Here is a 54,621-nt window from a genome sequence, read left to right as displayed (position 1 = left end):
TGCTCTTCACCGGTACCATCGGCCTGGTGGCCCCCAATGCCATCACCTCGCTGCTCGATCACTTCCATGCCATCAGCGCCACCGCCACGGCCCTGCAGGGCAGCATCCAGTTCTGCTGCGGGGCCATCGCCGGGGTGCTGGTGGGGGCCTTCGCCGTGGATAGCCTCTGGCCCATGGTGCTGACCATGCTCGGCGCCAGCCTGATCGCTAACCTGGGGGGGCGCCTGCTGGTCCCAGGGAGGGCGTATGCCTGAGCCGTTGTCCTGGGGGCTGTCCCCCGTCACCTGGTCGGGGTGTGCCCTGGTGCTGATGCTGGGGGCCCTGGTGCAGCGCATCACCGGTTTCGGCCTGGCGGTGGTGGGGGCGCCCCTGCTGCTGCTGCTGGAGCCGCGGCTGGTGCCGGTGATCCTGGTGATCTTCGGCCTGCTGGTGTCGCTGATGATGGTGCGCCGCTATTACCGGGAGATTCGCCTCGACGCCTTCGGTCCGGCCCTGTTGGGACGCCTGCCGGGCAGTGCCCTGGGGCTGTGGCTGCTGGTGGCCGCGCCCCTGGTGGTACTCGAGAAGGTGATCGCGCTGATCGTGCTCAGCGCGGTGGCGATCACCCTGGGGCGCTTCCGCTTGCCGGTCAATCGTGCCAGCCTGTTCGGCGCCGGGGTGGTGTCGGGGATCTTCGGTACCGTGGCGGCCATCGGCGGCCCGCCTTTGGCGCTGCTGCTGCACGGCCTGCCGCCGGATCGCCTGCGCGGCAACCTGGCCGCCTACTTTATCGCCACCGCCAGCCTGACCCTGGCGCTGCTGGCCCTGGCGGGGCGGGTCGGCGCCTGGCACCTGCAACTGGCGCTGAGTTTCCTGCCGGCCATCCTCATCGGTCATCTGCTGGGCGCCTGGCTGGCGCCGCGCCTGGATGCCCGGGCCATCCAGTATGGCTCCCTGACGGTCTGCTCCCTGGCGGCATTGCTGCTGCTGTTCTAGGTTGAGCGGGGCATCCGCGCCTGGTTTCTCTCGGTCTTTCCCTGTCACGAAGCTGTCATTTTTGTCGGGCAGAGTGTCCACACGTCAAGGCAGAACCTCTTCGACCGACAGGAGTGACTCGCATGAACCCTATCCTCAAGAGCCGCGCTTTCAAGACCACGGTGATCGCCGCCGCCGTGATGGGCGTCGCCGGCGTCGCCCAGGCCCGCGACCAGATCCGCATCGTGGGGTCGAGCACCGTCTATCCCTTCGCCAGCTACGTCACCGAGGAGTTCGGTGCGGTGACCAGCTACCCGACCCCGGTCATCGAGTCCACCGGTTCCGGCGGCGGTATCCGCCTGTTCTGCAACGGCGTGGGTGAGGGCACCCCGGACATCACCAACGCCTCGCGCCGCATCAAGTCCAGCGAGCTGGAGCGTTGCGCCGAGAACGGCGTGACCGACGTCACCGAGGTGAAGATCGGCTCCGACGGCATCGTCTTCGCCCAGTCCAGCACCAACGCGGGCATGGACCTGACCCTGGAGCAGCTGTTCCTGGCGGTGGCCGCCCAGGTGCCGGTGGATGGCGAGCTGGTCGACAACCCCTACGCCAAGTGGAGCGATATCGACGCTTCCCTGCCGGATCGCGAGATCTCCGTCTATGGGCCGCCCAGCACCTCCGGCACCCGCGACGCCTTCGAGGAGCTGGTGATGGAAGCCGTCTCCGAAGAGATGGAGGCCTACGGTGGCGAGGGCTACACCGAGATTCGTGCCGATGGCGCCTATATCGATGCCGGCGAGAACGACAACCTGATCGTTCAGCGCCTCACCGAGGACACCGATTCCTTCGGCATCTTCGGCTACTCCTTCCTGGTCGAGAACGCCAACAGCCTGTCCGCCAGCAACATCGATGGCGTCGAGGCCACCCCCGAGGCGATCAGCGCCGGCGACTACCCCATCGCCCGTTCGCTGTTCTTCTACGTGAAGAACCAGCACGCCGACGCGGTGCCGCCGCTGTATGAGTACGTCGACATGTTCGTCTCCGAGACCATGATCGGCGAGGGGGGGTACCTGACCGATATCGGCCTGATCCCGCTGCCGGAAGCCGAGCGCGAGATGGCCCGTGAGCGGGTCGCCCAGCGTGGCACCCTGCAGGTCGCCGATCTCTGAGGCGGCGTCGGGCAAGGACGCCTGACCCGGCCGGCAGCCCAGGCTGCCGGCCGTCGCACGTTACGGCGCCGCCCGCCGTCCTATTCGATACCGAGAGAACCCTATGCAGACCGATCAACTCCTTGCACTGTTCAGCGGCGTGCTGCTACTGCTGGGGCTGATAGCCTTCTTCCTGGGGCGTGCCAAGGCCGCGCGGGTGCGCGCCGGCGGCACGTCCATGTTCGCCCAGCCCGATCAGTATGCCTGGTTCGCGGTGCTCACCACCGCCGGGCCGGCCATCCTGGTGGGGGGGCTGAGCGCCTTCCTGATGCTGTTGCTGGGGGCCGAGATTCCGCCCCTCTACCTGCTCGCCGGCAGCCTGGCCGTGGCCGCCCTGGGGCTGGCCGTGGGGGTGCGCCAGGTGCGGCCGGACTTCCATGCCCGCCAGGCCATCGAGCGGGTGATCCGCTGGATCCTGGTAGGGGCGGCGCTGATCTCCATCTTCACCACCTTCGGCATCCTCTTCTCGATCATCTTCGAGGCGCTGCGCTTCTTCCAGATGCACAGCTTCTGGGACTTTATCACCGGCACGGTGTGGAACCCGGGGGCCAGCTTCCTGGCCGCCGCCGGACGCGCCGACGAGGGCGCCAGCGCCGCCCAGTTCGGCTCGGTGCCGCTGTTCGCCGGCACCTTCATGATCACCGCCATCGCCATGCTGGTGGCGATTCCCGTGGGGCTGCTGGCGGCCATCTACATGGCGGAGTTCGCCCCCAAGCGGGTGCGCACCCTGGCCAAGCCGACCCTGGAGGTCCTGGCCGGTATTCCCACCGTGGTCTACGGCTTCTTCGCCGCCATCACCGTGGCGCCGCTGATCGTCGACCTGGCGGGTTTCTTCGGCCTGGATGCCTCCTTCAACAACGCCGTGGCGCCGGGGGTGGTGATGGGCATCATGATCATCCCCTTCATCTCCTCGCTCTCCGATGACGTCATCAACTCGGTGCCCGACAGCATGCGTCAGGGCTCCCTGGCGCTGGGCATGACCAAGGGCGAGACGATCCGCGACGTGGTGATTCCCGCGGCCCTGCCGGGGATCATCTCCGCCTCCCTGCTGGCGGTCTCCCGGGCGCTGGGCGAGACCATGATCGTGGTGATGGCCGCCGGCATGCGCCCCAACCTCACCGCCAACCCCCTGGAAGACATGACCACGGTCACGGTACGCATCGTCGCGGCGCTGACCGGGGACCTGGAGTTCGAGAGTGCCGAGACCCTCTCCGCCTTCGCCCTGGGCCTGGTGCTGTTCGCCGTCACCCTGACGCTTAACCTGGTGTCGGTGCTGATGATCCGTCGCTTCCGCGAGAAGTACCGCGTCAACAACCTCTAACCCCGAGGACCTAGCGAGATGAGTCAATCCTTCGACGAGATCAGCGCCCAGCTCCAGCGTCGCCACCGCAAGTCGGCGCGGCTGAAGTGGCTCTCCATGGGGGCCCTGGGGCTGGCCGGCCTGTTCCTGGTGCTGTTCTTCGCCGATATGCTCAGCAAGGGGCTGCCGGCCTTCCAGCAGGCGCAGATCCAGGTGGAGCTCGATTACAACGAGGACGCCACCCGCATGGGGCGGGCGGCCCTGGATCCCGAGGTGTCGCGGCTGGTGAGCCGCACCTTCGAGCGGCTGATTCCCGGCATGCTGGCCGATGACCCCGAGCTGCTGGGCACCACCGAGACCCGCTGGGTGCTGGCCAATGCCCAGGTGGATCAATACCTCAAGGGACACACGCATCGCCTCAACGCGGCGCAGCAGGCCACCGTCGATCGGCTGGCGGAAGAGGGCAAGGTGGCGCTGAAGTTCAATACCACCTTCTTCACCAGCGGTGACTCCAAGATGGCCGAGGCCTCGGGGATCCTCGCCGCCGCCCTGGGCACGGTGATGACCATGCTGGTGACCCTGGCCATCGCCTTCCCCATCGGCGTGATGACCGCGGTCTATCTCGAGGAGTTCGCCCCGGATAACCGCCTGACCCAGATCATCGAGATCAATATCAACAACCTGGCGGCGATTCCCTCGATCCTCTTCGGTCTGCTGGGGCTGGCGATCTTCATCAGTTTCTTCGGCGTACCGCGCTCCTCGCCCCTGGTGGGTGGCATGACGCTGGCGCTGATGACCCTGCCGGTGATCATCATCGCCACCCGCACGGCGCTGCGCAGCGTGCCGGACTCCATCCGCCATGCCGCCTTCGGCGTCGGCTGCTCGCGCTGGCAGGTGGTGCGCGACCATGTGCTGCCGCTGGCCATGCCCGGTATCATGACCGGGTCGATCATCGGCCTGGCCCAGGCCATGGGCGAGACCGCGCCGCTGATCATCGTCGGCATGGTGGCCTTTATCCCCGATGTCAGTGCTACCTTCACCAATGCGGCCACCGTGCTGCCGGCGCAGATCTTCACCTGGGCGGGGGAACCCGACAAGGCCTTCGTCGAGAAGACCGCCGGGGGCATCCTGGTGCTGTTGGCGATCCTGATTTTCCTCAATGCCACCGCCGTGGTACTGCGCAAGAAATTCGAGCGTCGCTGGTAAGCCCGGCGCGTTACAGAGGACACTCTCCATGAATATGCAAGCCGCTACCCGTCATACCGCCGGTACCGCGCCCCAGGTGGGGCAGCCGCATACCCGTAACGATCAGGCCTGCCATGACCTGAGCATCCGGGTCCGCGACCTCAATCTCTGGTATGGCCAGACCCAGGCCCTCAAGAACCTCAATATCGACCTCTTCGAGAAGAACGTCACCGCCCTGATCGGCCCCTCCGGCTGCGGCAAGTCGACCTTCCTGCGCTGTCTCAACCGCATGAACGACCTGATCCCCAGCGTGCGCATCGAGGGCCTGGTGGAGATGGATGGCCGCGACGTCAATGCCACCAAGATGGACGAGGTGGCCCTGCGTCGCCGGGTGGGCATGGTCTTCCAGAAGCCTAACCCCTTCCCCAAGTCGATCTACGAGAACATCGCCTATGCGCCGCGCATGCATGACCTGGTGAGCCGCAAGGCGGAGCAGGACGAACTGGTGGAGAAGGCGCTGCGCGACGCCGGCCTGTGGAACGAGGTCAAGGACAAGCTCCACGAGCCGGGCACCTCCCTCTCCGGGGGCCAGCAGCAGCGCCTGTGCATCGCCCGGGCCATCGCCGTGCAGCCCGACGTCATCCTGATGGACGAGCCCACCTCGGCGCTGGACCCCATCTCCACCGCCACCATCGAAGACCTGATGGACAAGCTCAAGCAGCAGTTCACCATCGTCACCGTGACCCACAACATGCAGCAGGCGGCGCGGGTGGCGGACTACACCGCCTTCTTCCACCTGGGCGAGATCGTCGAGTACAACGACACCAAGACGATGTTCTCCAACCCGGCCACCAAGAAGGCCGAGGACTATATCACCGGTCGTTACGGCTAAACGGGGCCCCGCCAGGGGCACCGAAACCGATGACGGGGAGGCCAGCCGGCCTCCCCGTCGTCGTCTGGGCGAGCCATGACACCCGGCCGTAATAATTCGCTGTTACTAATGGAGTGTCGATATCCCGCACCGGAGAGTCCATGCTTCGCTTCGAAAACCTGACGGTCAGGGTCAGCTGGTCGCTGGTCCTGGCCGCCTTCGCCATCCTGATCCTCGGCGCCAGCCTGCTCGGCCTGTTCTCCAACCAGACCAGCCGCGAGGCCTTCGGCACCCTCAATCGCCTCAACGTGGAACAGGCCCAGGCCCTCAATCGCGCCTATATCGACGTGCTGCGGGCGCGCATCGAGATGGATCGCGCCGCCGAGCTGCTGCGCACCCCGGCCTTCGAGCGGCCGGGACCGGCCATCGAGCGGGCCGAGGCCCTGCTGGGTTCCGCCGAGGCGGCCTTCGCGCGCTTCCGGGCGGTGCCCCCCGCGGCCAGCCAGGAGGCCGCCATCGAGGCCCTGAGTCAGCGCTACCAGTCCCTGGTGGACAACAACCTGAGCCTGCAGCTGATGCTGCTCCAGGACGGCGACCATGGCGGCTACCGCTCCGGCCAGTCCCGGGTCACCGAGAGCAGCCAGGCCTTCATGGCCGAGGCCGACGACTTCTTCGCCGCCTCCGCCGGCGAGGGTCAGGCCCTGGCCGCCCAGTTCCGGCGCCTGGCCGACTGGCTCGGGGCCAGCCTGCTGGCCACCCTGGCGGCGGCGGCGCTGCTGATCGGCCTGGTGCTGTGGGGCGTGACCCGCAACGTGATTCGCCCTCTGCGCGAGGTGGTGGGGCACTTCCGGCGTATCGCCGAGGGGGACCTCTCGGCGCCCATCGAGGCCCGCGGCCGCAACGAGATCGGCCAGCTGTTCGCCGAGCTGGCCACCATGCAGGCCTCCCTGACCGAGACGGTGAGCCACCTGCGCCGGGGCAGCGAGGGCGTCCACGAGGCCAGCCGTCGCATGGCCGAGGACAATGCCGCCTTGGCCGCCCAGACCCAGCAGCAGGGCGCGGCCCAGGCCCAGACCGCCGACCACCTGGCCCAGCTGACCCGCGCCGTGGCCGGCAACGTGACCACCGCCGACGAGGTGGGGCGCTCCGCCGAGGGTGCCACCCGGCGGGCCCGGGAGGGCGAGGCGGTGATCACCCGCTTCGCCGATACCATGGAGACCATCCAGTCCCATGCCGAGGAGATCGCCGGCATGGTCGCGCTGATCGAGAGCATCGCCTTCCAGACCAATATCCTGGCCCTGAATGCCTCGGTGGAGGCGGCCCGGGCCGGCGACCAGGGGCGCGGCTTCGCGGTGGTGGCCAAGGAGGTGCGCGAGCTGGCCTCGCGCAGCGACCACGCCGCCAAGGAGATCCGCGGCCGCATCGAGGCTTCCCGGCAGAGCGTGGCGGCGGGCGGCGAGCTCTCCCGGGAGGCGGTGGAGCACACCCGTGAGATCATCCTCGCCATCGAGCGGGTGAATGCGCTGATGGCGCGGATCCACGACGCCTCCCGGGCGCAGCAGGCGGGCATCGACGAGGTCAATGCTGCCATGGTGCAGATGCAGGCGGCGACCCGGGACAGCGCCCGCCTGGTGGAGCGGGCCGCCGACGGCGCCCAGCGCCTGGAGGGCGAGGCCGAGGGCATGCAGGCCTACGCCCGGGGCTTCCGTCTCGACGCCGACCCGGTCACGGACGAGGCGGCCCCGGACTGGGAGGCCCTGGCGGCGACGCAGGATGAGGCGACGCGGCTACCGGCCCTCGCGGAGTAAATAACGCCAGCCATATATGCTATTATCCATATGTCTTTGGGGGTGGGCCTCGGGGTCCGCCCCTCGGTGTTTTTTCGAGAGGAGCTCGAGATGGCAATCACTATCGGTATCAATGGCCTGGGGCGTATCGGTCGCCTGACCCTGCGGGCCCTGTGGGCGCGGGTCGCGGCCGGCGAGGTGACGATCGGCCGCATCAACGACCCGGGCGGCGACGCCGCCACCTTCGCCCACCTGCTGGAGTTCGACTCCGTGCATGGCCGCTGGAGCCCGGGGCAGGGCATCCGCGCCGAGGATGACGCCATCGTGATCGACGGCCGGGCGATTCCCTTCAGTGGCCATACCGCCATCGGCGACAGCGACTGGTCGAACTGCCGGGTGACCATCGAGTGTTCCGGCAAGATGAAGACGACGCAGAAGCTCCAGGCCTACCTGGACCAGGGCGTCGAGCGGGTGGTGGTCAGCGCCCCGGTCAAGGAGGAGGGGGTGCTCAATGTGGTGATGGGGGTCAACGACGACCGCTATGATCCGGCGTTGCATCGTATCGTCACCGCCGCCAGCTGCACCACCAACTGCCTGGCGCCGGTGGTCAAGGTGATCCATGAGACCTACGGCATCCGCCACGGCTCCATGACCACGGTGCATGACATCACCAATACCCAGGTCATCCTCGATGCCCCCAGCTCTCCAAGCAAGCCCGACCTGCGCCGTTCCCGGGCCTGTGGCATGAGCCTGATTCCCACCACCACCGGCTCCGCCAAGGCGATCACCGCCATCTTCCCGGAGCTTACGGGCAAGCTCAACGGCCACGCCGTGCGGGTCCCGCTGGCCAATGCTTCCCTCACCGACATGGTCTTCGAGCTGGCGCGGGAGGTCACCGCCGAGGAGGTCAACGCCGCGCTCGAGGCCGCCGCCGAGGGCCCGCTTTCCGGCATCCTGGGCTACGAGGAGCGCCCCCTGGTCTCCATCGACTACCGCACCGACCCGCGCAGCTCGATCGTCGACGCGCTCTCCACCCTGGTGATCAACGGCACCCAGCTCAAGCTCTACGCCTGGTACGACAACGAGTGGGGCTACGCCAACCGCACCGCCGAGCTGGCGCTCAAGGTGGCCCATGGTTAGTGGGGACGCGTCCTTGGGCGCCCGGCTGCGGGCGCTGCCCTTCGAGGTGCGCCAGTACCTGCTGATCACCGGCAACTACTGGGCCTTTACCCTCACCGACGGTGCCCTGCGCATGCTGGTGGTGCTCCATTTCCACCGGCTCGGCTACTCGCCGCTGGAAGTGGCCCTGCTGTTCCTCTTCTACGAGGCCTTCGGGGTGGTGACCAACCTGGTGGGGGGCTGGCTGGGCGCGCGCCTCGGGCTCAATCGCACCATGAACGTCGGACTCGGCCTGCAGATCGTGGCGCTGGCGATGCTGATGGTGCCCGCCGCGGCGCTGACCGTGCCCTGGGTGATGGCCGCCCAGGCGCTCTCGGGGATCGCCAAGGACCTCAACAAGATGAGCGCCAAGAGCGCGGTCAAGGTGCTGGTGCCCCGGGACAGCGCCAATGCCGGCAGCGCCCTCTACCGCTGGGTGGCGATCCTCACCGGCTCCAAGAACGCCCTCAAGGGGGCCGGCTTCTTCCTCGGCGGGGCCCTGCTGACGCTGATCGGCTTCCGGGGCGCGGTGCTGGCCATGGCGCTGATGCTCGCCGCCGTGCTGGGGCTGTCGCTGTGGCGGCTCAAGGCCGACCTGGGGCGGGTCAAGCACAAGCCCAGGTTCCGCGAGGTGTTCTCCAAATCGCGGGCGGTCAACGTGCTCTCGGCGGCGCGGCTCTGCCTGTTCGCCTCCCGGGATGTCTGGTTCGTGGTGGCCCTGCCGGTGTTCCTCTATGACCAGCACGGCTGGAGCCACTGGACGGTGGGGGGGCTGCTGGCGATCTGGGTGATCGGCTATGGCGGGGTGCAGACCCAGGCGCCGCGGCTGACCCGGCTGGTTCACGGCGAGGCGCGCCTGCTGACCGCCGGCTGGGCGGCGGCGCTGGCCCTGCTCGGCGTGGGGCTGGCGCTGCTGCCGCTGGAAGCGGTCTCCTGGCTGGTGCTGGGCTTGCTGGCCTTCGGCGTGCTCTTCGCCGTCAATTCCAGTTGGCACAGCTACCTGATCGTTCACTATGCCCGGGCCGACGGGGTCTCCATGGACGTGGGCTTCTACTACATGGCCAATGCCATGGGGCGGCTGATCGGTACCCTGCTGTCGGGCTGGCTCTATATGCAATATGGGCTTGGTGCCTGCCTGTGGGTGGCCGCGGCCCTGGTGGCGGCCAGCGCCCTGCTGGCCCTGGGGCTGCCGCGACGCTCCGCCTGATATCATGGGAGAAGGATCCGCCCGATGCCCTCGAAGGAGGCAATGATTGGAAGCCATTCGTTTGTTTAAGTGCCTGGGGGATGAGACGCGCCTGATGCTGGTGCTGCTGATTCACCGCGAGGGAGAGCTCTGCGTCTGCGAGCTGACCCATGCCCTGGAGGCCTCCCAGCCCAAGGTCTCCCGCCACCTGGCCCAGCTGCGCGCCTGCGAGCTGCTCAGCGATCGTCGCGACGGTCAGTGGGTCTACTACCGCCTGGCCGAGACCCTGCCCGACTGGGCCGGTCGGGTCCTCGAGGCCGCCGAGGCGGGGGAAAGCGCCCGCCTCGACGCCCTCCAGGCTCGGCTCGGTTGCATGGGCAATCGCCCGGAGCGACGTTCGGCGCTGTGTTGACGGCCGGGAGGCCTCGTCTCGACCGAGGGCCGAATCAGGCGGCGCCGGGGAAATGCGCTCGGGAATCATTGGCGATGCGCACCAGGGCCAGCATCAGCGGCACCTCCACCAGCACCCCTACCACCGTGGCCAGCGCCGCCCCGGATTGCAGGCCGAACAGGGCGATGGCGGCGGCCACCGCCAGCTCGAAGAAGTTGCTGGCGCCGATCATCGCCCCGGGGGCGGCGACGCAATGCGGCACCTTCCAGGCCTTGGCCCAGCCGTAGGCGATAAAGAAGATCAGGACGGTCTGGAGGATCAGCGGGATGGCGATCAGCACGATATGCAGCGGCGCCTCGAGGATGACCTCACCCTGGAAGGCGAACAACAGCACCAGGGTGATAATCAGCCCGATCGGTGTCACCGGGCCGAGGCGCTTCATAAAGACGTTGTCGTACCATTCGAGGCCATGGCGCGTGATCAGGGTGCGTCGGGTCAGGACGCCGGCCGCCAGCGGAATCACGATATACAGCAGCACCGACAGGGCCACGGTGTCCCAGGGCACCTGGATATCGGAGATGCCGAGCAGCAGGACCACGATGGGGGCGAAGGCGAACAGCATGATCAGGTCGTTGAGCGCCACCTGCACCAGGGTGTAGGCGGCGTCGCCGCGGGTCAGGGTGCTCCAGACGAAGACCATGGCGGTGCAGGGCGCCGCCCCCAGCAGGATGGCCCCGGCCAGGTACTGGCTGGCCAGTTCCTGGGGAATGAGCGGGCGAAAAATCACCATCAGGAAGAGCCAGGCGATGGCGAACATGCTGAAGGGCTTGATCAGCCAGTTCACCGTGGTGGTGATGATCAGCCCCTTGGGCTGGCGGCGCACCCCCAGCACGGCGGCGAAGTCGATCTGCGCCATCATCGGGAAGATCATCGCCCAGATCAGTACCGCCACCGGGATCGATACCCGGGCGACCTCGAAGCGCGACAGAGTCTCGGGGATGGCCGGGGCGACCTGGCCGAGCAGTACGCCGGCGCCGATGGCCAGCGCCACCCAGAGCGAGAGGTAGCGCCCGAACCGGCCCATGCCCTCGGCGGTGCTGGGGGCGCGAGAACTCGTGGATGGGGTCATGGGAGGCTCCGGAGCAAGGCATGGATCGAGGGCGTTTCGCTTAATGATATACGTATAGGCGTATATGTAAACCGTTGGGGGCTAACCGTGGCCGCGCCGGCTTGCGCGCCGGTGTAGGCGGAGAGGCCATCATGGATCAGAGGGAGGTGCTATGAGCGAGGCCCTGAGACTCGAGGCCCTGGGCATCGGTGCCCTGGAGGGCGTGGCGCTGACCCTGGCTCCCGGCGAGGTGCTCTGCCTCTCCGGGGCCAGCGGCAGCGGCAAGAGCCGGCTGCTGCGTGCCATCGCCGACCTGGAGCCCCATGAGGGCGAGGCCTGGCTGGGAGGCACCGCGCGGTCCTCGTTGCCGGCGCATCGCTGGCGGGCCCGGGTGATGCTGGTGCCCGCCGAGAGCCACTGGTGGGCGGAGCGGGTCGGCGAGCATCTGGCGGTGCCGCCCGACGCAGCGGATCTCGCCGCCCTGGGCTTCGCGGACGAGGTACTGGGCTGGGAGGTGGCCAGGCTCTCCTCCGGCGAGAAGCAGCGCCTGGCGCTGCTGCGGGCCGTGGCGGTATTGGATACGCGTCCGGGCGAGGCCGCGGCCCTGCTGCTGGACGAGCCCACCGCCAACCTGGACGAGGCCATGACCCGGGCGGTGGAGGCCTGGTTGCGCGAACGCCTCGGCGAGCGGGGCTGGCCGACCCTCTGGGTAGCCCATGATCCGGGGCAGATCGCCCGGGTGGCGAATCGCCACTGGCATATCGAAGGCCATCGGCTGATCGAGAAGGAGGCCCGCCCATGAGCGTGACCCCCCTGGCCTGGTGGCAGCTCGCCCTGGCCGCCGTCATGGTGGTGGGCCTGGCCGGCTGCACGGCGGCGATGCGCCTGGGGATGAGCCGCGGCCTGCTGATCGCCGCCCTGCGCACCGTGATCCAGCTGGCGCTGATCGGCCTGGTGCTGGAGGCGCTGTTCGCCGCCGAGCGCCTGCTCTGGGTGGCCCTGATGGCCCTGGCCATGCTGCTGATCGCCGGCCGCGAGGTGATGGCGCGACAGAAGCGGCGCTTCCTCGAGGGCTGGGGCTTCGGCATCGGCACCCTGGCGATGTTCCTCTCCTCCTTCACCGTGACCGTGTTGACCCTGACCGTGATCATCGGCCCCGAGCCCTGGTATCGGCCCCAATACGCCATTCCCCTGCTGGGGATGCTGCTGGGCAATACCATGACCGGGGTCGCCCTGGCTCTGGACCGTCTCACCGATGGTGCCTGGCAGCAGCGCGGGGTGATCGAGAATCGCCTGATGCTGGGCCAGCCCTGGTCCCGGGCCATCGAGGATATCCGCCGCGACGCCATCCGCAGCGGCCTGATGCCGATGATCAATGCCATGGCCGCCGCCGGCGTGGTGAGCCTGCCGGGCATGATGACCGGCCAGATCCTGGCCGGTAGCCCGCCGGCCCTGGCGGTGAAGTATCAGATCCTGGTGATGTTTGCCATCACCCTGGGCACCGGCTTCGGCGCCCTGGCGGCGGTGTCGATGGGCAGCCGGCGGCTGTTCGACAAGCGCGAGCGGCTGCGCCTGGAGCGCCTGGCGGCGCCGCGGAAATAAGGGCGCCCGCCGGATCGGCGGGCGCGGGGGCTCGTTTAATCGACCAGCTCCACGGCTATCGCCGTGGCCTCGCCGCCGCCGATGCACAGGCTCGCGATGCCGCGCTTGCCGCCGGTGGTACGCAGGGCATGCACCAGGGTGGCGATGATCCGCGAGCCGGTGGAGCCGATGGGGTGGCCCTGGGCGCAGGCGCCGCCATAGATATTCACCTTGTCGTGGGGAATCTCGAGCCCGTCCATGGCCAGCAGGGTCACCACCGCGAAGGCCTCGTTGATCTCGAAGAGGTCGACGTCATTCACCCCCCAGCCGAGCTTCTTGAGCAGCTTGTCGATGGCGCCCACCGGGGCGATGGTGAACTCGCTGGGGTGCTGGGAGTGGGTGCTGTGGCCGAGGATCCGCGCCAGGGGCGTGGCGCCATGGCGCTCGGCGGCGGCCTGGCTGGCCAGGATCAGCGCCGAGGCGCCGTCGGAGATGGAACTCGAGTTGGCGGCGGTGATGGTGCCGTCCTTGGCGAAGGCCGGGCGCAGGCCGCGGATCTTGTCGAGCTTGGCCTGGAAGGGCTGCTCGTCGTGGGCGACCAGGGTCTCGCCCTGGCGGCCGGTGACCGTCACCGGGGCCATCTCGGCCTCCAGGTGGCCCGCCTCCTGGGCGGCCATGGCGCGCTCCAGGGAGGCGATGGCGAAGTCGTCCATGCGCTCGCGGCTATAGCCCCGCGCCGTGGCGACCTCCTGGGCGAAGCCGCCCATCAGCTTGCCGGTCTCGGCATCCTCCAGGCCATCCAGGAACATATGGTCCTTGAGCTCGCCATGGCCCAGGCGGTAGCCGCTGCGCGCCTTGGTCAGCAGATGGGGGGCGTTGGACATGGACTCCATGCCGCCGGCCAGCAGCACCTCGCCGGAGCCGGCGCGGATCAGGTCATGGGCCAGCATGGTGGCCTTCATGCCGGAGCCGCACAGCTTGTTGATGGTGGTGGCGCCGACCCCATCGGGAATACCCGCCTGGCGCATCGCCTGGCGGGCCGGTCCCTGCTTGACCCCGGCGGGCAGCACACAGCCGAAGATGCCCTCGTCGATCGCGCCCGCCTCGATGCCGGCCCGCTCGATGGCGGCCCGGGTCGCCACCGCGGCCAGTTGCGGCGCGGTCAGGCTCGACAGGCTGCCCTGCAGGCCACCCATGGGGGTACGGGCGGCGGATAGGATGACGACGTCGTTCATGGTGACTCTCCTCGATGATGGGGCGCTATCCCGTTGACCCTCGAACGGGGCCATGGTTTGCTGTCAGCATAACCAAGCAAGCGCTAGTGTAAACAGGATGAATGTCGTGAATGATTCTCCACGCCGCCGGGAACTGACGCGCCTGGCGGCCCAGCTGTTCGTCCAGGAGGGCTTCGATCGCACCACGGTGCGCATGCTGGCCCAGGAGATGGGTATCAAGTCCGGTAGCCTCTTCCATCACTTTCGCGACAAGCAGGAGATTCTCTGCGCGGTGATCGAGGAGGGCACCCAGAACGCCCTGGCCATCGCCCGGGAGGCGCTGGAGGCCTGCGCGCCCACCCCGGAGGCGCGCCTTCACGCCATGGCCCGGGCGCACCTCGAGACCCTGCTCACCGACCGCAATGCCCATGTGGTGGCCCTCTACGAGTGGCGGCGTCTGGACGCCGAGTCCCGGGCCCACCTCAGCCACCTGCGCGACGCCTATGAGGCCTTGTGGCAGGAGGTGGTGGGGGACGCCCTGGAGGCCGGCCTGATTCATGGCGACAAGTTCCTGGTCTCGCGTTTCGTGCTGGGGGCGCTCAACTGGACGGTGCGCTGGTACGACCCGGAGGGGTCGAGAACCCCCGAAGAGCTGGCCCGCGAACTGATCGCCATGATCACTCCCCCCTCGCCCTGAATGCGTGCTTGCCGCCCCCGGGCGGCTTTCTCGACCATCGTCTAGGTTCGGCCGCCTTGTCGAGCCTCCCCCTTTCGCCTTAGCGTTGTACCAAGCGCTTGCTTGGTCTTGCAAGTTTACGTTTACGTTAAGGGTAGACAAGAGGCCTTGCGCCGCGCAGGCTTCGATAACAAGCACAACAAGAGGGCACGTCATGAGCACCACTGCGACCCAGACCGACTACGCCAGCTACCTGGAAGGCTTCTCCCTGGAGGCGCTGATCGGGCGTCTCGACGATCACCGCGATGGCCGGCTCAATGCCTTCGAGGCCTGTTGCGGCCGCCACCTGCGCGGCGGGCGCGGCGAGGTGCCGGCCCTGATCCAGGAGGGGCTGGACGGCAGCGTCAGCCGCCTCAGCTACGCCGAGCTGGATGCCCAGAGCGCCAGGCTGGCCGGCTGGTTCAAGGCCCGCGGCCTGGGGGAGGGGGACCGCATCGCCTGCATGCTGCCGCGCACCCCGGCGCTGCTGATCACGGTGCTGGCCACCTGGCGGATCGGCGCGGTCTATCAGCCGCTGTTCACCGCCTTCGGCCCCGACGCCCTGGAGTATCGCCTGGGCCGGGCCGATACCCGGCTGGTGATCACCGATGCCGATAACCGCGGCAAGTTCGAGGGCCTCGCGGCCTGCCCGCCGATCCTCAATGTGGATGGTGCCGGTGAGGGTGACCTGGCCTGGGGCGAGGCCCTGGCCCAGGCGCCGCTGGCCGAGGCGCCGCCGCGGCTGGCCCCCGAGGCGCCCTTCCTGCAGATGTTCACCTCCGGCACCGTGGGCAAGCCCAAGGGGGTGGCGGTGCCGCTCTCGGCGCTGCCCGCCTTCGCCCTCTATATGGAGTTGGCCATCGACCTGAGGCCCGAGGATCGCTTCTGGAACATGGCCGACCCCGGCTGGGCCTATGGCCTCTACTACGCCATCGCCGGGCCCCTGCTGCTGGGGGCGACGACGCACCTGTGCGAGGCGGGCTTCAGCGCCGAGGGAGCCCTCGACTTCATGCGTCGCCACGGCATCACCAACTTCGCCGCCGCGCCCACCGCCTACCGGCTGATGAAGGCCTCGGGGATCTTCGACGAGGCCGCCGAGCAGCTCTCCCTGCGGGTCGCCAGCTCCGCCGGCGAGCCCCTCAATACCGAGGTGGTCGGTTGGGTGGAGCGGGCCCTGGGCTGCCCGGTGATGGATCACTACGGTCAGACCGAGACCGGCATGACCTGCTGCAACCACCATGCCCTGGCGCATCCCAAGCACGTTGGCGGCATGGGGGTGCCCCTGCCCGGTCATCGGCTGGCGATCCTCGATGCCGAGTACCGGGAGCTGCCCGATGGGGAGCCCGGCGTCCTGGCGGTGGATATCGCCCGCTCGCCGGCCTTCTTCTTCCCCGGTTACACCTGGCAGGAGAAGCACCCCTTCGCCGAGGGCTACTATTTGACCGGGGACGTGGTGATTCGCAATGCCGACGGCAGTTTTCAGTTCGCCGGCCGCGACGATGACATCATCACCACCGCCGGCTACCGGGTCGGTCCCGCCGACGTGGAGAACTCGGTGCTGACCCATCCGGCGGTGGCGGAGTCCGCGGCGGTGGGCAAGCCCGACGAGATTCGCGGCGAGATCATCAAGTCCTTCGTGGTGCTGCGTGAGGGTCATGAGCCCAGCGAGGCCCTGGCCGAGGAGATTCGTCAGCGGGTCCGCGAGCGGCTCTCGACGCACGCCTTTCCGCGGGAGATCGAGTTCGTCGAGACCCTGCCCAAGACCCCCAGCGGCAAGATTCAGCGCTTCAAGTTGCGCGCCCAGGCCGCCGACGAGACGGCGGCGACCCCCTCGTAATTCGTGGAGAACCCCATGCAGATTCAAGACCAGACCTTCCTGATCACCGGCGCCGCCTCCGGGCTGGGGGCGGCCACCGCCGAGCGCCTGGTGGCCGCCGGCGGCCGGGTCGTGCTCAGCGACCTGAGCGACAGGGTCGAGGCCCAGGCCGTGGCCCTGGGCGGGGCCGCCCGGGCGCTGCGCGGCGATGTCACCTCGGAGGCGGACATGCAGGCGGCCATCGACGCCGCCATCGAGCTCGGCGAGGGGCGCGGCCTGGCCGGGGTGATCCACTGCGCCGGGGTGGTCAGCGTGGCCAAGCTGGTGGATCGGGAGGGCAACCCCGCGGACCTGGAGGCCTATGCCCGCACCATCCAGATCAACCTGGTGGGCAGCTTCAACGTGATGCGCCTGGCCGCCGCCGCCATGACCAAGAATGCGCCGGGCGAGGAGGGCGAGCGGGGGGTGATCATCAACACCGCCTCCATCGCCGCCTTCGATGGCCAGGTGGGGCAGTGCGCCTACAGCGCCTCCAAGGCCGGGGTGGTGGGGATGAGCCTGCCGGCGGCCCGGGAGCTCTCCCGGCACGGCATCCGGGTGATGGCCATCGCCCCCGGGGTCTTCGAGACGCCGATGATGAGCGATATCCCCGAAGACGCGGTGGCGGCCCTCTCCGCCGCCGTGCCCTTCCCCAAGCGCCTCGGCAAGCCCGACGAGTTCGCCCGCCTGGCGGAGCAGATCATCACCAACACCATGCTCAACGGCGAGGTGATTCGCCTGGATGGCGGGATTCGGATGCAGTAGACCACGTTAAAAGCAGTATCAGCCCCGGACTGTAGTCGAGTTCCGGGGCTATTCTGGCGGTAGGCTTTCGCAAAGACGCTGTGAACCCATCCTTGGGCGCTCGACTTTTTCGTCCCTGAAAAAGACGCTTTGCTTCAGCCTACCCCCAGCGCCCCTCAGGCACTCAAGTGCTGTTGGCTCTAAAGGTAAGTAGGCTGGAGTTGCGCGAATCGCCGCCAGCTGCTTGGTTTAATAGACCCCGGCCCGCGATGGGTCGGTCCTGTCGAAGCACTATCGAGCGATCAAGGAGGCGTCGAATGTCTATCGAGAAAGTTGCCTATCGTGCCCATGCCACGGCCACCGGCGGCCGCGACGGCCGCGCCGTCTCCTCCGACGGGGTCCTCGATGTCGCCCTGGCGGTGCCCAAGGAGATGGGCGGGGGCGGCGGGGAGGCCACCAACCCCGAGCAGCTCTTCGCCGCCGGCTACTCCGCCTGTTTCCTCGGCGCCATGCAGTTCGTCGCCGGCCGCGACAAGCTGGCGCTGCCGGATGATGCCAGCATCGAGGGTGCGGTGGGCATTGGCGAGATTCCCGGCGGCTTCGGTATCGAGGTGGAGCTCAAGATCTCCCTGCCGGGCATGGACAAGCAACAGGCCCGGCAGGTGATCGATGCCGCTCACCAGGTCTGCCCCTACTCCAATGCCACCCGGGGCAATATCGATGTGACCCTGACCCTGGTGGAGTGACGACGCCCGGTCTCGCGCCCGTGTCTCCCCAGGCACGCGGCGTGCCTTGACCGCCCGCCCCGAGGCTTCGGGGTGGGCGGTATCGTGTCTGGCCATCGGCGGGTGTCGACCAAGGTCGGGGGCCATTTGGCGGCGAGAATTAAAACGAACGCTTGACGTTCTTCGGGTCAGCGGATAGTTTCAAACATATGTTTGAAATGGCGCCGCCGCCTAGCGTCTTCCCGATGACCGGCGCCCTCTTCTGGAGAATCCGACATGCCCGACTATCAGGCCCCCCTGCGCGACCTGCGTTTCGTGATGGACGAGATGCTCGACTATCCGGCCCACTACGCCCGCCTGCCGGCTGGCGAAGAGGCCTCCCCGGACGTGGTGGCGGCCATCCTCGAGGAGGGCGCCCGCTTCGCCCGCGAGGTGCTGCTGCCGCTGAACCAGAGCGGCGACCAGGAGGGCTGCCGGCTTGAGGGCGGCGAAGTCAAGGCGCCGCAGGGCTTCAAGGCCGCCTATGCCCAGTACGTGGAGGGGGGCTGGCCGAGCCTCGCCGCCGACCCCGAACACGGTGGCCAGGGCCTGCCGCATTCGCTGGCCATGGTGCTCAACGAGATGATCTGTGCCACCAACCTGGCCTGGGGCATGTACCCGGGGCTCTCCCACGGCGCCGCCGACGCCCTGCGTCATCATGGCACCGACGAACAGAAGGCCAGCTACCTGACCAAGCTGGTGGAGGGCACTTGGACCGGCACCATGTGCCTCACCGAGCCTCATTGCGGCACCGACCTGGGGCTGATCAAGACCCGCGCCCTGCCCACCGAAGACGGCGCCTATGCGATCACCGGCACCAAGATCTTTATCTCCGCCGGCGAGCACGACCTGGCCGAGAACATCGTCCACCTGGTGTTGGCCAAGCTGCCGGACGCTCCCGAGGGCTCCAAGGGCATCTCGCTCTTCGTGGTGCCCAAGTTCCTGCCCGATGCCGACGGCAACCCGGGGGAGCGCAATGGCGTGGTCTGCGGGTCGCTGGAGCACAAGATGGGCATCCACGGCAACGCCACCTGCGTGATGAACTTCGACGGGGCCAAGGGCTTTTTGGTGGGCGCCCCCAACAAGGGCCTGGCCTGCATGTTCACCATGATGAATGCCGCCCGCATCGGCGTCGGCATCCAGGGCCTGGGGCTGGCCGAGGCGAGCTTCCAGAACGCCCTGGCCTATGCCCGCGACCGCCTGCAGATGCGTGCCCTCTCAGGCCCCAAGGCGCCGGAGAAGGCCGCCGATCCGATCATCGTCCACCCGGACGTGCGGCGCATGCTGCTGACCCAGAAGGCCTTCGCCGAGGGCGGCCGGATGCTGGTGCTCTACACCGCCCAGATGATCGATATCGTCGAGCATGGCAGCGATGCCGCCGAGCGGGAGCGAGCCGAGACCCTGCTGGGCCTGCTGACCCCCATCGTCAAGGCCTTCCTCACCGAGGTGGGCTTCGAGGCCACCAACGAGGGCGTGCAGGTGTTCGGCGGCCACGGCTTTATCCAGGAGTGGGGCATGGAGCAGCTGGTGCGGGACGCCCGCATCACCCGCCTCTACGAGGGCACCACCGGCATCCAGGCCCTCGACCTGCTGGGTCGCAAGGTGCTGATGAGCCAGGGTGAGAGCCTCAAGGTCTTCACCAAGGAGATCCACAAGTTCTGCCAGGCGGAGGAGGGCAACAGCGCCCTCGCCGAATTCGTGCGGCCGCTGGCCAAGCTCAATGCCGAGTGGGGCGAGCTGACCATGGGCATCGGCATGAAGGCCATGGCCGACCGCGAGGAGGTGGGCGCGGCCAGCGTCGACTACCTGATGTACTCCGGCTACGTGACCCTGGCCTACCTCTTCGCCCGGGCCGCCAGGCAGGCCCAGGCGACCCTGGCCGAAGGCAGCGAGGATGCCGCCTTCTACCGCGGCAAGCTCAATACCGCGCGCTTCTACTTCGAACGCCTGCTACCGCGCACCCGCAGCCACAAGCAGGCCATCGAGGCCGGCGCCGAGTCGCTGATGGCGATGTCCGCCGAGGACTTCGGCCGCGGCTTCGAGCTCTGAGTCCGAGGCCATGCCAGGCTTACTGTGATCGATCTCTCTGGTCAGTCGCGCTGACCGCTTGCTTACGGCGACCTCGGGTCGCCGTTTTTTTGTTGGGCCGGGTCGGCCGCGGCGACCCGGCGCGCCAGGGCTGGATCATCTCGGCGTCAGATCATCGAGCTCGGCGTCAGACCATAGAGCAGGCGTCGCGCCGCTATGGCAGGGCTCTGGGAGCAACGAAGATGCGCCTCAGGCGTACCCCAGCGCCGCCCTGAGGCGCGGCGCATTGGCCTCGACCCAGCGCGGGTCGATGGCGCCCCAGTCGCGGATGCGATAGCGGCCGATATTGTGCCGCGCGCCCTCGGCCTGCTCGAAGTCGCAGGCGATATCCAGCTCGGCGAGGGAGTGGATGGTGTCCTGGGCGGTGCGCCGCGGCATGCCGGTGGCCTCGATCAGCTCGGGCACACTGGCCAGGCCTCGGTCGATCAGGTGGGCCACATAGAGGCGCCGATAGAAGCTGCTCTTGGTCTTGCTGAGGGGCTCGTCCATAGGTCGCGGTCTCGTCTCGCGGGTGGGGTGTCTATCCTACGCCTTGAGGGTGGCGGATATCGAGGTGAGGACGATGCGCGAGACGATGTGGGCCATGCGGCTCCACGAGACCGGGCGGCCGCTGCGCCGGGAGCGGGTCCCGCGCCCCGTGCCGGGCCCCGGGGAACTGTTGATCCGGGTCGAGGCCTGCGCGGTGTGCCGCACCGACCTGCATGTGGTGGATGGCGAGCTCACCGAGGCGCGGCTGCCGTTGATTCCCGGACACGAGATCGTCGGCGAGGTGGTGGCCCGGGGGCCGGGGGTGACGACGCCGGCGCCGGGCAGCCGGGTAGGCGTGCCCTGGCTGGGCTGGACCTGTGGCGAATGCACCGAGTGTCGCGCCGGGCGGGAGAACCTCTGCCGGCGGGCGCAGTTCACCGGCTACACCCGGGACGGCGGCTATGCGGAGTACTGCGTGGCGGATGCCCGCTACGGCTTTCCCGTGGCAGGCGAGGCCCGGGCCTCGGCGCCCTTGCTCTGCGCCGGGCTGATCGGCTACCGCGGCTGGCGCCTGGCGGGGGGCGAGGCGATTCGCCACCTGGGGCTCTACGGATTCGGTGCCGCGGCGCACCTGCTGATTCAGCTGGCCCGAGCCCGGGGCCAGCACTGTTATGCCTTCACCCGCCCCGGCGACCGGCAGGCCCAGGCCTTCGCCCGACGCCAGGGGGCCCGCTGGGCGGGGGACTCGGGCCAGCCGCCGCCCCAGGCGCTGGATGCGGCCATTATCTTCGCCCCGGTGGGCGAGCTGGTCCCCGAGGCCCTGGCCCGGGTGCGCCCCGGCGGGGTGGTGGTGTGTGGCGGCATCCATATGTCGGAGATTCCCGCCTTCCCCTATCGGCTGCTCTGGGAGGAGCGCCTGGTGCGCTCGGTGGCCAACCTGACCCGCGCCGACGGCGAGGCCTTCCTGCCCCTGGCGGCGCAGATTCCCATCCAGACCGAGACCCATGCCTACCCCCTGGCAGAGGCCAATCGCGCCCTCGATGACCTGCGCGCCGGGCGCCTCGAAGGCGCCGCCGTGCTGATTCCCTGAGCGGTGGCGCCGCGCCCCTTGAGGGGGAGCGGCCCGCCATGGGGCATCCCCATGGCTGGCTTTGCATACAGCATGGGAGGGCGCCGATACGGCCAGCGGTCAATACGCCTCCAGGCGTTGCAGATCGCGCTATGGAGAGGGCGCCGATACGGCCAGCGGTCAATACGCCTCCAGGCGTTGCAGGTCGCGCACGATGCGACGTACCTCGGCCCGGTGCTCCGCCGCTAGGGAGGCGAAGAACTCCTCCTCGTGCCTGGCGCCGGCGCGCTCGGCGCGGTGCTCGTAGAGGTCCTGCAGGGTACGGTGGGTGGCCAGGGCGGTGGCCAGTACGTCCTGCACCTCGCCGCCGCCGAGGCGCTCCGGCAGGCGGCCCACCACGGGGGCATGGGGAAAGTCGGCGGGGTCGTCGAACCAGGTCTCCAGCACGGCGGCGTGGTCGCCATCCTCTTCCAGGTAGTTGGCCAGCTCCTGGCCTTGCTTGGTCTCCCGCTGCACTAGGTACGCCAGGGCCATCTTCTGACGCTCGTTGCTGGCCTGATCGGCCAACCGCTGATACTGGTCGGCCAGCTGGCGGTGGAAGTCTACCGCCCAGGTCACCAGCTCCTTCACTTGATGAAAGCGCATCCTCGGCTCCTCCCATCGTTTCATCGGGGCTTCCCGTTAGCCTAGTCCCTGGCGGCGCCGGCGCCTTGACCTGCATCAGGACACGGTGCTTCTGCTACCATGCGCCTCTTCCGATCATCCGCCCGGAGTCCCCATGCTCTCCTCGACCCTCGCCGCCATTCGCGAGCCCGACCCGGCCCTGGCCGAACGGGTGGCCCAGCACCTGGACAACCTCACCAAGCCGCCGGGCAGCCTGGGCCGCCTGGAGCGCCTGGCCATCGAGCTGGCGCTGAGCCAGGGCGAGGCCCTGCCGCGGGTCTCGCCCCCCGGGGTGCTGGTCTTCGCCGCCGACCACGGGGTGGCGGCGGAGGGAGTCTCGGCCTTTCCCCAGGCGGTCACCGCCCAGATGGTGGCCAACTTCGCCGCCGGCGGCGCGGCCATCAATGCCTTCGCCCGCCAGCATGGGGCGCGCCTGGAGGTGATCGACGTGGGGGTGGCCGGCGAGCTGCCCGCCGAGGTGAGGTCCGCGGTGGTGAATGCCCGGGTGCGCTCCGGCACCCGCAACCTGGCGGTGGAGGACGCCATGACCCGGGACGAGGCGGAAGCGGCCATCGCCGAGGGCATCCGGGCCGCCGAGCGGGCGGTGACGGCGGGCTGTCGCTGCCTGATCGTCGGCGAGATGGGTATCGCCAATACCACCGCCAGCAGCGCCCTGCTGGCGGCCCTCTGTGACGCCTCCCCGGAGGCCGTGGTGGGGCCGGGGACCGGCATCGATGCCGCCCGCCTGGCCCATAAGCGCGAGGTGATCGCCCGGGCCCTGGCTGGTCGCCGAGTCGATGCCGAGGATCCCCTGGGGGCCCTGGCGGCCCTCGGCGGGCTGGAGATCGCCGCCATGCTGGGGGCCTACCTGGGCGGCGCGGCCCGGCGGGTGCCGCTGCTGGTGGATGGGCTGATCGCCACGGTGGCGGCACTCGTGGCCTGCCGGCTCTGTCCGGCGCTGCGTCCCTACCTGATCTTCGGCCATCGCTCCCGGGAGCCGGGCCACGAGATCGCCCTGGGGGATCTCGACGCGCGGCCGCTGCTCGACCTGGAACTGCGCCTGGGGGAGGGCAGCGGCGCCGCCCTGGCCTTCCCGCTGCTGGAATCGGCCTGCCGAATGCTCGCCGAGATGGCGACCTTCGATCAGGCCGGCATCGGTGCCGCCCCATGAATGCCCCGGCGAGCGTGCGACCGCTGGACTTCGCCCCGGGCCTGAGCCTGGCGGCGGACGACCGCTGCCTGCACTTCGCCTCGGCCAGGCCGCTGCGCACCCTGAGCAGCGCCCTGGTGGGGGGCGGCCTGGGTTGGCGGCGCCACTTCTGCAACTTCCATGTGGACAAGGCCTATGACGGCCGTACCCCCGCCGATGACCTGAGCGATTGGCTGGCCCGGCGCGACCTGGGCGTCGATAAGAGCCTGGCCATGATGACCGCGGTGCACCTGGAGCATTTGGCCCTGGTGGCGGGGCCGGGGCTGCTGGTGGCGGTCACCGCCGGGGCCGGCAATGCGGTGGATATCGCCGCGCCCCTGGCGGGCGACCCGCGCCCGGTGGGCACCATCAATACCCTGGTCTTCCTGGATGCCCACCTGAGCGACGCGGGCCTGGTCAATACCGTGCTCTCGGCGACGGAGGCCAAGGCCCGGGCCCTCCAGGCCCTGGATATTCGCGACCCCCATGCCGGTACCCCGGCCAGCGGCACCTCCACCGACTGCCTGGCCGTCGCCGCCACCCAGGCGGGGGAACCCCGCGACTACGCGGGCTCCGGCACCCGCCTGGGCCGCGAGCTGGGGCGGGCGATCTTCGCGGCGACCCGCGAGTCGCTGATTCGCAGCCGGGAGGCGCGCCATGGCTGAGCCGCTGTCCCTCGGACTGCTGGGGCTGGTGCTGCTGGCCATCGCCCTGGACCTGATCATCGGCGACCCCCGCGCCCTGCCGCATCCGGTGGTGGGCATGGGCGCGGTGATCGCCCGCCTGGAGCGGGCCTGGAACCGCGGGAGCGCCCGGGCGCGGCGCCTCAGGGGAGCGCTGATGTGCGCCCTGGTGGTGCTGGGCACCTATGCGTTGGCCTGGGGAGGGCTGGCCCTGCTGGCATCGCTTCACCCGGGCCTGGCCTGGCTCGCCGAGCTCTGGCTGCTGGCCAGTTGCCTGGCCATCAAGGGGCTGCGGGACGCCGCCCGGGAGATCGCCGCGCCCCTGGCCCGGGGCGAGCTGCCCGAGGCGCGCCGGGCCCTGGCGATGGTGGTGGGCCGGGATACCGCGCACCTGGACGAGGCGGAGATCAGCCGTGGCGCGGTGGAGACGGTGGCCGAGAACACCGTGGACGGCATCACCGCGCCGCTGTGCTTCGCCCTGCTCGGCGGCGCTCCCCTGGCCCTGGCCTACAAGGCGATCAATACCCTCGACTCCATGGTCGGCTACCGGGACGAACGCTATGCCGATTTCGGCTGGGCCTCGGCGCGCCTCGACGATGTCGCCAACTGGCTGCCGGCGCGGCTGACCGCGCTGACGCTCTGGCTAGGTGCGCTCTTCATGAAAGGCTTGGGATCGGGGGAGATGGCTACCCGTGGGGCCCTGGCCGCGACCTGGCGGGAGGCACCCCGCCACCCCAGCCCCAACAGCGGCTGGCCGGAGGCCATGGTGGCCAACCTGCTGGGGGTGCAGCTGGGGGGCACCAATCACTATCGCGGCCAGGTCTCCGAGCGGGCCCGGCTGGGCACGCCCCGCCGGCCGCTGGCGGCAGGGCATATCGCCGCCACCCTGCGCCTGATGCATGGCGGCTGGCTGGGCTTTGTGCTGTTGATGGCGGCGGTGATTCTGCTTAAGGAGGCCCTTTGACGAGAAACCACCTGACGCGAGATGACTGGGCTTCGAATGACTGGCCCCTGCACGGGGGCGAGGCGGCGCCGCTGCTGGCGCGCTTCGGCCTGCCCGCCGATACGCCGCTGCGCGACGTCAGCGCCAACCTCAACCCCCTCGGTCCCCCCGAATGGCTTCCCGAGTGGATGGCCGAGCGGGCCAGCGACCTGGGCCGCTACCCCGACCCGGACTATGCCGCCGCCCGGGCCGCCATCGCCGCCCACGAGGGGGTGACCCCGGAGCAGGTGCGCCTCACCAACGGCGGCGCCGAGGCGATCTACCTGGCCGCCGCCCTGCATGCCGGTCGCCCCGCCGCTATCCTCGAGCCGGGCTTCGCCGAGTATCGCCGCGCCTGTCAGGCCCATGGGCTGCCGGTGCAGGGCCTGCCCCTGGCCGCCCCCGACTTTATCCTCGACTTCTCCCTGGACCCCGAGGCCCTGATCGCGGGGCTGGGGGAGGCCGAGGTGCTCTTTATGGGGCGCCCCAATAATCCCACCGCGACCCTGGTGCCGCGCCCGGTGATGGAGCGGCTGCTGGAACTCACCGCCGCGCGGGGCTGCACCCTGGTGGTGGACGAGGCCTTTATCGACTTCGTCGACGACGCCGAGCGCCTGACCCCCTGGCTCGAGCGCTTCGAGCACCTGATCCTGCTGCGCTCCCTGACCAAGTGGTTTACCCTGCCCGGGCTGCGCCTGGGCTACCTGCTCGCCGCGCCGGCCCGGGTCGCCGCCGCCGCCGTGCATCAACCGGCCTGGAGCGTCAACCAGCTCGCCGCCGACCTGGTGGCGCCGCTGCTGGCGGATCGCGACTTCGACGCCCGCACCCGGGCCTGGCTCGCCGCCGAGCGCCCGGCCATGCAGGCGGCGCTGAGCGACCTGGGCCTGAGGGTGGTGCCGAGTCGCGCCAACTTCTTCCTGGTGCGTCACCCCGCCGGCGGGGAGGCCACCGCCCGGCTCTTGCCGGCGCTGCTGCGCCGCGGCTGGCTGGCACGCCACACCCGGGGGTTCGCCGGCCTGGACGGGGGCTGGCTGCGCCTGGCCCTGCGCAGCGCCGAGGAGAACCGAGCGCTGTGTCGGGCCCTGGCGGCGGCGATGGCCGAGGTCGACCGAGGAGAGACACCATGATCGCCTTTATCAGCGGCGGGGCCCGCTCCGGCAAGAGCGACTATGCCGAGCGCCTGGCCCGGCAATGGCGGGACGCACGGGGCGGCGACCTCTGGTACCTGGCCACCGCCCGAGCCACGGATGACGAGATGGCCGAGCGCATCGCCCGCCATCGGCGCCAGCGGGGGGAGGGCTGGCGGACCCTGGAGGCCCCCCTGGCCCTGGATGCGGCCCTGGACCAGGTCGCCCCGGGGGAGACGGTGCTGCTCGACTGCCTGACCCTGTGGGCCAGCCAGTGGCGTTATGGCGGCGGCGGCAGCGACGCCGAGGGGCGCGCCCTGCTGGCCAGGGTGCTGAGCGAGGCCAAGCGACGGGGGATCGCCCTGGTGGTGGTCTCCAACGATATCAACGAGGGGCTACCCGCCGAGGATGGCGAGACCCGCGCCTTCGTGGCCTTCCTGCAAGGCTTGCACCGGGACCTGGCCGCCGAGGCGGAGCAGGTGGTGCAGCTGGTGGCGGGGTTGCCCTGGGTCTGGAAGGGGGAGGGCCCATGAGCACGGTCCCTCCATCGACCCCGCCATCGGCCACGTCATCGGTGGAGCCCCGGGGCCTGGCCGCTGCCGGCTTCGGCCTGGTGCTGGCGCTGCAGTTCCTGACGCGGATTCCGCTGCCGCTGGCCTGCCCCTGGATCCCGGCCACCCGGCGCTGGGCGCTGCGCGCCTACCCCCTGGTGGGGCTGCTGCTGGGGGGCCTCTTGGCCCTGGCGGCGCTGGCGCTGTCGGGCTGGCCCACGCCGTTGCTGGCCCTGGCGCTGCTCAGCCTCTGGGTGGCGCTCTCCGGGGGCCTGCACCTGGACGGGGTGATGGACCTGGCCGATGCCCTGGGCAGCAATGCCCCCCTGGAGCGGCGCTGGGCGATCCTGAAGGATGCCCAGGTGGGCAGCTTTGCCATCCTGGCGCTGGTCTTCCTGCTGGCCTGGAAGGGCCTGCTGCTCTGGGCGCTGCTGGAGGCCGGCGTCGCCCCGCCGTGGCTGCTGGTCGTGCCGGCCCTGGCCCGCTTCGGCGCCGTGGCGCTGTTGCGCCTGGCGCCGCTGGCCCGCCGCGAGGGGCTGGCCTGGGCCTGGCGCCAGGAGAGCCGCCACCGGGACCTGGCGCTGTCGCTGCTGCCCCTGGTCGTGGCGTTCTGGTGGCTGCCCACCGGCTGGTGGCTGCTGGTGGCGCTGGCCGCCTTCCTGCTGGCCTTCGCCGCCCTGATGGTGCGCAGCTTTCGCGGCATCAACGGCGATATGCTGGGGGCGGCCATCGAGGGTGGCGAGCTCTGGCTGCTGCTGGTGGCCTGGTTGTGGCTGAGCTCGTGAGACCAAGGGAGGACGTTTGATGTTATCGCCGAGCCTGACCCTGGTGGTGGTTCGCCATGGCCTGACCGCCTGGAACCGGAGCGGCCGCTACCAGGGCCACCGGGATATTCCTCTGGATCTCGAGGCGGCCCGCCCGGGGCTCGAGCGCCTGCGGGCCTGGTCCGGGAAGCATCTGCAGGGGTTGGACGCCATCCACTGCAGCGACCTGACCCGCTGCCGCCAGACCCTGGCGCACCTGGCCCCGCCTGGCGTGCCACCTCACCCCGCGCCGCGCTTCGATGCCCGGCTGCGGGAGCTGAATTTCGGTGCCTACGAGGGCAAGTGCTACGCCGAGCTCGAGTCGGACCCCGATTACCGGGCCTGGATCGATGGGCGCGGCGAGCGCCCGCCCCCCGGCGGCGAGTCCGCCGGCGAGCTGCGCGCGCGACTCGATGCCTGGTTCCATGCGCTGACCCTCGAGGCCGGGGCCAAAGGCGACGGCGCCTATCGCGCCCTGGTGGTGACCCATGGCGGGGTGCTGCGGGAGCTGCGGCGGCGCTTCGAGGCCATCGACTTCTGGGCCGCCGGGGTGACCCAGGCGGAGGGGCGCCACTTCCATCTCATTCGACACGGAGACGCCTGGCGATGCGAGTGGTCATCGGCGGTACCCACGCCGGCAAGCGCGCCGCGGTAAGGGCCTGGGGCGGGACACCGCGCTGGCTCGAGGTTGCAAGCCTCCTCGAAGGCCCGCCGCCCACCGGAGACCTGGTGATCGACGGCTGGGCGGCGTGGATCGCCGCTCAGCTGACAGACGAGGCCGATAACGACCGCCTGCGGGCGCGCCTCGCCCGGGCCCTGGACGCCCTGCGGGACGCGGAGCGGCGCACGGGGGCCACCACGACCCTGATCCTCGAGGAGATGGGACGCGGCCTCGTGCCGATGTCGCGCCGCCAGCGGCGGCTGCGCGACCTCAACGGCTGGCTGGCCCAGGACGCCGCGGCCCGGGCCGAGGCGGTCTACTACGTCTGGCATGGGCTGGTAAGGCGGCTTGGCTAAAGGTCGCTTAGCCAGGGCGGCATCAATCGTAATAGAATCTGGAAATGTTTTTCACTGAGGAGTGCGGGGCGATGTGGACGCGGTTTCGTCGATGGGTCGATAACTTTACCCTGACCCTGGTGGGGGTGGTGATCCTGGCCAGCGTGCTGCCGGCCCAGGGGCGCGGCGTGCCCTTCTTCGAGGGGCTGACCGTGGCGGCCATCGCCCTGCTGTTCTTTATGCATGGCGCCAAGCTCTCGCGGCAGGCGATCATCAGCGGGGCCACCCACTGGCGCCTGCACCTGGTGGTGTTCGGCTTCACCTTCGCCGCCTTCCCGCTGCTCGGGGTGCTGGGGCGGCCGCTGATGGAGCCCTGGCTGGGCACGCCCCTGACCCTCGGCATGCTCTACCTCTGCGTGCTGCCCGGCACGGTGCAGTCCGCCATCGCCTTCAACTCCCTGGCCCGGGGCAATGTGCCGGCGGCGATCTGCAACGCCTCCGCCTCCAGCCTGATCGGTATCCTCGCCACCCCCCTGCTGGTGATGCTGATCATGGGTGTCCAGGCCACCGGGGAGGGCTACAACGCCGGCGAGGCGGTGCTCAAGATCAGCCTGCAACTGCTGCTGCCCTTCGTGCTGGGACACCTGGCGCGGCCCTGGATCGGCGACTGGGTGGCCCGCAACCGCCCCTGGCTGAGCAAGGTGGACCAGAGCTCCATCCTGCTGGTGGTCTATACCGCCTTCAGCGCCTCGGTGGTGGGCGGGCTCTGGCAGACCGTGGGGCTCGGCCCGCTGCTGGCGCTGATCCTGGCCTGCTGCGTGCTGCTGGCCCTGGTGCTGGGGCTGACCACGGCCCTGGCCCGGGGGCTGGGCTTCAGCAAGGAGGACGAGATCACCATCGTCTTCGGCGCCTCCAAGAAGAGCCTGGCCACCGGGGTGCCCATGGCCCAGGTGCTCTTCGCCGGCGGCGCCCTGGGGCCCATGCTGCTGCCGATCATGCTCTTCCATCAGATCCAGTTGATCGTCTGCGCCATCCTGGCTCAGCGCTACGCCCAGCGGCCCGCCGCGACAGAAGCGGCAAATTGACCTTTCCCGGGGGGATTGCTAGCTTACGCGCACTCTCAGGTGCTGGTAGAAGGCCTTTCTACCAGATAAACGGGAAGTCGGTGCGCGGCCCTGCCGCCATTCCGACGCTGCCCCCGCAACGGTGATCGAGTCGAGAACCGCCACTACCTTCAACGGTATGCCACTGTGCCACAGGCATGGGAAGGCGGCGGTTCGGAAGGTCCTGATGCCTGGCCCTTGTGCTCAGGTCCTTCACTCGTCAGCCCGGAGACCGGCCTGGAGAGGCATGCCGTGTCACGGTGGGCGACGGGAGGCGGGCTCGCCGATTCCCTCGCCGCGCCGTGTCCCGGCCTCCATAACGCATGACGCCGTGCGGGTGAGCACGGCGAGCAAGGGACACCCGATGATGACCTCCTTCTCCCCCCGTGGCCTGGCCGCCATGTCCGTTGCCGCCTTGCCGCTGGCGCCGCTCTCCCAGGCGATTGCCGCGACGTCCGGCGACAATGAGGCGACGCAGACCCTGAATCCCCTGGTGGTGACCGCCACCCTGGCGCCGCGCACCGCCGACGAGTCGCTCGCCTCGGTGACCGTGCTGGACGAGGCGACCCTGCGCCGCCAGGACCCCACCCGCCTCACCGACCTGCTGCGTGGCCAGCCCGGGGTGGATGTCACCTCCAACGGCAGCTTCGGCAAGACCAGCAGTGTCTATATCCGCGGGACCTCGAGCAACCAGAGCCTGTTGATGATCGATGGCATTCGCCTGCGCTCCGCCACCCTGGGCAGTGCCGCCTGGCAGTTCCTCGATCCGAGGATGTTCGAGCGCGCCGAGATCGTGCGTGGTCCCCGCGGCAGCCTCTACGGCGCCGATGCGGTGGGCGGCGTCATTCAGCTCTTTACCCCCGAGGGCGAGGCGGGGGCGCCGACGCCGCGTATCTCGCTGGGCGGCGGCTCCTTCGATAGCCAGCGTTATGGCGCCTCGCTGTCCGGCGCCGAGGGCGGTACCCGCTACTACGTCGCCGCCAGCCGCTTCGATACCGACGGTGTGCCGGTGGTGCGTGGTGGCGACGACAAGGGGTATGACAATACCTCCGGCCTGGTGCGGCTCTCGCATACCTTCGATAGCGGCGCCGAGCTCGGCATGCTGGCGCTGCGGGGGCGGGGCAATACCGAGTTCGATAGCTTCGGTGCTCCGGCCGAGACCGATTTCGTCCAGCAGGTGGCCGGTGTCTATGGGGAGCTGCCGATCACCGAGCGCTGGCGCAGCCGCCTGACCCTGAGCGAGGCGAGGGACGAACAGCAGAGCCTTTATGGCTGGGGAGAGACGCGCTTCGATACCCAGACCCGCACCGTGCGCTGGGATAACACCCTCGATATCGGGGCGCATGAGGTGGTGTTGGGTGCCGAGTACATGGAAGACTCGGTCACGACCTCCGATGATTATCTGTTGGATAGTCGCGACAATCTCGCCGTCTTCGCCCAGGGGCTGCTGGACTTCTCTCCGCTGGCCGTGCAGGCCAGCCTGCGCCACGACGACAACGAAGCCTTCGGTGAGGAAGTCACCGGTAGCCTGGCGCTGGGCTATGCGCTGGATGACTCCCATACCCTGCGGGCCAGTGTCGGTACCGCCTTCAAGGCACCGACCTTCAATGACCTTTACTACCGGGATCAGTGGGGAAATTTTGGCAATCCGGACCTCGAGGCCGAGACGTCGACGTCCTATGAACTCGGTGTCCGTGGTCAGTATCGCGACTATTTCTGGGACCTGGCCCTCTATCGGAGCGAGATCGACGACCTGATCCAGTGGAAGGACCAGGGGAACTTCACTTCCGCGCCGGAGCAGGTGGATCGCGCCCTTATTCGTGGCCTGGAACTCTCCGCCGGTGCCGAGCTCGCCGACTGGACCCTGGCCGCGGCCCTGACCTGGAGCGATCCGGAGGATCGCGAAACGGGCAAGCAACTCCGACGCCGGGCCTCACAGAGCCTGCGCCTGGACGTCGACCGCGAGCTGGGCGACTGGTCCCTGGGGGGCTCCTGGGTCGTGCAGAACCACCGCTACGACGATGCCGCCAACGAAGAGCGGCTCGCCGGCTTCGGCCTGGTCAATCTGCGCGCCGGCTGGGACTTCGCCCCCGGCTGGTCGACCCGCCTGACCGTGGAGAATGCCTTCGACAAGGAGGTCGAGACCGCCCGTGACTATATCAATGCCGGTCGCGCCGCCTTCCTTAGCCTGCATTTCGGTGGCTGATGCCTGGCCGTCTGGTAACGGGGCTAGCGCTTGCCCTGCTGTCCCTGGTCGCTCAGGCCGACGCGCGCTGCGCCATCGATGATCGGGGCCGGGAGGTCTGCCTGCCGGCCCCCGCCGAGCGTATCGCCGCCCTCTCGCCGGGGGCCACCGAGCTGGTCTATGCCGCCGGGGCCGGCGAGCGGGTCGTCGCCGTGGTGGAGTACAGCGACTATCCCCCCGAGGCCCGAGCGGTGGCCTCGGTGGGCAGCCATACCCGGCTCGACCTGGAGCGGCTGCTGGCGCTGGCCCCCGACCTGGTGATCGGCTGGGTCACCGGCAACCCGGCGGAGCAGCTCGAGACCCTCGAGGCCCTGGGCCTGCCGGTCTTCTATATCGAACCGCGCACCCTCGAGGGCGTGGCCACGGCCCTCGAGCGCCTGGCGCGCCTGGCCGGCAGCGAGGCGGCGGGGCAGGCCGAGGCGGCGCGCTTTCGCGACGGCATGGCCGAGCTCGCCGAGCGCTACGCCGATGCCGCGCCGGTGTCGGTCTTCTACCAGGTGTGGGACGAGCCGCTGATGACCATCAACGACGAGCACCTGATCGGCCAGGTGCTCTCCCTGTGCGGCGGCGTCAATGTCTTCGGCGGGCTCGAGCGGCTGGTGCCACGCCTCGACGAGGAGGCGGTGCTGGCCGCCGACCCCGAGGCGATCCTCGCCGGCGGCATGGGCGAGGAGAACCGCGCCTGGCTGACCCACTGGGAACCGTACCCGGCGCTCACCGCCGTGGCCCGGGACAACCTCTTCTTCGTGCCGCCCTCGCTGATCCAGCGCCCCACGCCACGCCTGCTGGAGGGCAGCCGGCGGTTCTGCGAGAAGCTCGAGGTGGCCCGGTCTCGTCGCGGGGCGAGTCCCTGATGGTGGCCCTGACGCGCCCCCTGGGGGGCTTGGCCCTGGTCGCCCTGGCGGCCCTCGTCCTGTCGCTGGCGCTGGGCAGCGTGTCGCTCTCGCCGGGCGAGATCCTCGCCGTGCTGCGCGGCCAGGGCGGCCCGCTAGCCCAGACCCTGATCCTCGAGCTGCGCCTGCCCCGCTCGCTCTCCGCCTTCGCGGTGGGCGGGCTGCTCGCCGTGGCCGGTGCCCTGATGCAGGTACTGCTGCGCAACCCCCTGGCCGACCCCTATGTGCTGGGGCTCTCCGGGGGCGCCTCGGTGGGGGCCCTGGCCGCCATGCTGGCGGGCCTCGGCGGCCTGGTGGTCTCCGGGGGGGCCTTCGCCGGGGCGCTGGCCTCGACCCTGCTGGTGTTCGGCCTGGCCCATGGCCGTGGCGGCTGGACGCCGACGCGGCTGCTGCTCACCGGGGTGGTGGTGGCCGCCGGCTGGGGGGCGGTGATCACCCTGATGCTGGCGGTGACCCCCGCCGACCGCCTGCCCGGCATGCTCTACTGGCTGATGGGGGACCTCGCCTACGCCCGCGCCCCCTGGCCGCCACTGGCCCTGCTGCTGGTGGTCTGCCTGCTGGCGGTACCCCTGGGGCGCAGCCTCAATGTGCTGGCCCGGGGGCCCCTGCAGGCCGCGGCGCTAGGCGTCTCGGTGCACCGACTGGAGTGGGGCATCTACCTGGGGGCCAGCGCCCTGACCGCCATGGCGGTGACCAGCGCCGGCAGCATCGGCTTCGTCGGCCTGGTGGTGCCGCATATGCTGCGCCTGCTGCTGGGCAACGATCAGCGGCTGATCCTCCCCGCCTGCGCCCTGGCCGGTGGCAGCCTGCTGTTGCTGGCGGACACCCTGGCGCGCACGGTGATCGCCCCGGAGCAGCTCCCGGTGGGGGTGATCACCGCCCTGCTGGGGGTGCCGACCTTCCTCTATCTGCTGTATCGGAGCCAGTGATGAGCCGCCTCGAGGCCCGCCGGTTGGTGATCGATATTCCCGGGCGTGGCGACGGCCGGGCCCTCGATCTGTGCCTCGCGTCGGGCCAGGTATGGGGCGTCCTGGGGCCCAATGGCGCCGGCAAGACGACGCTGCTGCATACCCTGGCCGGCCTCCGGGCCCCGCGTTCGGGGCAGGTGCGCCTCGACGACCGGCCGCTCTCGGGGCTGGGCCGTCGCCGGGTGGCGCGCCGGCTGGGGCTGGTCTTCCAGGAGCGCCACGACGGCTTTCCCGCCACGGTGCGCGAGACCGCCCTGATCGGCCGCCACCCCTACCTCTCGCCCTGGCAGAGGGAAGGGGCCGAGGAGCTGCGCCTGGCCGAGGCGGCCCTGGAGCGGCTCGATATCACCCATCTGGCCGATCGCCTGGTGGGGACCCTCTCCGGGGGCGAGCGCCAGCGCCTGGCCATCGCCACGGTGCTGACCCAGGCGCCGGCTATCTGGCTCGCCGACGAGCCCACCAACCATCTCGACCTGTACCACCAGACCGAAGTCATGGCGCTGCTCGCCGGCGAGGCCAGCGCGGGCCGGGCGGTGATGATGTGCCTGCATGACCTCAACCTGGCCGCCCGCTGGTGCAGCCACCTGCTGCTGCTCTACCCGGACGGCGAGGCCTGCTGGGGCCCGGCGGAGGCCATGCTGGAACCCGCGGCCCTGGAGCGGCTCTATGGTCAGCGCCTGGCCACCGCCTGGGTCGATGGCGCCCCGGTCTTTGTGCCCCTGAAGTAAGTACCTGGCCCGCCAGCTCAGAGGGCGTGGCGAAAGCGCAGGATCCGGCCCTGATCGATGGGGTCATGGAGGAAGTCCGCCTGCACGCCGAAGGTGCGGCGCAGCCGCTCGACGCTGAGGACCCGCTCGGGCGGGCCGATATCCACCAGGCGACCGGCCTCCATCACCCCGATGCGATCACAGGCCATGGCCTGGTTGAGGTCGTGCAGGGCGATCACCACCGTGACCGGCAGCCGTCCGACCAGTTGCAGGATCGATAGCTGGTGGCGGATATCCAGGTGGTTGGTGGGCTCGTCGAGCAGCAGGATCCTCGGCCGCTGGGCCAGGGCCCGGGCGATATGCACCCGCTGGCGCTCGCCCCCGGAGAGGGTGTTCCAGAGGCGTCCCGCCAGGTGCCCCATAGCGACGTCGTCGAGGGCCTGGCCGACGATGGCATCATCCTCGTCGGACCAGGGGCGCAGCGGCGAGAGGAAGGGAGTCCGGCCCAGGGCGACCACCTGGCGAACCGCCACCCGGTCGAGGGTCTCCGCCTGCTGCTCGACGAAGGCGAGGACCCGGGCGATCTCCCGCTGGCGCATCCGCCCCATCGGCCGCTCGCCCACCAGCACCCGCCCGCGCTTCGGCCGGCGCAGCCCGGCCAGGACCCGTAGCAGGGTGCTCTTGCCCGAGCCGTTCGGGCCGATCAGGCCGAAGGTCTCCCCGGGGGCCACCGCGAGGCTGACGTCACTCAGCAAGCGGTGCCCCTGGACCGTCCAGTCGATGTTCTCGGCGCTCAGTCTCATGAGGTCCGCGTCCCGCGCACCAGGATGATGGCGAAGGCCGGGGCGCCGATCAGTGCCGTGACCACGCCGATCGGCAGCACCTGCCCCGGCACCAGGACCCGCGAGAGGATATCCGCACCGATCAGGAAGACCGCGCCGGCCAGCGCCGAGGCCGGGACCAGCCGGGTGTGGCGGCTGCCGACCAGAAAGCGCATGGCATGGGGAATCACCAGGCCCACGAAGCCGATGGCGCCGACCCTGGAGACCATCACCGCGGTGACCAGGGCCATGGCGCCGATCAGCACGCCGCGCACCCGGTTCACGGCGATGCCCAGGGAGGCGGCGCCGTCGGCGCCGAAGGTAAAGGCGTCCAGCGCCTGCCGGTACCACAGGCAGACCAGCAGGCCGCCCAGCGCCACGGGCAGCCCCAGGGCCGCATCGTCCCAGCGCACGCCGGAGAGGTTGCCCATCAGCCAGAACATGATCCCCCGGGCCTGCTCGGCATTCGCCGACCTGGCGATGATAAAGGCGGTGAGGGCATTGAAGAGCTGCGAGCCGGCGATACCCGCCAGGATGATGGCCCCCGCGGCCTGGGCGCCGCGCCCGCCCCCGGTGCCGCTGCCGGCGGCCTGGGCGAGCAGCACCACCAGGCCGAAGGCCAGTCCCGCCCCGGCGAAGGCGCCGAGGGAGAGCGTCAGGGTGCCGGCGCCGAGCCCGGCGATGGTCACCGCCACGGCGCCGGTGGAGGCGCCGGCGGAGATTCCCATCAGGAAGGGATCGGCCAGGGGGTTGCGCAGCAGCGCCTGCAGGACCACGCCGGCCAGGGCCAGCCCGGCGCCGCAACCGGCGGCGAGCAGGGTGCGGCTGAGCCGATAGTTCCAGACGATGCCGGCATCGATGCGATCGACGGCATACTCCGCCCCCCAGAGCTGGTTGGCCAGCACCCTGAGGACGGTCTCCACCGGAATCGCGGTCTCGCCGATGGCGGTACCCGCGAGGATGGCGATACCCAGGATCGGTGGCGCCAGCCAGGCCCAGCGCCATGGCAAGCGCACCGCCGGGGACAGGGGCATCGACGCATTCATCGCTCGAAGGCGAGGCTCGGCAAGGCCTCGACCAGGGTTTCGAGGCCGAAGATCGTGCGCATGGTGGCGCTCATCGCATGGGCATCCATCTCGATAATGCGACCGTTGCGCACCGCCGACATCTCCCGGGTCACCGGATCGCTTTGCAGGAAGTCGAGTTTTTCGGCGATATCGTCGGCGGGGTAGCGGCGACGATCCATGCTGGCCACCACGATGATATCCGGGTCGGCCCGGGCGATGGATTCCCAGCCGACGGTGGGCCACTCCTCGTCGGACTCCACCACGTTGTGGATGCCCAGTGCGTCCATCATATAGCCCGGTGCGCCGAGCCGACCGGCGACAAAGGGATCGGCGGATCGCTCGGGGGAAGAGAACCAGAATACCGCCGACAACTCCTCGGGCAATTCCAGGGCCTCGGCGGCGGCGATGGCGGTCGCTTCCCGCGCTTCCAGCTCGGCCACCAGGGCCTGCCCGGCCGCCTGGACATCGAAGATCATGGCCAGCTCGCGAATGCCCTTGTAGATCGAATCGGGGGAGAAGGCGGCGACACGAGTGCCGTCGCCGCCGGTGCTGTTGTCCTTGGTATCGCAATCCGCCGGCATCACATAGGTGGCGATGCCCAGCTCGTGGAACTGCTCGCGGGTCGCCACGCTGCCGGTGGGGCCGATATGCCACTCATACTGGGCGGCGACGAGCTCCGGGCGGCGGTTGACCACGGCCTCGAAGCTCGGGTCATTGTCGGCCAGGCGTTCGATGCCGGCATTGATTTCGCGGAATTCCGGCAGCACCGGAGTGAACCAGACCGAGGTGCCGGCGACCCGCTCGGCCAGGCCCAGGGCATAGAGGATCTCGGTGGCCGACTGGCCGACGGTGACCGTATTTTGTGGCGCGGATGGGACGCCGATTTCCATGCCGCAGTTGGTCAATGTCAGCGGATAATTCGTGTCATTTGACAGGGCGTGAGCGGCGGGAGTTATCGATAATATGGCCAGTAGGTGGCGAGCGAATTTCATAAAGTCTCTTCCGTAAGGTCCGGATAATGATCGCTGGTTTGACGCTGGTTTTATGGCGGAAGATCGATAAATACGCCGCTTCTTGCATGATGGATCCCGCCGCTCTCGCCGGGGAGTCGGCGCAAGCGGCGAAGATCATGGGGGAAGTCGGCACAAAAAAACAAGCCCGGTTGCCGCCGGAGTGGTTCTTGCTTTAGGATGGCCCGACTGAAAATGGGTGCCCCTGTGCTGGCGAAAGTAAGCCAGGGGATAATCGGGAAGTATGGTGAGGCCTCGCGCCAATCCCATCGCTGCCCCCGCAACGGTAATGAGTGAAACGCCTGCGACGACCACTGGCATCCGCCGGGAAGGTGCAGGCGACGGCACGGCGCCGAGACGATCTGCGCCAGGCCCTCCTCGAGCCCGGAGACCGGCCCATTATTTCGTTCATCCAGTGACGGTGCGGTGGGCACCGGGGATAGTCTGCCTGTGATTCCTTTCCTAGCTTCCCGACGGGGCATCCGTCGGGGGCCGCGGCTGGTCGTGTGCCAGGCCCCGACGCCGTGTCGGGCGGTGGCGCCATGACTCCCGTGGCCGAGTTCCCCTTCGTCGCCGTGGTCGGCCAGCCGGCCCTCAAGACCGCCCTGCTGCTCAACGCCATCGACCCCCGGGTGGGGGGCGTGCTGATCAGCGGCCCCCGGGGCAGCGCCAAGTCCACCCTGGCCCGGGCCCTGGCGGCGATTCTCCCCGATATCGCCGAAGGGCGCCGGCCGCCCTTCGTCACCCTGCCGCTGGGCGCCAGCGAGGAGCGCCTGACCGGCAGCCTGGACCTGCAGCGGGTGCTCGCCGAGCGCGAGGCGGCCTTCCAGCCGGGGCTGCTGGCCCGGGCGGACGGCGGGGTGCTCTACGTCGACGAGGTCAACCTGCTGCCGGATTCCCTGGTGGACCTGCTGCTCGACGCGGCGGCCAGCGGCGTCAACCGCGTCGAGCGCGACGGCATCAGCCATCGCCATCCCGCCCGCTTCGCCCTGATCGGCACCATGAATCCCGACGAGGGGGAGCTGCGCCCCCAGTTGCTCGACCGCTTCGGCCTCTGCCTCGAGCTCGAGGCGGCGGTGGGCGTCGAGGCGCGTATCGCCATCCTGCGCCAGCGGGAGGCCTTCGACCGTGACCCCGAGGGCTTCGTGGCGAGCCATGCCGAGGCCCAGGCCGCCCTGACCCAGCGCCTGAGCCAGGCGCAGCGGAGGCTCGTCGAGATCACCACCGACCCCTGGGGCTACGAGCATATCGCCCGGGGCTGCGAGGCCGCCGGGGTCGAGGGCCTGCGCGCGGACGTGACCTGGCATCGGGCGGCCCGGGCCCATGCCGCCTGGCGTGGCGCGACCGCGGTGACCCGGGAGGACCTGGACACCGTCGCGCCCTGGGTACTGGCCCATCGCCGCACCCGGGAGTCCCGGCCCGATCACACGCCGCCGTCCGGTGGCCCGGGCGGCCAATGTGGCCATGGTGGCCAAGGTGGCCAAGGTGGCCAAGGTGGCCAAGGTGGCCAAGGTGGCAGTGGCGGCGCCGCCGTGCCCGGCGAGGGCCAGGGCGGCCCGACGGGAGAGGGGCAGTGGGGCGCCATGCCGCCGCTGGCCCAGCCGAGCGTCGAGGTGCCGGCCCAGGCGCTACCGGCGACCGAGGCGCCGGCACGCACCGCCGCCACTACGCCGCCCGTGGCGATGCCGCCGCGGGGGACCCGTCGGCAGGGCGGGCCGGGTCGCCAGCGCGCCGGTGGCGAGGCCGGGCCGCGCCGGCCGGACTGGTTCGCCACCCTGGTCGCCCACCGCGGCCGCTGGCCCTGGCGGGAGCTGCGCTATCGTCGGGGCCGCGGCGGTCGGCCGCTGGTACACCTGGTGCTGCTGGATACCTCCGCCTCCACCCTGGGCGGGCGGCGGCTGGGCCGCGCCAAGGGGCTGGTGGAGCGGCTGGGGCGCCAGGCCTACGCCGCCCGGGAGCAACTGGCGGTGCTGGGCTTCGGCAACGATGGCGTCACGGAGCTCCTGTCCCGGCGTCGCGCCCCCAAGGCGCTGCCCGGGCGGCTCGAGGCCGCCGGCGGTGGCGGCGGCACGCCGCTGCGCGAGGCGATTCAGCACGCCGCACGGCTGATTCGCCGGTGGCGCCGGCAGGACGCCGGCCTGCGGGTGCGCACCTACCTGATCACCGACGGCCGCACCCGCCAGCCCCTCGACGGCCTGCCGTCGCTGGGGGAGTGCGTGGTCGTGGATACCGAAGCGGCCGCCGTCAAGCGCGGCCGCGGCGCGCTTATTGCCGCGCAACTGGGCGCCCGCTATCACCCCCTTTCTCGTGGAGAGTCGGCCCATGGCTAAGCCAAGCGAGGCGGCGAGCGCCGCCTGTCCCGCCCTCTTTCTCGCCGCCCCGGCCTCGGGGCAGGGCAAGACCACGGTGACCGCGGCCCTGGCCCGGCTGCTGCGCAACCGGGGCCAGGTGGTGCGGGTCTTCAAGACCGGTCCCGACTACCTGGACCCGCGGGTGCTGGCCCAGGCCTCCGGCCGGCCGGTGGACCCCCTCGACCTGTGGATGGCCGGCGAGGCCGACTGCCGCCGGCGCCTGTACGAGGCCGCCCGGGAGGCGGACCTGATCCTGGTGGAGGGCGCCATGGGCCTGTTCGATGGCGAACCCTCCAGCGCCGACCTGGCGGCGCTGTTCGACCTGCCGCTGGCCATCGTCATGGACGTCAAGGGCATGGCCCAGACCGCGGCGGCGCTGGTGGGCGGCCTGGCGGGCTTCCGTGACGACGTGCGTATCGCCGGGCTGATCGCCAACGCCTGCGGCTCGAAGCGCCACCGGGAGCTGATCGAGGCCGCGCTTCCGGCAGAGATTCCGCTGCTGGCCGCGGTGCCCCGGGATGCCACCCTGGCCCTGCCGGAGCGCCACCTGGGGCTGGTCCAGGCCGAGGAGATCCGCGACGACCTGGAGGCCCGCTTCGAGGCCGGCGCCGCCGCCCTCGAGGCCGAGGGGCTGGCGGAGGCGCTGCTGGCGCTGCCGCCGGTCAGCTTCGACGCGCCGCCCCAGGCCGTCACGGCGCCCCTGCCGTCGCTACGCGGCCGGAGCATCGGCGTGGCTCGGGACGCGGCCTTCAGTTTCATCTACCAGGCCAACCTGGAGCTGCTGGAGCGCATGGGCGCGAGCCTGCGCTTCTTCTCGCCGCTTACCGATAGCCGATTGCCGCCCTGCGATGCCCTCTGGCTGCCGGGGGGCTATCCGGAGCTGCACGCCGCACGGCTTGAGGCGAACGCGCCGATGCGCGAGGCGATCCAGGGCTTCTTCGCCGCCGACAAGCCGATCCTCGCCGAGTGTGGCGGCCTGCTCTACTGCCTGGAGCGCCTGACCGACGTGGACGGCGAGACCCACGCCATGCTGGGGCTGCTGCCCGGCCGGGGTGCCATGCGCGGGCGCCGCGGCTGCCAGGGGATGCAGACCGCCGAATTGCCGGAGGGGCCGGTGCGTGGCCACGCCCATCACCGCTCGGTGGCGGAAGGCATGCCCGAGCCCATCGCCTTCGGCCGGCGCCAGCGCCACCCCGCGCCGGGGGAGGCCATCTATCGTGAGCGCGGCCTCACGGCCACCTACCTGCACCTCTACTTCCCCGATAACCCCGACGCCCTGGCCCGGCTCTTCTCGCCGGCCCTGGCCAGCTCGACCAAAGAGACCGAGGAGTCCCAAGGATGAACCTGAACAAGATCCCCGCCACGGTGGTGACCGGCTTTTTGGGCAGCGGCAAGACCACCCTGCTGGCCGGCCTGCTGCGCCGGGTCACCGGCAAGCGCATCGCCGTTATCGTCAACGAGTTCGGCGAGCAGGATATCGACTCGAGCCTGCTGCGCGGCTGCGCCCTCGGTTGTGATGAAGCAGGCGAAGACGCCCCCGTGGAGCTCGAGCGCGGCATCTATGAGCTGGCCAACGGCTGCATCTGCTGCACCGTGGAGGAGGAGTTCCTGCCGGTGATGAAGCAGCTGGTGGCCCGCCGCGACGATATCGACCATATCCTCATCGAGACCAGCGGCCTGGCCCTGCCCAAGCCGCTGGTGCAGGCCTTCAACTGGCCGGAGGTGCGCCAGCACTGCACCGTGGACGCCATCATCACCGTGATCGACGGCCCGGCGGTGGCCGCCGGCCGCTACGCCAGCGACGTCGACAAGGTGGAGGCCCAGCGCCGGGCCGACGAGAGCCTGGATCACGACCCCAGCCTGCGCGAGCTCCTCGACGACCAGCTCAGCGCCGCCGACCTGGTGCTGGTCACCAAGACCGACCTGCTCGCCCCGGACGAACGGGCCCGGGTGGAAGCGCTGGTCGCCCAGCGGGTGCCGGCCTCGGTGAAGACCCTGTTTATCGACCAGCGGGCCTATGGTGACGGCGATGCGCGGGCCCAGCTGGAGGCCCTGATGGGCATCGGCGCGGCGAGCGAGGAGACTATCGACCGCATCGACAACCACCACGATCGCCACCACGCCGAGGGGGCCCACCACGACCACGCCCACGATCACTTCGACTCCTGCGTGATCCGCCTGGGCGAGGTGGACGGCGAGGCCCTGGCGGCGCGCCTCCAGGCGCTGCTGCAGGGCCACGAGATCTACCGGGCCAAGGGCTTCGCGGCCCTGCCGGGCAAGCCCATGCGGCGGGTGATCCAGGCCGTGGGCGAACGCCTCGACGGCTACTTCGACCGCCTCTGGGCGCCGGACGAGCCGCGGGCGACCCAACTGGTGATCATCGGCAAGGGGCTGAATCGCGAGGCCCTGCACGCCGCCCTGGCGGGTGCCGAGATCGCGACGGCGCCCTGATGCACCTCTTCGCCGCCAAGCCCGGGGGCTTCGTCGACGACGAGGGCATCGTCGACCTGCAGCAGAGCCCCGCCGAGGTCGTTATCCTGTCCGCCGCCGACAGCAGCCTGTCGGCCCTGGCCCAGGCGGTGGAGCGCCTGGACGGGGCGGGCGGCGAGGGCTTTCCCTCCCTGCGCCTGGCCAACTGGATGAACCTGGTCAAGCCCGCCGCCTACGACCTCTACGAGGATCGGGTGCTGGACGAGGCGCGGCTGGTGATCGTCTCGCTGCTGGGCGGCAGCGGCTACTGGCGCTACGGCTTCGAGCGCCTGCAGGCCTGGGCCGCCGCCGACAAGGGGCGCCAGTTGATCCTGGTGCCCGGCTGCGACGCCCCGGACGACGATCTGCTGGCGGCCTCCAGCGTGCCTGTCTCGTTGGCGCATCGGGTCTGGCGCTACCTGCGGGAGGGCGGCGTGGACAACGCCGAGCAGTTGCTGCGTTGTATCGGGAGCGAGTGCCTGGGGCGGCCCCTGGCATGGCGCGACCCCAAGCCCCTGCCCGCGGCGCTGTTCTACGACCCCCACACGGTGGGCCGGCAGGAGGCGACCCTGAGCGAATGGCGGAAACGCCAGCTTCCCGAACGCCCGGTCTGCCTGCTGCTCTTCTATCGCAGCCATCTGCAGGGCGCCAATACCGATGTGCTGGATGGCCTGATCGCGGCGCTCGAGGCCCAGGGCCTGGCGCCCCTGGCGGTGGCCGTGGCCTCCCTCAAGGAGTCGGCCTGCCTGGCCTTCGTCAATCACCTGATCGAGGCGACCGGCGCCGGCCTGGTGATCAATACCACCGGCTTCTCCGTCAATCGTCATGCGGACGACGGCGAGGCCCTCGGCGAGGCGGAGCTCGACCGGGAGCTCGCGGGGCTCTTCGTCGGCCGGCCGGTGGTGCTGCAGGCGATCCTCGCCAGCAGCACCGAGGAGGACTGGCGGGCCGAGGCCGGCGGCCTGCGCAGCCGCGACCTGGCCATGCAGGTGGTGCTGCCGGAGATGGATGGCCGCATCCTGACCCGGGCGGTGGGCTTCAAGAGCGAGGCCCACTACAGCGAGCGCTGTCAGCTGTCGGTGGTGCGCCACGCCCTGCACCCGGAGCGCGCCGCCTTCGTCGCCCGGCTGGCGCGACGCTTCTGCGACCTGCGACACAGGCCGAACCGGGACAAGCGCCTGGCACTGGTGCTGGCCAACTACCCCAACCGCGACGGGCGCATCGGCAACGGCGTCGGCCTCGACACTCCGGCCTCGACGGTGGCCATCCTGCGCGCCCTGGCCGGGGCGGGCTATCCGGTGAGCGAGGTGCCGGAGGACGGCGACACCCTGATCCGGCGGCTGCAGGACGGCGTCACCAATGCTCGCGAGGCCCTGGACGGGCGCCCCTGCTGGCAGAGCCTCGCCGTCGACGACTACCTGGCCTGGTTCCGGACCCTGCCGGAGGCCCTCCAGGCGGCGGTGTGGCAGCGCTGGGGGCCCCCCGGCGCGGACCCCAAGTGCCGCCAGGGCCGGCTGATGATCGCCGGGATCCGCCTGGGGGAGACCTTCGTCGGCATCCAGCCGGAGCGCGACATCAGTGAAGGGCCCGGCGCCGACCTCACCAAGAGCTACCACGATAGCGAGCTGGCGCCGCCCCATAGCTACCTGGCCTTCTATCTCTGGCTGCGCGAGCACTACCGGGTGGACGCGGTGATCCATGTCGGCAAGCACGGCAACCTGGAGTGGCTGCCCGGCAAGAGCACGGCGCTCAGCGCCGACTGCTGGCCGGAGGTCGCCCTGGGGCCGCTGCCGCACTTCTATCCCTTTATCGTCAACGACCCGGGAGAGGGGGCCCAGGCCAAGCGCCGCAGCCAGGCGGTGATCATCGACCACCTGATGCCGCCGCTGGCCCGCGCCGAGCTCTACGGCGCCATGGCGGAGCTGGAGGCGCTGACCGACGAGTATTACCAGGCACTCGGCATGGACCCGCGCCGCGAGACCCTGCTGCGCGAGCGGATCCTGGCCCATCTGCGCGACACCGGGATCGACCGGGAGCTGGCCCAGAATACCCGCGGCGCCGACGGCACCGAGGGCGACACGGATAACGAGCACCTTCTCAACGAGCTGGATACCTACCTCTGCGATATCAAGGAGGCGCAGATCCGCCATGGCCTCCACGTGCTGGGCCGCCTGCCGCCCCGGGACAAGCGGGCCGGGACCCTGGTCGCCATCCTGCGCCTGCCGCGGGGCGATAAGCCGGCCCAGCGCGGCCTGCTGCACAACCTGGCCGCCGACCTGGGGCTGCCACCGGAGTTCGACCCCCTGGCGGCCGGGGCCGAGCCCTGGGACGGGCCGCGGCCGCCGGCCCTGGCCGTGCTGGACGATGCCCCCTGGCGCAGCGCCGCCGATACCCGCGAGCGCCTGGAGCGCCTCGCCCATCGGCTGGTGGAGACGCACGTTCTGGAGGAGGGCTGCCTGGCCACCCTGGCCCGGGACTACCCGGCCACCGCCGAACAGTGTCGCCATGCCCGGGAGCGGCTCTGGTCCGATATGCAACGCGGCGCCGAGATGGAGCTCCGGTCGCTGCTGGATGGCCTGGCGGGGCGCTTCGTGCCCCCCGGGCCGAGCGGCGCCCCCAGCCGCGGGCGCCTCGACGTGCTGCCCACCGGGCGCAACTTCTTCGGCGTCGACAACCGCGCCATTCCGTCGCCGGCCGCCTGGTCCCTGGGCGAGGCCTCGGCCCAGGCGTTCGTCGAGCGCTACCTGCAGGATCACGGCGACTACCCGCGCCGCCTGGGCCTGTCGATCTGGGGCACCGCCACCATGCGCACCGGCGGCGACGATATCGCCCAGGCCTTCGCCCTGATGGGGGTGAAGCCGGTCTGGTCGCTGGGCTCCCGGCGGGTGATCGATATCGAGGTGATTCCCGCCATGCTGCTGCAGCGGCCCCGGGTGGACGTCACCCTGCGGGTCTCCGGCTTCTTCCGCGATGCCTTCGCCAATGTGATCCGCCTCTTCGACCGGGCGGTGCGGGCGGTGGCCGAGTACCAGGAACCGGGGGATGCCAACACCATTCGCACGGCGGTGCTGGCGCGGCGTGGCGAGCTCGAGGCCCGGGGCCTCGCCCCGGAGGCGGCGGCCCGGGAGGCCGGCTACCGGGTCTTCGGCAGCAAGCCCGGCGAGTACGGCGCCGGCCTGAACCGGCTCCTCGACAGCCGCGCCTGGGAGGACGCCGACGACCTGGCCGAGGCCTACCTGGGGGCCGGGGCCTACGCCTACGGCCAGTTCCCGGAGTCCGGCGTCGCCGCCCGGGCCGCCTTCGAGCACCAGCTCGAGGGGCTGGAGGCGGTGATGCACAACCAGGACAACCGCGAGCACGATATCCTCGACTCCAACGCCTACTACGCCTTCCAGGGCGGCATGGCCAACGCCAGCCGGGCGCTGGCCGGTCAGGCCCCGGCCATCTACCACGCCGATCACGCCGACCCGGCGCGGCCGCGGCTGCGTAGCCTCGAGCAGGAGCTGGCCCGGGTGATCCGCTCCCGGGTGCTCAATCCCAAGTGGATCGAGGCGATGCGCGAGCACGGCTACAAGGGCGCCGCCGAGATGGCGGCGACGGTGGACTATCTGTTCGCCTATGACGCCACCACCGACCTGGTGGCCGACTACCAGTACGCCCAGGTCACCGAGGCGCTGGTGCTGGATCCGCGCAACCAGGCGTTCTTGCGCGCGCATAACCCCTCGGCCCTGGAAGAGATGGCGGAGCGGCTGCTGGAGGCCGCGCAGCGCGACCTGTGGCGGGAGCCCGGCGAGCGGGGCGAGGCGCTGCAGGACCTGCTGCTGGAGATCGACGAGACCCGGGAGCGGGCGCCCTGATGGTGGATCAGCCACGTATCAAGGGGTGGTGCCCCGGGGCCTGGCACCCCATGGCCAGCGGCGATGGCCTGCTGGTGCGGGTGCGGCCCCGGTTCGGCCGGCTGACCCGGGACCAGTGGCTGGCGCTATGCGAGGCGGTGGAGAGCTACGGCAGCGGCCTGATCGAGCTGACCGGCCGCGCCAATGTGCAGCTGCGCGGCGTCTCCGAGGCTGCCTGGCCCCGGCTGATGGAGGCCCTCGTCGAGCACGGCCTGGTCGACCCGGACCCCGAAACCGAGCGCCGTCCTCAACTACTGCTGGCCCCCGACTGGCAGGCCGGCGACGCCACCCATGCGGTGGCGCGCCTGCTAGAGGCCCGGCTCAATGAGCTTCCGGCGCTGCCGGCCAAGTGGGGCCTGGCCATCGACGCCGGGGACGCGCCACGGCTAGGCGAGGCCTCCGCCGACCTGCGTATCGAGCGGGCGGCGTCGGGCACCCTATTAGTCCGTGCCGACGGAAGGTCGCGGGGCACCCCGGTGGATGCTCCCGCCGCCGCCGTCGAGCTGCTGATTCGGCTGGCTCACTGGTTCGTCGCCAGCGGCGGCCGCGACGCCGGGCGCATGCGCCGGCACGAAGCGCCGCTGCCGCCCTGGGCGCCGGCCGCCACACCGCCGGCTTCTACATTGCCAATCAGGGCCGGCCAGCCCATGGCGCTGGGGCGGCATCCGAGGGGGCGGGTATTGGGCCTGCCCTTTGGCCGGGCGTCGGCCGCGACCCTGCGGGCCCTGATTGTGGCGGATTCCGTCGAATCGGAGGTGCATAGCGCCGTGCGGGTCACCCCCTGGCGGCGCCTGCTGATCGAGGGATTCCCCACGAGTGAGAGTTCGCCGCCGGGATTGTTGGACGATGAGGGCGATCCGCGCCTGGCCATGCAGGCCTGCCCCGGGGCCCCCCACTGCGAGCAGGCCAGCGTGGCGACCCTGGGCCTGGCGCGGGTACTGGCCGAACGCCGGCTTATCGTGGGCTCCCTGCATCTCTCCGGCTGCGCCAAGGGCTGCGCCTGCCGGCAACCGACCGATCTCTGCCTGACCGGGCGGGACGGGCGCTACGACCTGATCATCGGCGATCGCGCCGATGGGGCGCCGGCCGCCACCGGCCTCAGTGAATCCGATGTGATCGAATACCTAGAGAAGAATCGCGATGCCTTACGTCTATGAAACGGACGGCCCGGCCATCTACCGGGAGTCCTTTGCCACGATCCGGCGCGAGGCCGACTTGGCGCGCTTCGCGCCGGAGGAGGAGCCGGTGGCCGTGCGCATGATCCATGCCGCCGGCCTGGTGGAGCTGGCCCCCCATATTCATTTCCGCGGCGATGCGGTGAACCGCGCCCGGGCGGCGCTGGAGGCGGGGGCGCCGATCCTCTGCGACGCGCGGATGGTCGCCGAGGGCATCACCCGCACGCGCCTGCCGGCGGACAACGCCATCCTCTGCACCCTGCACGACACGCGGGTGCCCGACCTGGCCCGGGAACTGGGCAACACCCGCTCGGCGGCGGCGCTGGAGCTGTGGCGCCCCCAACTGGACGGTGCGGTGGTGGCGATCGGTAACGCGCCGACCGCCCTGTTCCACCTGCTGAATATGCTGGAAGACCCGGCGTGCCCGCGGCCGGCGGCGATCATCGGCTGCCCGGTGGGCTTCGTGGGGGCCGCCGAATCCAAGCAGGCCCTGTGGGAGAGCGCCGCGGCGCCCTGCGTGGTCGTCGAGGGGCGCCTCGGCGGCAGCGCGGTGACGGTGGCCGCCCTCAACGCCATGGCGGATCGCCGCGAATGAGCCTCGCCACCATGACACCGGGCACCATCCACGGCGTCGGCCTGGGCCCCGGCAGCCAGGACCTGATGAGCGTGCGCGCCGACCGGTTGATCCGCGGGGCCTCCCATGTCGCCTACTTCCGTAAGCAGGGTCGCCGCGGCCATGCCCGAAGCATCGTCGAGGGCCTGCTGGCGCGGGACGTGATCGAGCTGCCCATGGAGTATCCGGTCACCACCGAGATCCCCGTCGACGACCCTCGCTACAACGCGCTGCTGGCGGCCTTCTACGACAAGCAGGTCGCGCAACTGAGCGAGATCGCGGAGGCGGGCCAGGACCTGGTGGTGCTCTGCGAGGGCGACCCCTTCTTCTACGGCTCCTTTATGCACCTCTATACCCGCCTTCAGGGGCGGGTGCCGGTGGCGGTGGTGCCGGGCATCACCGGCATGTCCGCCGCCTGGACCGCCACCGGGCGGCCGGTGACCTGGGGTGACGACGTCCTCACCGTGCTGATGGGCACCCTGCCGGAGGCGGCCCTGGTCGAGCGCATCGCCCGCACCGACGCCCTGGTGGTGATGAAGATCGGCCGCCAACTGGACAAGCTGCGCCGGGCCCTGGTCAGGGCCGGCCGCGACGACGAGGCCTGGCTGATCGAGTACGCCGCCATGCCCCAGGAGCGCATCCGGCCGTTTCGCGAGGTCGGCGATAGCGTCCCCTATTTCTCCATCCTGGTGATCCACGGCAACGGGAGGCGGCCATGAACGAGCAGACCAACGCCGGCTGGCTCAGGGTGGTCGGCCTGGGGCCGGGCAGTGAGGCGCTGATTACCCCCGAGGTCTCCGCCGCCCTGGCGGAGGCCACCGATGTGGTGGGCTATGTGCCCTACGTGGAACGGGTGGCGCCGCGGCCGGGGCTGGTGCGCCACGGCTCGGACAACCGCGAGGAGATCCGCCGGGCGGAGGCGGCGTTGCGCCTGGCCGCCGCGGGTCGCCGGGTGGTGGTGGTCTCCTCCGGGGACCCGGGGGTCTTCGCCATGGCCGCGGCGCTCTTCGAGGCGCTGGAGGCGGGGAAGCCCGAGTGGCGCGCCCTGGATATCCAGGTGCTGCCGGGCATCTCCGCCATGCTGGCCGCCAGCGCCCGGCTGGGGGCGCCCCTGGGCCACGATTTCTGCTGCATCAACCTCTCCGACAACCTCAAGCCCCGGGCGCTGATCGAGCGCCGCCTGCGCCTGGCCGCCGAGGCCGATTTCGCCATGGCCTTCTATAACCCCCGCTCCCGGGCGCGCCCGGAGGGCTTCGAGCGCGCCCTGGAGGTCCTGCGGGAGGCCTGCGGGCCGGCGCGTTTGATCATGTTCGCCCGGGCCGTGGCCACGCCGGAGGAGTCCCTGAGGGTCACTACCCTCGGCGAGGCCAGGCCGGAGATGGCCGATATGCGCACCCTGGTGCTGGTGGGCTCCAGCCAGACGCGGCGGATCCCGCGCAGTACCGAGGGTGGCAAAGAGGGGGGCGAGGGTGAGAGAGCGCCCTGGGTCTATACCCCGCGGTCGGTCCTGGGGTCTGATTCAGGGGCCGAGTCGTGAGCGAGCCAGGCCAGCACCGCTTCGACCGAGTGCACCTCGTGACGGGAAGGCAGCGCCGGCCGCTCGATCATCACCACCGGCAGGCCCAGTTCCCGGGCGGCGCTAAGCTTGGCCACCGCACCGCTTCCCCCGGCGTTCTTGCAGACGATGCGCTGGATGCCGTGCTCCCGCAGCAGGGCCCGATCGCCCGCCAGGGTAAAGGGGCCGCGATCCAGGATCACCCGATGCTGGGGCAGGGGCAGCGGCGCCTCGGGGGCATCGACCAGGCGCAGCAGGTAGTGGTGCCGGGGTTGGGTCGCGAAGGCGGCGAGGTGCTGGCGGCCGATGGCCAGCAGGATCCGCTCGGGCGGGCCGGCAAGTGCCGCCACCGCCGCCTCGATATCGGCGACCCGAGTCCAGCGATCGCCGGCCCCGGGCGTCCAGGGCGGGCGGGTCAGGGCGATCAGGCGGATACCGGCGCGATGCGCCGCCGCCACGGCGTTCTGGCTCATCCGCTCGGCGAAGGGGTGGGTGGCGTCGACCAGGTGGGTGATGCCGTGCTCCGCGAGGAAGTCGGCCAGGCCCGCCACCCCGCCGAAGCCGCCGACCCGGGTGGGCAGCGGCTGCGGCTTGGGGGTGGCCACCCGGCCGGCATAGCTGAACAGGGCAGGGACCTGGCGCTCGGCCAGGGCGCCGGCCAGGGCACTGGCTTCCGTGGTGCCCCCTAGAATCAGGATTTTCATATGACGGACCTAGACGAGGCTCCCTGGCTGACGCTGCTTGGCTGGGGGGAAGGTGGCACAGAAGGGCTGACCGCGGCAAGCCGCAGCGCCCTGGAGAACGCCGAGCTGGTGTTCGGCGCGCGGCGCCATCTGCGCCTCTTGCCACCCCTGGCGGCCGAGGTGCGCGAATGGCCGGTGCCCTTCGCCGACGGCATCCCTCAGTTGCTGGCCGAGCGGGGCCGCCGGGTGGTGATGCTGGTCTCCGGTGACCCCTTCTGGTTCGGGGCGGGCACCAGCCTGGCGCGTCATCTGCCCGCCGGCGAGTGGCGGGCGCTGCCGGCGCCCTCCACCTTCGGCCTGGCGGCCTCCCGCCTGGGCTGGGCGCTGGAGGCCTGTACCTGCCTGGGCCTGCATGCCAAGCCGCTGACGCGGATCCGCCCCCATCTGCGCCCCGGCCGGCGCCTGCTGGTGCTGCTGCGGGACGGCGAGGCGGTGAGCGAGCTGGCCGGCTGGCTGGAACGCTTCGGTTTCGGTGCCTCCCGGCTGCATCTGCTGGAGGCCCTGGGCGGCGACGAGGAGCGCATCCGCCGCCTGCGGGCCGACGCCGCTCTGCCGGACGATATCGCGCACCCGGTGGCGGTGGGCCTGGAGGTGGCCGGGGAGGGGCCGGCCCTGCCGCTGACGCCGGGCCTGGCGGACGAATGCTTCGACCACGATGGCCAGATCACCAAGCAGGCCGTGCGCGCCCTGACCCTGGCCGCCTTGGCCCCCCGGGCGGGGGAGCGGCTCTGGGATCTCGGCACCGGCTCGGGCTCCATCGCCATCGAATGGCTGCTGGCCCATCCGGACAACCGCGCCCTGGGCGTCGAGCGCGACGCCGGGCGGGCGGCCCGGGCGCGGCGCAATGCCCATGCCCTCGGCGTCGACTGGCTGGAGGTGGTGGAGGGCGATGCGCTGGCGATGCTGGAAGCGGGGGCCCTGGCCGAAGCACCGCCGCCCGAGGCGGTCTTTATCGGCGGCGGGCTGTCCCAGGCGCTGCTGGAGGCACTGTGGCGGCGATTGCCGGCCGGCGTGCGGATCGTGGCCAATGCGGTGACCCTGGAGTCCGAGGCCCTGCTGACCGAGTGGCAGCGGCGGGCCGGCGGCGAGCTGCTGCGCCTGGAGCTGGCCAGCGCCGCGCCGCTTGGCACCCGGCGGGGCTGGAAGGCCAGCTACCCCATCGTGCAGTGGCGGGTGAGTCGATGAGGGTGGCGGGCTTCGGCTTTCGCCGCGGCGCCGGCCTGGCCTCGCTGGATCACGCCCTGGACTTGCTGTGCCGGCGCTATGGCCCGGTCGACCGGCTGGCCGCGGTGCAGTCGATGCTGCCGCTGGTCCAGGCACTGGGGGAACGACACGGCATCCCGGTAATGGGGGTGGCGGAGGACGACCTGCCCCGGGCGGCCACCCTGACCCGCTCCCGGCATAGCCTGGCGGCCCGGGGCACCGGCAGCGTCGCCGAGGCCGTGGCCCTGCTGGCGGCGGGCCCCGGCGCGACCCTGCTCGGCCCCCGACTGATCTCGACGGACCGCCAAGCCACCGCGGCCCTGGCAACCCGCTAGCCCCATTGTAGGAGCTGGCTTTAGCCGGCGATTGTCGCCGACAGGCGCCTTGGTATGCGAAGCCCCGACAAGAGGAAAGCCAATATGACCATCCACTTTATCGGCGCCGGTCCCGGGGCACCGGACCTGCTGACGCTGCGGGGCCGGGACCTGATCGCTTCCTGCCCGGTATGCCTCTATGCCGGCTCGCTGGTGCCCGAGGCGCTGCTCGAGCACTGCCCGGATGGCGCCCGCATCATCAACACCGCGCCGCTCGCCCTCGACGAGATCATCGCCGAGATGCGCGCCGCCCATGCCGCGGGGCACGATGTCGCCCGGCTGCACTCCGGCGACCTGTCGGTGTGGTCGGCCATGGGCGAGCAGCTGCGCCGGCTGCGCGAACTGGACATTCCCTATGCCATTACCCCGGGGGTGCCGGCCTTCGCCGCCGCCGCCGCCACCCTGGGCCAGGAACTGACCCTGCCGGGGGTGGCCCAGTCCGTGGTGCTGACCCGCACCCCGGGGCGGGCCAGCGCCATGCCGGACGGCGAGACCCTGGCCAACTTCGCCAGGAGCGGCGCCACCCTGGCCATTCATCTCTCCATCCATAACCTGGCCCAGGTGGTGGACGAGCTGACGCCCTACTATGGTGCCGACTGCCCGGTGGCCATCGTCTGGCGGGCCAGTTGGCCCGACGAGCGGGTGGTGCGGGGGCAGTTGTCGACCGTGGAGGCCCTCGTCGACGCCGGCATGCAGCGCACCGCGCTGATCCTGGTGGGCCCGGTGCTGGGCAGCCCGGACTTCCAGGAGAGCTGCCTCTATTCGCTCGGCTATGACCGCCGCTTCCGGCCCCAGTCGGCGGAGTCGCCCTTCGCCGCCGGCGAGGGTGACGGCGTATGATTCATCTTTCGCTGATCGGCATCGGCACGGGCAATCCCGAGCATGTCACCCTGGCCGCGGTGCGCGCCCTCAACGAGGCGGACCTGATCCTGCTGCCCCGCAAGGGCGAGGCCAATTCGGACCTGGTGGACCTGCGCCGGCTGCTGTGTCGCAATCTGCTGGAGGCGTCGTCCAATACTAGGGTCGTGGAGTTCGACCTGCCGCGCCGCGATGCCAGGGCCGACTACCTGGGTGCGGTGGACGACTGGCACGGGGCCATCGCCGCCGTCTGGGGGGAGCTGATCGCGACCCACCTGCCCCAGGGCGGGCGGGTCGGCCTGCTGATCTGGGGGGATCCCTCCCTCTATGACAGCAGCCTGCGTATCGCCGGGAGGCTGGGGTCCCGAACGGGGGGCGAGGTGGCGGTGGACGTGGTGCCGGGCATCACCAGCCTGCAGGTGCTGACCGCCGCGCACCGCATCCCCCTCAATGCGCTGGCCGAACCGGTGCAGATCACCACCGGCCGGCGTCTAAGAGAGCGCGGCTGGCCGAGGGATGCCGCGAGCGTGGCGGTGATGCTCGATAGCGGCGGCGCCTTCCAGGCGCTGCCGCCGGAGGGTCTCTATATCTGGTGGGGTGCCTACCTGGGCATGGACAAGCAGCACCTGATCGACGGCCCCCTGGCGGAGGTGGCCGCGACGATTCTCGAGCGGCGTGCCGCCCTGCGCGAGCGGCATGGCTGGATCATGGACATCTATCTGTTACGCAAAATAAGCGGTGGAGAGTGAAATGAAGAAAGTCGATCCGAAGCGTCATGCCGAACGCATGGCCATCAAGCAGCGCATCATGAACGAGCGCATCGAGGCCGCCGACAAGGACCAGGGCGTGCTGCTGGTGCTGACCGGCCCCGGCAAGGGCAAGAGCAGCTCCGGCTTCGGCATGCTGGCCCGGGCGCTTGGCCACGGCATGAAGGTGGGCGTGGTGCAGTTTATCAAGGGCGCCTTCAGCACCGGCGAGGAGGCCTTCTTCCGCAACCTGCCCAACGTGGAGTACCACGTGATGGGCGAGGGCTACACCTGGGACACCCAGGACCGGGAGCGCGACGTCCAGACCGCCGAGGCGGCCTGGGAGGTGGCAAGCCGCATGCTCGCCGACCCGAGCTTCGATATGGTGCTGCTCGATGAGCTCAATATCGCCCTGCGCTACGAGTACCTGAACCTCGACCGGGTACTCGACGACCTCCAGGCCCGCCCGGCCATGCAGCACGCCATCGTCACCGGCCGCTACGCCCCCGAGGCGCTGATCGAACTGGCCGACACCGTCACCGAGATGAAGGTGGTCAAGCACGCCTTCAAGGACCAGGGCGTCAGGGCCCAGAAGGGCGTCGAGCTCTAAGCTCCAGCCTGATAACTCAAGCGCACGGGGCAGGGTGGGGGCCTATCCAAGGCTCCCAAATGGATTCTTTGAACCGTCCCGGGATTCCCGGAGGCTCCAAACCTTGAGAGGATGGAGCCATGAACACTTCCAAACGATATGCCCCTGAGGTCCGTCAACGGGCCGTCCGCATGGTCTTCGACCACGAGGCCGACTACCCCTCCCAATGGGCGGCCATCGGCGCCATTGCCCCCAAGATCGGCTGCACTCCGGAGACGTTGCGCAGTTGGGTCCGGCAGGCCGAGCGTGATGCGGGTCGTCGTGAAGGCACCACCTCCTCCGAGCGTGAGCGGATCAAGGCACTGGAGCGCGAGAATCGGGAGTTGAAGCAGGCCAACGAGATTCTGCGCAAGGCGTCCGCCTATTTTGCCCAGGCGGAGCTCGACCGCCGCGGCAAGTGATGATCGAGTTCATCGATGATCACCGGGAGTCGTACGGGGTCGAGCCGATCTGCCGTGTCCTGCCGATCGCCCCGTCGACGTACTACGAGCACAGGGCCCGAGAAACCCAGCCTGACCGCGCACCGCCCCGAGAG

53 protein-coding genes, 1 pseudogene, 2 riboswitches and 1 other annotated feature (1 of these 57 only partly in view) are annotated in these 54,621 nt (G+C 70.4%); of the genes and pseudogenes, 46 read left to right on the top strand and 8 right to left on the bottom strand.

From position 1 onward, the window contains the following. From NFU04_RS11150 to NFU04_RS11105, 10 genes are all read left to right on the top strand, one after another. Window positions 1-254, top strand: partial view of a Bcr/CflA family multidrug efflux MFS transporter gene (locus NFU04_RS11150; protein ID WP_251309511.1) — the end only. It extends 931 nt beyond the left edge of the window; only the last 254 of its 1,185 coding nucleotides appear in the window; the start codon falls outside the window, past its left edge; the stop codon is at window positions 252-254. Beyond that, window positions 247-975 carry a sulfite exporter TauE/SafE family protein gene (locus NFU04_RS11145; protein ID WP_251309510.1) on the top strand — a complete coding sequence of 243 codons (729 nt, stop codon included), beginning with the start codon at window positions 247-249 and terminating at the stop codon, window positions 973-975. Before NFU04_RS11150 ends, NFU04_RS11145 begins: the two co-directional genes overlap by 8 nt. A 122-nt stretch (window positions 976-1,097) precedes the next feature. Then, window positions 1,098-2,123 (top strand): substrate-binding domain-containing protein, encoded by a 1,026-nt coding sequence (locus tag NFU04_RS11140; RefSeq protein WP_251309509.1) that lies wholly within the window; start codon window positions 1,098-1,100, stop codon window positions 2,121-2,123. Window positions 2,124-2,226: 103 nt separating this feature from the next. Next, window positions 2,227-3,483 (top strand): phosphate ABC transporter permease subunit PstC, encoded by a 1,257-nt coding sequence (gene pstC, locus NFU04_RS11135; protein WP_251309508.1) that lies wholly within the window; start codon window positions 2,227-2,229, stop codon window positions 3,481-3,483. An 18-nt stretch (window positions 3,484-3,501) separates the two neighbouring features. Continuing rightward, on the top strand, window positions 3,502-4,668 hold the full coding sequence (gene pstA / locus NFU04_RS11130) for a phosphate ABC transporter permease PstA (protein WP_251309507.1): 1,167 nt from the start codon (window positions 3,502-3,504) through the stop codon (window positions 4,666-4,668). Between the two features lie 34 nt (window positions 4,669-4,702). After that, entirely contained in the window at window positions 4,703-5,539 is an 837-nt protein-coding gene (pstB, locus tag NFU04_RS11125) for a phosphate ABC transporter ATP-binding protein PstB (RefSeq protein WP_459382087.1), read from the top strand. 140 nt (window positions 5,540-5,679) lie between these two features. Then, complete coding sequence (locus NFU04_RS11120; RefSeq protein WP_251309505.1) at window positions 5,680-7,326, top strand: methyl-accepting chemotaxis protein; 1,647 nt, start codon at window positions 5,680-5,682, stop codon at window positions 7,324-7,326. Window positions 7,327-7,416: 90 nt separating this feature from the next. Further along, window positions 7,417-8,445: an ArsJ-associated glyceraldehyde-3-phosphate dehydrogenase gene (locus NFU04_RS11115; RefSeq protein WP_251309504.1), complete on the top strand. Its 1,029-nt coding sequence runs from the start codon at window positions 7,417-7,419 to the stop codon at window positions 8,443-8,445. Continuing rightward, window positions 8,438-9,670: an organoarsenical effux MFS transporter ArsJ gene (gene arsJ / locus NFU04_RS11110; RefSeq protein ID WP_251309503.1), complete on the top strand. Its 1,233-nt coding sequence runs from the start codon at window positions 8,438-8,440 to the stop codon at window positions 9,668-9,670. Before NFU04_RS11115 ends, arsJ begins: the two co-directional genes overlap by 8 nt. Before the next feature lie 94 nt (window positions 9,671-9,764). Further along, complete coding sequence (locus NFU04_RS11105) at window positions 9,765-10,061, top strand: metalloregulator ArsR/SmtB family transcription factor (RefSeq protein WP_251309526.1); 297 nt, start codon at window positions 9,765-9,767, stop codon at window positions 10,059-10,061. Between the two features lie 34 nt (window positions 10,062-10,095). Here NFU04_RS11105 and arsB read toward each other — a convergent pair whose 3' ends face one another. After that, window positions 10,096-11,169 (bottom strand): ACR3 family arsenite efflux transporter, encoded by a 1,074-nt coding sequence (arsB, locus tag NFU04_RS11100; RefSeq protein ID WP_251309502.1) that lies wholly within the window; start codon window positions 11,167-11,169, stop codon window positions 10,096-10,098. 151 nt (window positions 11,170-11,320) lie between these two features. Between arsB and NFU04_RS11095 the strand changes: the two genes are divergently transcribed. Both NFU04_RS11095 and NFU04_RS11090 read left to right on the top strand, forming a co-directional pair. After that, entirely contained in the window at window positions 11,321-11,950 is a 630-nt protein-coding gene (locus NFU04_RS11095; RefSeq protein WP_251309501.1) for an ABC transporter ATP-binding protein, read from the top strand. Beyond that, a complete protein-coding gene (locus tag NFU04_RS11090) occupies window positions 11,947-12,750 on the top strand; it encodes an ABC transporter permease (protein ID WP_251309500.1) in 804 nt (267 codons plus the stop codon). The genes NFU04_RS11095 and NFU04_RS11090 overlap by 4 nt, the downstream gene beginning before the upstream one ends. Window positions 12,751-12,785: 35 nt before the next feature. On the opposite strand, the gene NFU04_RS11085 is transcribed toward NFU04_RS11090, so the two are convergent. Then, on the bottom strand, window positions 12,786-13,964 hold the full coding sequence (locus NFU04_RS11085; RefSeq protein ID WP_251309499.1) for an acetyl-CoA C-acyltransferase: 1,179 nt from the start codon (window positions 13,962-13,964) through the stop codon (window positions 12,786-12,788). A 97-nt stretch (window positions 13,965-14,061) separates the two neighbouring features. Here NFU04_RS11085 and NFU04_RS11080 point away from each other — a divergent pair, with 97 nt between their 5' ends. From NFU04_RS11080 to NFU04_RS11060, 5 genes are all read left to right on the top strand, one after another. Further along, window positions 14,062-14,640, top strand: coding sequence for a TetR/AcrR family transcriptional regulator (locus NFU04_RS11080; RefSeq protein WP_251309498.1), 579 nt, complete (start codon window positions 14,062-14,064; stop codon window positions 14,638-14,640). A gap of 193 nt (window positions 14,641-14,833) precedes the next feature. Next, window positions 14,834-16,495: an AMP-binding protein gene (locus tag NFU04_RS11075; RefSeq protein ID WP_251309497.1), complete on the top strand. Its 1,662-nt coding sequence runs from the start codon at window positions 14,834-14,836 to the stop codon at window positions 16,493-16,495. Window positions 16,496-16,510: 15 nt separating this feature from the next. Beyond that, the gene (locus NFU04_RS11070) at window positions 16,511-17,278 is read left to right on the top strand and encodes an SDR family NAD(P)-dependent oxidoreductase (protein ID WP_251309496.1); all 768 of its coding nucleotides are present in this window, start codon (window positions 16,511-16,513) and stop codon (window positions 17,276-17,278) included. A 296-nt stretch (window positions 17,279-17,574) separates the two neighbouring features. After that, window positions 17,575-18,003: an organic hydroperoxide resistance protein gene (locus tag NFU04_RS11065; protein WP_251309495.1), complete on the top strand. Its 429-nt coding sequence runs from the start codon at window positions 17,575-17,577 to the stop codon at window positions 18,001-18,003. Between the two features lie 255 nt (window positions 18,004-18,258). Continuing rightward, complete coding sequence (locus tag NFU04_RS11060) at window positions 18,259-20,070, top strand: acyl-CoA dehydrogenase C-terminal domain-containing protein (protein ID WP_251309494.1); 1,812 nt, start codon at window positions 18,259-18,261, stop codon at window positions 20,068-20,070. Between the two features lie 228 nt (window positions 20,071-20,298). Here the strand turns inward: NFU04_RS11060 and NFU04_RS11055 are convergent, their stop codons facing one another. Next, window positions 20,299-20,598 (bottom strand): winged helix-turn-helix domain-containing protein, encoded by a 300-nt coding sequence (locus tag NFU04_RS11055; protein WP_251309493.1) that lies wholly within the window; start codon window positions 20,596-20,598, stop codon window positions 20,299-20,301. A 73-nt stretch (window positions 20,599-20,671) separates the two neighbouring features. Here NFU04_RS11055 and NFU04_RS11050 point away from each other — a divergent pair, with 73 nt between their 5' ends. Continuing rightward, window positions 20,672-21,667 carry a zinc-dependent alcohol dehydrogenase family protein gene (locus NFU04_RS11050; RefSeq protein ID WP_251309492.1) on the top strand — a complete coding sequence of 332 codons (996 nt, stop codon included), beginning with the start codon at window positions 20,672-20,674 and terminating at the stop codon, window positions 21,665-21,667. A 159-nt stretch (window positions 21,668-21,826) separates the two neighbouring features. Here the strand turns inward: NFU04_RS11050 and NFU04_RS11045 are convergent, their stop codons facing one another. Beyond that, window positions 21,827-22,291 (bottom strand): 2-hydroxyacyl-CoA dehydratase, encoded by a 465-nt coding sequence (locus NFU04_RS11045; protein ID WP_251309491.1) that lies wholly within the window; start codon window positions 22,289-22,291, stop codon window positions 21,827-21,829. Between the two features lie 133 nt (window positions 22,292-22,424). Between NFU04_RS11045 and cobT the strand changes: the two genes are divergently transcribed. From cobT to NFU04_RS10980, 13 genes are all read left to right on the top strand, one after another. Continuing rightward, entirely contained in the window at window positions 22,425-23,480 is a 1,056-nt protein-coding gene (gene cobT, locus NFU04_RS11040; protein WP_251309490.1) for a nicotinate-nucleotide--dimethylbenzimidazole phosphoribosyltransferase, read from the top strand. Further along, a complete protein-coding gene (locus tag NFU04_RS11035) occupies window positions 23,477-24,163 on the top strand; it encodes an adenosylcobinamide amidohydrolase (RefSeq protein ID WP_251309489.1) in 687 nt (228 codons plus the stop codon). The genes cobT and NFU04_RS11035 overlap by 4 nt, the downstream gene beginning before the upstream one ends. Then, window positions 24,156-25,145, top strand: a complete 990-nt coding sequence (cbiB, locus tag NFU04_RS11030; RefSeq protein WP_251309488.1) for an adenosylcobinamide-phosphate synthase CbiB — start codon at window positions 24,156-24,158, stop codon at window positions 25,143-25,145. Before NFU04_RS11035 ends, cbiB begins: the two co-directional genes overlap by 8 nt. Beyond that, on the top strand, window positions 25,142-26,290 hold the full coding sequence (gene cobD / locus NFU04_RS11025) for a threonine-phosphate decarboxylase CobD (RefSeq protein WP_251309487.1): 1,149 nt from the start codon (window positions 25,142-25,144) through the stop codon (window positions 26,288-26,290). The genes cbiB and cobD overlap by 4 nt, the downstream gene beginning before the upstream one ends. Continuing rightward, window positions 26,287-26,823: a bifunctional adenosylcobinamide kinase/adenosylcobinamide-phosphate guanylyltransferase gene (locus NFU04_RS11020; RefSeq protein ID WP_251309486.1), complete on the top strand. Its 537-nt coding sequence runs from the start codon at window positions 26,287-26,289 to the stop codon at window positions 26,821-26,823. The genes cobD and NFU04_RS11020 overlap by 4 nt, the downstream gene beginning before the upstream one ends. Window positions 26,824-26,879: 56 nt before the next feature. Then, window positions 26,880-27,626, top strand: coding sequence for an adenosylcobinamide-GDP ribazoletransferase (gene cobS / locus NFU04_RS11015; RefSeq protein WP_459382086.1), 747 nt, complete (start codon window positions 26,880-26,882; stop codon window positions 27,624-27,626). A gap of 19 nt (window positions 27,627-27,645) precedes the next feature. Then, a complete protein-coding gene (locus tag NFU04_RS11010; protein WP_251309484.1) occupies window positions 27,646-28,299 on the top strand; it encodes a histidine phosphatase family protein in 654 nt (217 codons plus the stop codon). Next, window positions 28,251-28,661 (top strand): bifunctional adenosylcobinamide kinase/adenosylcobinamide-phosphate guanylyltransferase, encoded by a 411-nt coding sequence (locus NFU04_RS11005; RefSeq protein ID WP_251309483.1) that lies wholly within the window; start codon window positions 28,251-28,253, stop codon window positions 28,659-28,661. The genes NFU04_RS11010 and NFU04_RS11005 overlap by 49 nt, the downstream gene beginning before the upstream one ends. A 71-nt stretch (window positions 28,662-28,732) precedes the next feature. Beyond that, on the top strand, window positions 28,733-29,725 hold the full coding sequence (locus NFU04_RS11000; RefSeq protein ID WP_251309482.1) for a bile acid:sodium symporter family protein: 993 nt from the start codon (window positions 28,733-28,735) through the stop codon (window positions 29,723-29,725). A gap of 20 nt (window positions 29,726-29,745) precedes the next feature. Continuing rightward, window positions 29,746-29,998, top strand: a riboswitch (cobalamin riboswitch). Between the two features lie 109 nt (window positions 29,999-30,107). After that, window positions 30,108-31,949, top strand: a complete 1,842-nt coding sequence (locus NFU04_RS10995; protein WP_251309481.1) for a TonB-dependent receptor domain-containing protein — start codon at window positions 30,108-30,110, stop codon at window positions 31,947-31,949. Continuing rightward, on the top strand, window positions 31,949-32,842 hold the full coding sequence (locus NFU04_RS10990; RefSeq protein WP_251309480.1) for a cobalamin-binding protein: 894 nt from the start codon (window positions 31,949-31,951) through the stop codon (window positions 32,840-32,842). Before NFU04_RS10995 ends, NFU04_RS10990 begins: the two co-directional genes overlap by 1 nt. Then, window positions 32,842-33,810, top strand: a complete 969-nt coding sequence (locus NFU04_RS10985; protein ID WP_251309479.1) for a FecCD family ABC transporter permease — start codon at window positions 32,842-32,844, stop codon at window positions 33,808-33,810. Before NFU04_RS10990 ends, NFU04_RS10985 begins: the two co-directional genes overlap by 1 nt. Next, a complete protein-coding gene (locus tag NFU04_RS10980; RefSeq protein ID WP_251309478.1) occupies window positions 33,810-34,577 on the top strand; it encodes an ABC transporter ATP-binding protein in 768 nt (255 codons plus the stop codon). The genes NFU04_RS10985 and NFU04_RS10980 overlap by 1 nt, the downstream gene beginning before the upstream one ends. A gap of 17 nt (window positions 34,578-34,594) precedes the next feature. Here the strand turns inward: NFU04_RS10980 and NFU04_RS10975 are convergent, their stop codons facing one another. Genes NFU04_RS10975 through NFU04_RS10965 form a run of 3 tightly spaced genes read right to left on the bottom strand, consistent with a single transcriptional unit; the run spans window position 34,595 to window position 37,334 of the window. Then, on the bottom strand, window positions 34,595-35,359 hold the full coding sequence (locus tag NFU04_RS10975) for an ABC transporter ATP-binding protein (RefSeq protein WP_251309477.1): 765 nt from the start codon (window positions 35,357-35,359) through the stop codon (window positions 34,595-34,597). After that, window positions 35,356-36,411: a FecCD family ABC transporter permease gene (locus tag NFU04_RS10970; RefSeq protein ID WP_251309476.1), complete on the bottom strand. Its 1,056-nt coding sequence runs from the start codon at window positions 36,409-36,411 to the stop codon at window positions 35,356-35,358. The genes NFU04_RS10975 and NFU04_RS10970 overlap by 4 nt, the downstream gene beginning before the upstream one ends. An 8-nt stretch (window positions 36,412-36,419) precedes the next feature. Then, window positions 36,420-37,334, bottom strand: coding sequence for an ABC transporter substrate-binding protein (locus NFU04_RS10965; RefSeq protein ID WP_251309475.1), 915 nt, complete (start codon window positions 37,332-37,334; stop codon window positions 36,420-36,422). Between the two features lie 128 nt (window positions 37,335-37,462). Here NFU04_RS10965 and NFU04_RS10960 point away from each other — a divergent pair, with 128 nt between their 5' ends. The 9 genes from NFU04_RS10960 to cobJ all read left to right on the top strand — a co-directional run bounded on the left by NFU04_RS10960 (window position 37,463) and on the right by cobJ (window position 49,495). Continuing rightward, window positions 37,463-37,633, top strand: a complete 171-nt coding sequence (locus NFU04_RS10960; protein WP_251309474.1) for a hypothetical protein — start codon at window positions 37,463-37,465, stop codon at window positions 37,631-37,633. 1 nt (window position 37,634) lies between these two features. Next, a riboswitch (cobalamin riboswitch) is annotated at window positions 37,635-37,868 on the top strand. A gap of 128 nt (window positions 37,869-37,996) precedes the next feature. After that, entirely contained in the window at window positions 37,997-39,784 is a 1,788-nt protein-coding gene (locus tag NFU04_RS10955; protein WP_251309473.1) for an ATP-binding protein, read from the top strand. After that, a complete protein-coding gene (locus tag NFU04_RS10950; RefSeq protein WP_251309472.1) occupies window positions 39,777-41,147 on the top strand; it encodes a cobyrinate a,c-diamide synthase in 1,371 nt (456 codons plus the stop codon). The genes NFU04_RS10955 and NFU04_RS10950 overlap by 8 nt, the downstream gene beginning before the upstream one ends. Then, window positions 41,144-42,256, top strand: a complete 1,113-nt coding sequence (cobW, locus tag NFU04_RS10945) for a cobalamin biosynthesis protein CobW (protein WP_251309471.1) — start codon at window positions 41,144-41,146, stop codon at window positions 42,254-42,256. The genes NFU04_RS10950 and cobW overlap by 4 nt, the downstream gene beginning before the upstream one ends. Beyond that, entirely contained in the window at window positions 42,256-46,131 is a 3,876-nt protein-coding gene (cobN, locus tag NFU04_RS10940) for a cobaltochelatase subunit CobN (protein ID WP_251309470.1), read from the top strand. The genes cobW and cobN overlap by 1 nt, the downstream gene beginning before the upstream one ends. Further along, the gene (locus NFU04_RS10935; RefSeq protein ID WP_251309469.1) at window positions 46,131-47,327 is read left to right on the top strand and encodes a cobalamin biosynthesis protein CobG; all 1,197 of its coding nucleotides are present in this window, start codon (window positions 46,131-46,133) and stop codon (window positions 47,325-47,327) included. The genes cobN and NFU04_RS10935 overlap by 1 nt, the downstream gene beginning before the upstream one ends. Then, window positions 47,311-47,940: a precorrin-8X methylmutase gene (locus NFU04_RS10930; RefSeq protein WP_251309468.1), complete on the top strand. Its 630-nt coding sequence runs from the start codon at window positions 47,311-47,313 to the stop codon at window positions 47,938-47,940. Before NFU04_RS10935 ends, NFU04_RS10930 begins: the two co-directional genes overlap by 17 nt. Window positions 47,941-47,951: 11 nt before the next feature. Next, window positions 47,952-48,677, top strand: a complete 726-nt coding sequence (gene cobI, locus NFU04_RS10925) for a precorrin-2 C(20)-methyltransferase (protein ID WP_251309525.1) — start codon at window positions 47,952-47,954, stop codon at window positions 48,675-48,677. Continuing rightward, window positions 48,674-49,495 carry a precorrin-3B C(17)-methyltransferase gene (gene cobJ / locus NFU04_RS10920; RefSeq protein WP_251309467.1) on the top strand — a complete coding sequence of 274 codons (822 nt, stop codon included), beginning with the start codon at window positions 48,674-48,676 and terminating at the stop codon, window positions 49,493-49,495. Before cobI ends, cobJ begins: the two co-directional genes overlap by 4 nt. Here the strand turns inward: cobJ and NFU04_RS10915 are convergent. After that, window positions 49,447-50,217: a cobalt-precorrin-6A reductase gene (locus NFU04_RS10915; protein ID WP_251309466.1), complete on the bottom strand. Its 771-nt coding sequence runs from the start codon at window positions 50,215-50,217 to the stop codon at window positions 49,447-49,449. The genes cobJ and NFU04_RS10915 overlap by 49 nt on opposite strands. Between NFU04_RS10915 and cbiE the strand changes: the two genes are divergently transcribed. The 6 genes and pseudogenes from cbiE to NFU04_RS10885 all read left to right on the top strand — a co-directional run. Next, on the top strand, window positions 50,218-51,441 hold the full coding sequence (gene cbiE, locus NFU04_RS10910) for a precorrin-6y C5,15-methyltransferase (decarboxylating) subunit CbiE (RefSeq protein WP_251309465.1): 1,224 nt from the start codon (window positions 50,218-50,220) through the stop codon (window positions 51,439-51,441). It abuts the gene before it with no gap. Beyond that, window positions 51,438-51,794 (top strand): cobalamin biosynthesis protein, encoded by a 357-nt coding sequence (locus NFU04_RS10905; RefSeq protein ID WP_251309464.1) that lies wholly within the window; start codon window positions 51,438-51,440, stop codon window positions 51,792-51,794. Before cbiE ends, NFU04_RS10905 begins: the two co-directional genes overlap by 4 nt. A gap of 84 nt (window positions 51,795-51,878) precedes the next feature. Further along, a complete protein-coding gene (gene cobM, locus NFU04_RS10900) occupies window positions 51,879-52,673 on the top strand; it encodes a precorrin-4 C(11)-methyltransferase (RefSeq protein ID WP_251309463.1) in 795 nt (264 codons plus the stop codon). Next, entirely contained in the window at window positions 52,670-53,440 is a 771-nt protein-coding gene (cobF, locus tag NFU04_RS10895) for a precorrin-6A synthase (deacetylating) (protein ID WP_251309462.1), read from the top strand. Before cobM ends, cobF begins: the two co-directional genes overlap by 4 nt. 1 nt (window position 53,441) lies before the next feature. Then, complete coding sequence (cobO, locus tag NFU04_RS10890) at window positions 53,442-54,047, top strand: cob(I)yrinic acid a,c-diamide adenosyltransferase (RefSeq protein WP_251309461.1); 606 nt, start codon at window positions 53,442-53,444, stop codon at window positions 54,045-54,047. Window positions 54,048-54,166: 119 nt separating this feature from the next. Next, window positions 54,167-54,621 (top strand): annotated as a pseudogene (locus tag NFU04_RS10885) (transposase); the annotation flags it as partial. After that, window positions 54,445-54,561: a sequence feature (AL1L pseudoknot), on the top strand. Its footprint overlaps the pseudogene before it by 117 nt.

It is taken from the genome of Halomonas sp. NCCP-2165, from assembly GCF_023708045.1.
Lineage (GTDB): Bacteria > Pseudomonadota > Gammaproteobacteria > Pseudomonadales > Halomonadaceae > Bisbaumannia > Bisbaumannia pacifica.
The sequence above is the reverse complement of the archived record's forward strand: the minus strand, read 5'-3'. Positions and strand labels throughout refer to the sequence as shown.

Bases quoted from the DNA above. Each gene is read 5' to 3' on its own strand.
- NFU04_RS11085 (WP_251309499.1), bottom strand. From the start codon at position 13,964: ATGAACGACGTCGTCATCCTATCCGCCGCCCGTACCCCCATGGGTGGC.
- NFU04_RS11080 (WP_251309498.1), top strand. From the start codon at position 14,062: ATGAATGTCGTGAATGATTCTCCACGCCGCCGGGAACTGACGCGCCTG.
- NFU04_RS11005 (WP_251309483.1), top strand. From the start codon at position 28,251: ATGCGAGTGGTCATCGGCGGTACCCACGCCGGCAAGCGCGCCGCGGTA.
- NFU04_RS10905 (WP_251309464.1), top strand. From the start codon at position 51,438: ATGAGGGTGGCGGGCTTCGGCTTTCGCCGCGGCGCCGGCCTGGCCTCG.
- NFU04_RS11075 (WP_251309497.1), top strand. From the start codon at position 14,834: ATGAGCACCACTGCGACCCAGACCGACTACGCCAGCTACCTGGAAGGC.
- NFU04_RS10935 (WP_251309469.1), top strand. From the start codon at position 46,131: ATGGTGGATCAGCCACGTATCAAGGGGTGGTGCCCCGGGGCCTGGCAC.
- NFU04_RS10950 (WP_251309472.1), top strand. From the start codon at position 39,777: ATGGCTAAGCCAAGCGAGGCGGCGAGCGCCGCCTGTCCCGCCCTCTTT.
- NFU04_RS10960 (WP_251309474.1), top strand. From the start codon at position 37,463: ATGATCGCTGGTTTGACGCTGGTTTTATGGCGGAAGATCGATAAATAC.
- cbiE (WP_251309465.1), top strand. From the start codon at position 50,218: ATGACGGACCTAGACGAGGCTCCCTGGCTGACGCTGCTTGGCTGGGGG.
- NFU04_RS10930 (WP_251309468.1), top strand. From the start codon at position 47,311: ATGCCTTACGTCTATGAAACGGACGGCCCGGCCATCTACCGGGAGTCC.
- NFU04_RS11105 (WP_251309526.1), top strand. From the start codon at position 9,765: ATGCTGGTGCTGCTGATTCACCGCGAGGGAGAGCTCTGCGTCTGCGAG.
- NFU04_RS10990 (WP_251309480.1), top strand. From the start codon at position 31,949: ATGCCTGGCCGTCTGGTAACGGGGCTAGCGCTTGCCCTGCTGTCCCTG.
- cobM (WP_251309463.1), top strand. From the start codon at position 51,879: ATGACCATCCACTTTATCGGCGCCGGTCCCGGGGCACCGGACCTGCTG.
- arsJ (WP_251309503.1), top strand. From the start codon at position 8,438: ATGGTTAGTGGGGACGCGTCCTTGGGCGCCCGGCTGCGGGCGCTGCCC.
- NFU04_RS11115 (WP_251309504.1), top strand. From the start codon at position 7,417: ATGGCAATCACTATCGGTATCAATGGCCTGGGGCGTATCGGTCGCCTG.
- cobF (WP_251309462.1), top strand. From the start codon at position 52,670: ATGATTCATCTTTCGCTGATCGGCATCGGCACGGGCAATCCCGAGCAT.
- pstC (WP_251309508.1), top strand. From the start codon at position 2,227: ATGCAGACCGATCAACTCCTTGCACTGTTCAGCGGCGTGCTGCTACTG.
- NFU04_RS11095 (WP_251309501.1), top strand. From the start codon at position 11,321: ATGAGCGAGGCCCTGAGACTCGAGGCCCTGGGCATCGGTGCCCTGGAG.
- NFU04_RS10985 (WP_251309479.1), top strand. From the start codon at position 32,842: ATGGTGGCCCTGACGCGCCCCCTGGGGGGCTTGGCCCTGGTCGCCCTG.
- cobW (WP_251309471.1), top strand. From the start codon at position 41,144: ATGAACCTGAACAAGATCCCCGCCACGGTGGTGACCGGCTTTTTGGGC.
- cobO (WP_251309461.1), top strand. From the start codon at position 53,442: ATGAAGAAAGTCGATCCGAAGCGTCATGCCGAACGCATGGCCATCAAG.
- NFU04_RS11055 (WP_251309493.1), bottom strand. From the start codon at position 20,598: ATGGACGAGCCCCTCAGCAAGACCAAGAGCAGCTTCTATCGGCGCCTC.
- NFU04_RS10965 (WP_251309475.1), bottom strand. From the start codon at position 37,334: ATGGAAATCGGCGTCCCATCCGCGCCACAAAATACGGTCACCGTCGGC.
- cbiB (WP_251309488.1), top strand. From the start codon at position 24,156: ATGGCTGAGCCGCTGTCCCTCGGACTGCTGGGGCTGGTGCTGCTGGCC.
- NFU04_RS11010 (WP_251309484.1), top strand. From the start codon at position 27,646: ATGTTATCGCCGAGCCTGACCCTGGTGGTGGTTCGCCATGGCCTGACC.
- NFU04_RS11000 (WP_251309482.1), top strand. From the start codon at position 28,733: ATGTGGACGCGGTTTCGTCGATGGGTCGATAACTTTACCCTGACCCTG.
- NFU04_RS11070 (WP_251309496.1), top strand. From the start codon at position 16,511: ATGCAGATTCAAGACCAGACCTTCCTGATCACCGGCGCCGCCTCCGGG.
- cobI (WP_251309525.1), top strand. From the start codon at position 47,952: ATGACACCGGGCACCATCCACGGCGTCGGCCTGGGCCCCGGCAGCCAG.
- arsB (WP_251309502.1), bottom strand. From the start codon at position 11,169: ATGACCCCATCCACGAGTTCTCGCGCCCCCAGCACCGCCGAGGGCATG.
- NFU04_RS11140 (WP_251309509.1), top strand. From the start codon at position 1,098: ATGAACCCTATCCTCAAGAGCCGCGCTTTCAAGACCACGGTGATCGCC.
- NFU04_RS11050 (WP_251309492.1), top strand. From the start codon at position 20,672: ATGCGCGAGACGATGTGGGCCATGCGGCTCCACGAGACCGGGCGGCCG.
- pstA (WP_251309507.1), top strand. From the start codon at position 3,502: ATGAGTCAATCCTTCGACGAGATCAGCGCCCAGCTCCAGCGTCGCCAC.
- cobT (WP_251309490.1), top strand. From the start codon at position 22,425: ATGCTCTCCTCGACCCTCGCCGCCATTCGCGAGCCCGACCCGGCCCTG.
- NFU04_RS11060 (WP_251309494.1), top strand. From the start codon at position 18,259: ATGCCCGACTATCAGGCCCCCCTGCGCGACCTGCGTTTCGTGATGGAC.
- cobJ (WP_251309467.1), top strand. From the start codon at position 48,674: ATGAACGAGCAGACCAACGCCGGCTGGCTCAGGGTGGTCGGCCTGGGG.
- cobN (WP_251309470.1), top strand. From the start codon at position 42,256: ATGCACCTCTTCGCCGCCAAGCCCGGGGGCTTCGTCGACGACGAGGGC.
- NFU04_RS11090 (WP_251309500.1), top strand. From the start codon at position 11,947: ATGAGCGTGACCCCCCTGGCCTGGTGGCAGCTCGCCCTGGCCGCCGTC.
- NFU04_RS10975 (WP_251309477.1), bottom strand. From the start codon at position 35,359: ATGAGACTGAGCGCCGAGAACATCGACTGGACGGTCCAGGGGCACCGC.
- NFU04_RS11065 (WP_251309495.1), top strand. From the start codon at position 17,575: ATGTCTATCGAGAAAGTTGCCTATCGTGCCCATGCCACGGCCACCGGC.
- NFU04_RS10915 (WP_251309466.1), bottom strand. From the start codon at position 50,217: ATGAAAATCCTGATTCTAGGGGGCACCACGGAAGCCAGTGCCCTGGCC.
- NFU04_RS11145 (WP_251309510.1), top strand. From the start codon at position 247: ATGCCTGAGCCGTTGTCCTGGGGGCTGTCCCCCGTCACCTGGTCGGGG.
- NFU04_RS10955 (WP_251309473.1), top strand. From the start codon at position 37,997: ATGACTCCCGTGGCCGAGTTCCCCTTCGTCGCCGTGGTCGGCCAGCCG.
- NFU04_RS11045 (WP_251309491.1), bottom strand. From the start codon at position 22,291: ATGCGCTTTCATCAAGTGAAGGAGCTGGTGACCTGGGCGGTAGACTTC.
- NFU04_RS10980 (WP_251309478.1), top strand. From the start codon at position 33,810: ATGAGCCGCCTCGAGGCCCGCCGGTTGGTGATCGATATTCCCGGGCGT.
- NFU04_RS10995 (WP_251309481.1), top strand. From the start codon at position 30,108: ATGATGACCTCCTTCTCCCCCCGTGGCCTGGCCGCCATGTCCGTTGCC.
- NFU04_RS11020 (WP_251309486.1), top strand. From the start codon at position 26,287: ATGATCGCCTTTATCAGCGGCGGGGCCCGCTCCGGCAAGAGCGACTAT.
- NFU04_RS10970 (WP_251309476.1), bottom strand. From the start codon at position 36,411: ATGCCCCTGTCCCCGGCGGTGCGCTTGCCATGGCGCTGGGCCTGGCTG.
- NFU04_RS11035 (WP_251309489.1), top strand. From the start codon at position 23,477: ATGAATGCCCCGGCGAGCGTGCGACCGCTGGACTTCGCCCCGGGCCTG.
- pstB (WP_459382087.1), top strand. From the start codon at position 4,703: ATGCAAGCCGCTACCCGTCATACCGCCGGTACCGCGCCCCAGGTGGGG.
- NFU04_RS11120 (WP_251309505.1), top strand. From the start codon at position 5,680: ATGCTTCGCTTCGAAAACCTGACGGTCAGGGTCAGCTGGTCGCTGGTC.